Raw genomic sequence first — 55,702 nt, forward strand, 5'->3', positions numbered from 1 at the left:
CTTTTGCCCATCGAGGTCAAGACATCCAAGCGAGTGCTGCCGCGCGATGCGAAGGGTCTGGAGACCTTCCTCGACGAGTACCCCCGTGAGAGCGACGGAGGACTGCTGCTCTACGACGGCGACGAGGTCTTTCCGCTGACGCGGCGCGTCCTTGCGGTCCCCTGGTGGAGGGTGCTGTGAAGAAGCTCATCGATGTCGCGCTGCCGCTCGACGCGATCAACGAGGCGTCGGCGCGTGAGAAATCCATCCGCCCCCGGTATCGCTCCGCGCTGTGTCGGAGCACTGCGCGTTGGCCAGACCGAGGCTCAAGATGCTGACGAGACTGCGCATCCACAATTTCAAGCTGTTCGAGGACGTGGAGATCGAACTCGCCGCACGCGTGGTGTTCGTCGGTCCCAACAACTCGGGCAAAACCTCAGCGCTGCAGGCGCTCGCGCTCTGGAATGCGGGTGTAAGGCGTTGGGTCGAACGGCGCGGGTCCGGCAACATTCCCAAGGAGCGCGCCGGCGTCACGCTCAACCGCCGCGACCTTGTCGCCTTGCCGGTGCCCGCCGCCAACCTGCTGTGGCGTGATCTGCACGTGCGCGAGGGCTATCGTCACGGGGGCAAGTCGAGGACGCGCAACGTCCTGATCAAGATCGACGTGGACGGAATCGACGCGGGCCAGGTCTGGACCACCGGCCTGGAATTCGACTATGCGAACGAGGAGTCCTTTTACTGCCGCTCGCGGCTGGGCACAGACGGGCGACGGCTCGAACTTCCCGCTGCGGCAGCCGAGGTCCGTCTCGCCTATCTGCCGCCGATGTCGGGGTTGGCCGCCAGCGAGACGCGGCTCGATGAAGGTGCGATCCAGGTTCGGCTCGGCGAAGGCAGGACCGCCGAGGTGCTGCGCAATCTGTGTTGGCAGGCGCTGCAGCGCGGTGACGATGCGTGGCCACGCATCGTCGAGCGGATGGAAATGCTGTTCGGCGTCAAGCTCGACGACCCGCAGTACGTCCGCGAGCGGGGCGAAATCGTCATGACTTTCCGCACGCCGCGCGGCATTCGCCTGGACCTTTCCGCCAGCGGGCGGGGCCAGCAGCAGACGCTACTGTTGTTGGCGCACATGAGCGCGAATCCGGGCGCCGTGTTACTGCTGGACGAGCCCGACGCGCACCTGGAAGTGCTGCGGCAGCGCCAGATCTACGACGTGTTGACCCGCACGGCCGCAGAAACCGGCAGCCAGATCATTGCGGCGAGCCATTCGGAGGTGATCCTGAACGAAGCGGCCGACCGCGACACCGTCATCGCCTTCGTCGGCCGTCCGCATCGCATAGACGATCGCGGCAGCCAGGTGCTCAAGGCGCTCAAGGACATCGGCTTCGAGCATTACGTGCAAGCGGAAGAAACGGGCTGGGTTCTCTATCTCGAGGGTTCGACCGATCTCGCCATTCTGCGCGCATTCGCCGAGGCGCTGGCGCATCCGGCGGCTGAATTGTTGGCCCGGCCGTTCGTTTACTACGTCGCCAACCAGCCCGGCCAGGCACGGCATCATTTTTACGGCCTGCGCGAGGCCAAGCCCGACCTCAAGGGAATTGCGCTTTACGACCGCCTGAGCCAGCCGCTCGCCGACGACCCCAACCTCGTACAACTGAGCTGGCGCCGGCGCGAGATCGAAAACTACCTTTGCCAGCGCGACACACTGCTCGCCTGGGCGCAGGCGATGGGCGAACGCGAGGGGGATGAGCTGTTCGGCTCCACGTGGCGCCGGACCATGGAAGAAACCCTTGACGAGATCGCCCGTGCACTCGCGGCGCTCGGCAAGCCCGCGCCCGACAGCGCGGACCTCAAGGCGAGCGACGACTTCCTCGATCCGCTATTTCGCAAGTTCTTCGAGAAGCTCTCTCTTCCGAACCTGATGGCGAAGACCGACTACCACACGCTGGCCCGCTTCGTGCCGGTCGCGCAGCTCGATCCCGAGGTGCGCGAGAAGCTCGACTGCGTCGTCGAAGTAGCGAACCAGGCCCGGCCCGCGAGAGGACTAGACGAATCAAAAAGAAACTGATCGAGGTCGCTCTGCCTCTCGAAATTGTCAACACGGCCGCCGTAGATGAGAAAGGTAATCCGTTTCTAAAAGGGCACCCGAGGAATCTTCACCAGTGGTGGGCGCGGCGGCCGTTGGCGGCGGCGCGGGCGGAGATCTTCGCGCAGATGGTGGACGACCCCTCGGCGCAGTCGGACCTCTTTGTGGGAAAACACCACGAACGAAGCCGTGCTCGCGCGGGCGCGGTACGAAATCTGGAAGAGCTGGCGCCGGGACTGTGCCGAGCACCGGGATCATTCTGGGGCGGCCGAGCTTTTCGACCCCGACAGGCTGCCTGCCTATCACAACCCCTTCGCGGGCGGCGGTAGCCTGCCGCGGGAGGGGCAGCGGCTGGGACTGGAGCACTATGCGAGCGATCTGAATCCGGTGGCGGTGCTGATCAACAAGGCGATGATCGAAATCCCGCTGCGCTTCGCGGGTCGGCCGCCGGTGAACCCGCAAACGCGCAAGGAAAAGTCGCTGATCGCGCGCGTGGCGTGGCGCGCAGGGCTTGGCCGAGGACGTGCGCTACTACGGCCAGTGGACGCGCGACGAGGCGGAAAAACGCATTGGCCATTTGTACCCCAAGGTCGAGGTCACCACCGAGATGGCCACGGGCCGGCCGGACCTTAAGCCCTACGTGGGCCGCAAGCTGAAGGTGATCCCCTGGCCATGGGCGCGCACGGTCAAAAGCCCCAACCCAGCCTTCGCACACGTGGAAGTCCCGATCGCTTCGACCTTCATGATCTCGACGAAGGCCGGCAAGGAGGTTTACGTCGAGCCGGTGATCGAGGATGGCGGCTACCGCTTCACGGTGAAGATCGGCAAGCGGACGGGTCAGGAGGCGGCGAAGAATGGAACGAAGCTTGTGGAGCTTGGACAGTAGACACGCGGGACCACCGAGATTTCTGGCGCGGCCCTTGAAAAGTACCTCGGGGCGGAGAAAAATAGAGCGAAAGTCGTCGATCCGGGTCTGGCACACAACTAGGTGCTAGTAGAAACGGTGTCGAGGCCGTCGGCGGCTTTTCTAAGTAAGTCAAAAAACCAGCGTTGCCGGAGTGGTGGAATGGCAGACGCGCCGGACTCAAAATCCGGTGGGGGCAACCCCGTGAGGGTTCAAGTCCCTCCTCCGGCACCATGAAAATCACGTCCAGGTTTCCGGGAAAAGCGTCGAAAGAGCGCGTGGTCGGTCCCGGGTAATCATCCAGGCCTTCACACGATACCAGTACACCCGACGACCCGGGTTGCCTTCGGTTCGAGCGCACGTCCGCCGGGCGATGGCTCCTCCCTTCCCCCTCGGCCGCCAGAACCCTCGCAAGCGGCCGCCGAAGGGCGAATCAAATTTGCTACGCTCCGTCGCCGGATTACCACCACGGCTGCGGTTTGCCTTTCTGCTTTCTTGGTTCTTAACCTTTATCGTTGATACCTTACGCTGCTCTGAAGTCGTCGAGCGATGGCATGGCCCTTGCCATTGCACACGGGCGAACGACCTGGCGGCTCGTCCGGTTTGCCACGGAGCTAGCCCGGCCGGACGTGGACGTTATCGTGACCTTCAGCGCCGGCGTGACCGCCGCCAAACGGGCCACGGGAGTCATTCCGATCGTGATGGCTACGAGCCAGGATCCGCTGCGGACCGGATTCGTCGCCAGCCTTGCACGGCCCGGGGGAAACCTGGCGGGCATAACGTTCCTTACGGACGAGCTGTCCGGTAAGCGCCTCGAGCTGCTCAAAGAAACGATGCCCGGCGTTTCCCGCGTTGCGATCCTGTGGGAGCCGGCCCACGTCGACAACGAACTCAAGGGGATGCTGGCGGTGGCGCCCGCTCTCGGCCTCCATCTTCAGTCCGTGGAGATACCGCGGCCGGCCCGGGCTGACGAGGTCGAAAGAGCGGTTCGTGCCGCGCTGGAGGCCCGCGCGGAGGCGCTCGTCCTCGCCCCGGGCGGATTCACCATTCCCAACCGGAGGCGTCTGATCGATCTCGCCGTCAGGAACCGTTTGCCGGTATTTTCGGCATGGAAAATTTTCAGCGACGAGGGGGCGGTTCTGACCTACGGACCGACCCTGGAAACCGCCCGGCGCGTCGGGTATTACGTCGACAGGATCCTGAAGGGCGCCAGGCCCGCCGATTTGCCGATCGAGCAGCCCAGGACCTTCGAGCTGGTGATCAACCTCAAGGCCGCCAGACAGCTTGGGCTCGATGTTCCGCAGCCGCTGCTCGCCCGCGCGGACAGGGTGATCAGGTAGCGCGAGAAATTCTCAGCGACCGGCGCAGCCGCCGCTCCGCCGCTTGCGTCCGTATGGGTACCGGCCCGGGCGCTCAGGCGATCTCGAAGGGAATCTGGGTCGGCCCGTCGCCGCGGGAGTACTCGTTGGTTCTCGCGTCGTAGCGCCCTTGCGGTGTTCGGCCCGCGACGCGCACGGACCGCACGATGACCGCGACGGAGCGGCCCGGGCCGCCCTTTTCGGAGTGAACGGCGTACGGGGGCACGAGATCGACTTTCCCGGGACGTCCTTCGGTGACGCTTTCCAGCTCGATCACGGCGTAGCCTTCCTTTTCCCCGGGGTCGACCCGGCGATAACGCTCGAGCCATTCGCTTCCGTCCAGCACGCCGTAAGCGGTCCACGCGTGCGCGTGGTCGTGAATGCGGCCGTCGCGGCCCGGAACGCGCACCACCGCGTTGACGACGAAGCCGTAATCGGGATCTTCGTAGAGCAGGAGGTTCCTGTGCCCCTCGGTCGAGGGCCAGCTCCTGGAGTGCTCGCGCATCGCCGGATCGGCCACCAGCTTTTCGAGCAGCATCTTGGCCTGCTTCATTCGTTTTTCGGTGTCGTCCACCGACGCCCAGACGGCGCGCAGATCCTGGATGAACTTTTCGAAGATCGGCAAGCGATTCGACATGGCGATTCCTCCTCGCAGCACCGCTTATAGCGCGCAAGCGCGGCGCTTGCCAAGGGCGGGACGGCCAAGAGGGACCGGCGGGTCATGCCGAAGCGAGAGAAGGGGGGAAGGGTGGCGGGTGGCGGGAGCCGGACGCGGTCCTTAATTTAGCGCCTCAGCTCGTCGAAGCGCCGCCGCAGCCGCTCACGTTGATCGCTGGGAAGCTTCTGCCAGCGATCCCACTCCTCGCGCAGACGTTCCTTGTCCTTGGGGGGAAGAGTCTGCCATCTCTCGTAGTTGCGCCGCACCTTTTCCTTCTCCCGCGGGCTCAGGTCGTTCCAGCGCGAGCCCGAGTCCCGGCTCCAGGCGGCCCCGGGCAGGAAAAGCGTCAACGCTACCAGCAAGAGACCTAAAGTATTTCGACAGCTTCGAGCCATCGTACGTTCAGAGGTTACGCGATTGTCCCGATTCCAGCCTCGACCCGTCCTGCTGCTCGAGCTGGATCCACGCCTCCACCAGGTCCATCGACTTGAAGAACTCCAGCTTGTTCGCGTCCGACAGGATCTCCTGAGGAATCGGTTCCGGCTGCCGCGCCTTGTTCCACTTCAGGCTCGTGAGCGTCAGCCCAAGACCCAAAACCACCGCCATGGCCGTCCCGAAAGCCGGAATCGCCCACGACCGCATCGGCGCCAGGAACTCTTTCCACCACGAGCGGCGCTCCTGATAGGCCGAAAGCTTGGCCACCATTTCCCGGTAATAGTCGTCCCAGAAGCTCTCCGGCAGCGGGTCGCTCTTGGCCATCGCCGGAAGCAGGCGGCGCAGGTCGTCGAGAAAACCGCGGCACGAGACGCACCGTTCCACGTGAGCCTCGACGCGCGGCCGATCCCCGGCCTCGAGCTCGCCGTAATAATAGAGCACCAGGTCTTCCGCAAGCTGCTTGCAGCTCCTTCCTTTCGGCGATTTTCCAAACGGCATCATCCGACTCTCCTAAACGAACTCCAGCAGACTTTGCCTGAGCGCCGCCACCGCGCGGTGGAGATAGACCCGCACCGTTCCCTCGGTGGTCTTGAGAACCTTGGCGATGTCCGCAATCGAAAGCCCCTGGTGGTTGCGGAGGAGGAACGCCGTGCGCTGCTTCTTCGGCATTGCTTTGAGCGTTTCGTCGGCCCGTCGTCTGGCTTCCACCGCGATGGCTTCGCCGTCGGGCGAAGACGCGGTGTCGACCAGCTCTTTGAGCTCCGGGCCCTCATCGGTCTCCCTTTCCAGTCGCTGCCAGATCACCCTGCCCCGGCGCCGGGTATAGTCCAGACAGAGATTCACCACCAGGCGATAGAACCATGTATAGAAGCTGGAGCGGCCGTCGAACTGCCTGATCCGTGAAAAGGCGCGCAAGAATGCTTCCTGAGAGAGGTCCTTGGCGTCCTCCACGTCACGGGTGAAATCCATCGCGATGCGAAACGCTTTTTGCATGTACCGCGAGACCAGTATCTCGAAGACCTCCGCCCGGCCCTGCTGGCACAAAGCCACCAGCTCCTCGTCCCGAGCGTTCTGGAGAGAGGATCTATCCATGGATCGTCACGAACCCGTTCCACCTCGGGCCGGCAGCGCCTTACACGCGGTTAGACGCGCCACCCTTGGATAAGTTACTTCGTCGCCCTCCCGGTTTCGGGGAGAAAAGGCCTGAAAAGAGGCCCCCGGCACCCGGGCTGCCGGGGCACAGGTCGGAAAGAGTTGATGCGAGGCCGGCTAGCGGCCGGTCGCCAGGCCGATTACGTTTTCGATGATGTCGAGGATCCGGTTGGTCCGCCGGTCCAGCAATATCACGTCGCGTTCGATGATCACCCGTTCCCAGTACTCGGGCAGAGCCGGCAGGCGCCGGCGCAGGTCGACGGGAAGGGGCTCGAGCCGCTTCTGCAGACCCGGCGGGAGCGTGCCGTTTTTCTCCAGGTGCTTTTGGAGCCCGGGGGGCAACTTGCCTTTTTTCGCCAAACCCGGCGGGAGGCCCTTCCTCGATGAAAGCTGCCGGCGGTAGTATTCCTCGATGATCCGGCGCTCTTCGGGCAGAAAGTAAGATGGACGATCCTTGTCGCTGAACCCTCTGGCCGCGCCCGCCAGGGAAAGAGTCAGGAACAGGAAGGACAACAGCGCCGCCCCGATGGCCCCGCCGCCGGGACGAAGCAGATGAGAGTTCATTTCGATTTCCTTTCCGGCCTCACTTGTTATGGCCCTTGGCATTCGCGGAGTTCCCGTGCCCGCCCGCGCTCACGACGCCCCCGCCCACTGCGGAGCCGGAACCGGTGACAATCCCCTTTCCGTGGCCGTAGGCGTTTCCGCCCCCGGGGCGGCCCGAGGCGCTCACGATACCTTCACCAGAGCTTTTCTTCCCCGCGCCCACGTTCGTCCCGCCCTGCGGTTTACCGCCGGCCGAGACGATCCCGCTCTGCGACTTCCCGTGAGGCTTGCCTGCGGTCGCCGCCGCAGCTCCCGTAGTGTTAGACGTCGTCGTGGCGGCGCTGGCCAGGTTCTGGTTGGCGCTTTTCATGCCGCTGATGACCGGCCCGAGCTTGAAGCCCAGCTTCTGGGCGATCTGTCCCCAGCCCATGTTCTGGCTTCGCAGGGTGAGAATCCCGTCCAGCGTCTGGGTCGTTGCCGTGGGTCCGGAACCCACGGTGATCGTCCCCCCGGTAAGCGCCGCCTGCAGTTGCTCCGGGGTCGGTTGCGTGATGCCCATCTGGCTCAGCTGCTGTTTTGCCAGGGCCAGGGAGATGTAGACGTTGCCGAAGCCCATTTTCCCCGTCGGAGGATTGATGATGGTCTGGCTCAAGGTCGTGGTTCCCGGCGTCGGCCCCGGCACCGTGCTGGTCAGGATGATCGGCGTTCCGTTTCTCAGGCCGCTGACCACCGTCGGTGCGTCCGCGCCGAGAAAAGAAGAAAAATCGTTGCTGATCTTGCCGACGACGTTGCTTTCCCCGCGATGGGCGGCGAGCGTGTTCATTCGCGCGGCTTCGGTGTTGAGCGTTGCCGTCGTATCCGCCCCGGCCTGCGACTGCACCCCGATCGCCAGGATCGCGGCTCCCAAAAGCGCCTTCGTTTTCATTATTGCGCCCTCCCCTTTCGTGTCCGTCCCTGCTATGTCAACCCGAGGACCTTCTCGGTCTGCAGGATGATCTCCGTTGCGGTCGCCCGATCCTTGAAAAAGACGCCCTGCTTCGCGACGGTGCGGATACGGGTGGTTTTCGGGCTCACGATCTCCAGCTCGATCTCGATGTCTCGATCGTTGCCGACGGCTTTGATCGCCTTGCCTTGCTCCGTGGTCGCCGTGGCCTCGATCACGATGCCCATCTGATCAAGAGCCTTGCGCGTGGCCTGCTCGACCTGAGGGAGCGGAGCCGTAAAGGTGCGATAGGCGATGCCGTCGAGGGTGTAGGAAACCGACGTGCCGGTCGCCACTCCCGCTCCCACACCGAAAAGCGTCAGGCCGACGGCGGCGCACCCGCCGAGAAGCGCTGGAAGACAGAGAAATGCAGCGAGATACCTGCAGAGTTTGCAGCGTTCCATACCGGACACCGCAGGCAAGTTCCAAGCCAAGCGAAAGGGACGACCGATTTGGAACGCCCGGGAGTTTCTACCCCCCGAGGTCTCCGGGGAAGGACGGCTTGGAGAAAAAAATTGTTCCGCGCCTCGTAATTTCTACGTGCCGCCCGGCGATCCTGGGAAAAATCCCGTCGTCTCAGTCTCCGATGCCCGTGATCCTGACGCTGGCGTGTTTGGACTTGTACTTGCGGTTCAGGTGGATCAAGATCCCGGTGATGCCTTCGACGACGTAAGCGTTGGCCGCCGGGCCGGCGTCGAAGGCGCGCGCCCCGATGCGGCGGATGATCTCCATGACCTTCTGCTTGGCTTCCTCGCTGTCGCCGCAGACGAGGACGTCGCCGAGCTGCGCGTCGATCTCGCCGAGATCGGCTGCCGAGATGTTGTGCAGCGCACCGACCACGGGCGCTTCGCCGCCCAGGATCTCTTGAGCCTCGAGCAGCGCCGAGCCGGCCGGCGGGACGAAGGGCCGGCCCTTTTTCAGCGGCACGACCGTATCGATCACGATCTTGCCGCCGAGCTGACCCTTGAGGCCCCGGACCATCTCCGCCTGACCTTCGTATGGCACGGCGATGACGACGAAATCCCCTTGCTTGACCGCTTCCTGGTTCGTCGTCCCGGTCAGCTCTCCCCCGCGCATGCGCGGCCTCAGGCTGTCGACGGCCTTTTGCGCTTTCTGCGCGTCGCGCGACCCGATGATCACCTTCACCCCGGGCGCGCCCAACCGTAGAGCCAACGCGCTCCCCAGGCTGCCGGTTCCTCCGACGATAGCGACGGAAAACTGTGATTCCATGGTTCAGAAGCGGCGAAAAAGATCCTCCGCCTCCGGGCGAAGAAGCTCTTTGACCGACCTTTCCTCCTTTTCGATTTCACAACCGCGGACGACCACGACGGGAACGCCGTCTCGCTTGCCCATCACCAGCTCGGCCGCGGCGGCGATCTCGTCGGCGACGGCCGCGACGGCCGCCTTGAGCTGGTAGCCGTAGGGGTCTTTGAGGCCGCGCTCGTCGCGCACGGGTTTGAGCCCGGCGATGCCGACGGCTACGTCGACGGTTCCGATGCGCCACGGACGGCCGAAGCTGTCGCTGATAACGACCGCGGGCGAGATTCCGGTCCTGCCCGCAATCTCGTCGCGGATCCGTCGAGCGGACGCGTCCGGGTCTTCCGGCAAGAGCGCCACCCACCCCGGCCCGACGTTCGACTGATCCACTCCCGCGTTCGCGCAGACGTAGCCGTGACGGGTCTCCACGATCAGCGCGCGCGCTCCGGTCCTCACGATTCCCCGGCTCTCGCGGAGGATCAGCTCCACCAGCGCCGGGTCCTTGTCGAGCACGCGCGCCAGCTCGGATGCGCGCGCCGAAGGGCGCACCTCCTCCAGCCGGACGATCCGTCCCTCGGCTTTCGAGACGATCTTCTGGGCCACGACGACGACGTCGCCCTCTTCCAGCCGCACGCCGTTGCGCGCGCAGGCCTCGCAGATCAACAGGCCGACCGCGTCGCCGGCCCGGATCTCTCCGATGCCGGTGAGCCCGAACAGCTGCAGCGCTCTCAACGGATTCCCCCGAGCAGCGCCCGCCGAGGCTCCCCGAGCATCTCCAGAACGACGCGGCTCGTCTCGCCGTCCGCATCGCCGCGTTCCAGAAATCGTTCGAGGTCCCGCGGCTCGTCGATGTCGAGCGCCAGACGCTCGTTCTCGACGAAACGGGGCGGCAACCCCCGGACCGAAATCTGCTCGAGGTGGTAGTTGAAGCTGTCGTACCCGAAGCGGAGCTCGATGATTTCCGGCGGCGCCAGCAGGAGAGCGTTGGTTCCGAGCCGGTCGTGCGAGGGCACGAGCAGGGCAAACGGCGCTGGCCGTTCCGTGGGGAGCGAGGCGAGCAGCGCCTCCACGTCCTCGGTTCGCAGCAGCGGAAGATCAGCCGGCAGGATCAGCACGGCTTCATGCCCCGCACGCCGCGCCTCCGAGCGCGCAAAGTTCACCGCCTCGGTTTCACCCCGCTCCGCGCTTTCGCGAAGCACCCGGGCGCCGAGCGAGCGCGCGATCTCGGCGACCCGTTGGTCGCCCGTGACCACGTATGTGGCAGCGAGGCCCGCGGCGGCCAGGACCCGCCTCAGCACGTCGCGGAACATCGCCTCCGCCAGCCGCTCACGTTCGGCTTCCCGCAAGGCTGGGCTCAAGCGGTGCTTGGCGTTGCGAAAATCCTTCACCGGTATCAGAGCCGCGACTTTCATGACACGCCGTAAAAATTTTTGTTTAGCATTATTCTTTCGCCAAGGCCAAGACCTCGCGCGCCAGCCGCGACTTGGCCGCAACCGAGTCCATGAGAATGTCGGTGGCCGCGGTCTCGATCCCCAGGCTGCGCAGTCTCGGCTCTTCTCCCCGGTCGGCGCGATCGATCACGAAGCAGTCGAGAAAATCGGCGTAGGCGGCGGCTACGCCGTACGCGGAGGGCTCCATGCCAGCGGCAGCCATCAAGCGGTGGGCCGGCCCGGTGATTGCCCTCGTGCCCACGAGCGGGCTCACACCGACCACCCTGGCCCTGGTCTCGCGGAGCGCGTCCCGGATACCCGGGACTCCGAGAATCGGCCCGATGCTCGTCACCGGATTGCTCGGGCAGACAACGATCACGGTTGCCTCGCCGATAGCTCGAAGCAGCCCCGGCGCGGGCCGACAGCGATCGAGGCCTTCGTAAGCGATCGCGGCCACCTCCGGCTGCCAGCGCCTTCGCACGAAGTATTCCTGGAAAGCGAGCACGTCCCCGTCGCGGGTCTTCACTCGGGTCACAACGCGCTCGTCCGCCATCGGCAGAACCACCGCCGCCACCCCGAGCCGCCCGCAAAGCTCTGCGGTTACCTGCGAGAGCTTGTACCCCCGGGACAGGAGCTCGGTCCGGACGATGTGCGTCGCCAGATCCCGGTCGCCGAGTCGAAACCAGGTTTCGCGGCCGTAGCGCCCGAGCTGCTCCAGGGCGTGGAACGTGTCGCCCCGAATCCCCCAGCCCTTCGCGTCGTCGCGCAGGCCGGCGAGCGTGTACATGACGGTGTCGAGGTCCGGCGAGACATGGAGACCGTGCACGACCACATCGTCGGCGGTATTGCAAACGACCGTGAGCTTTCCAGGGTCGCTTTCGCGCGCCAAGCCCTCGACCAGCTTGGCTCCGCCACTGCCTCCGCTCAATGCTACGAGCACGACGACCTCAAAGCCCGGCGGAGGCGAGCGCCCGGAGCGGACCGCCGCCGATCACGTAACCGTCCGGCCCGCAGAGCCGACGGGCCAGTGCGAGCGGGCCGGGTGCGAGAAAGCGGTCGTTGATAAACTCCGGGTAAACCGGCAGGCGCGCCTTGAGCTCGAAACCGGCCTCGGCGCTCTTCTCCCGCAGCACCTGCAGGGCCGGCCACGGCGCTTCGGGATTGATGAAGTCCGGCGTCAGCGGAGACACTCCGCCCCAGTCGTTGATCCCGGCGCGCAGGTAGTCGCCGTAGCCGTCCGGCGCCAGGTTGGGCGGCGCCTGGATGTTCATGGTGCTTCCCAGGATCAGCCGGGCGAGGGCGATCGTCTTCATCATTTCCGCGTGCGTCGGCTCGCGGTGAGCGCGCATGGGGATGTCGGGCTTTTGCCGGAAGTTCTGGATGATCACCTCCTGGATGTGCCCGTAGCGCTCGTGCAAGGCGCGAATCGCGAAAAGCGAATCCACTCGCTCCGGCCAAGTCTCGCCGATGCCGATCAGGATCCCCGTGGTGAACGGGATCCGCAGCCTTCCCGCGGTTTCGATCATGCGCAGACGGGTCGCCGGCTTTTTATCGGGAGCGGCCGCGTGCGGCCCCCCGGGCGACGCGAGCCGTTCGCTCACGCTTTCCAGCATCAATCCGACGCTGGCGTTTACCTCCCTGAAGCGCGTGAGGTCGCGCCCGCCCATGAGGCCCGAGTTGCAGTGGGGCAGAAGCCTGGTCTCCGCGAGCACCGCGCTGCAGGCTTCGTAGAGATAGTCGAGCGTGCGCCGCATCCCGCGTTGCGCCAGAAAGCTCCGCATTTCAGGGTAGATCGCTTCCGGCTTGTCCCCGAGACTGAAGAGGGCCTCGGTGCAGCCGAGCGTTTCGCCCCGGCGCGCTGTCCTGAGGACCTCCTCGATGGTCATCGTCCTGGCCCCCGGCTCGCCTGGCGCCCTGCGAAAGGTGCAGTAGCCGCAGAAGTCGCGGCAGAGGTTGGTCAGCGGAAGGAAGACCTTCGGAGAAAAGCTGACGACCTTCCCTTTCCCCCGATCCCGCAGAGCGGCCGCGGCCGCCAGCAAGGGCTCGATCTCGGCGCTTTCCGCCAGGCGAAGCGCCGCTTCCCGGGTAAGGGGCCTTCCGTCGGCGCAATCCTGGAGCACGCGTTCCATGGAGATTCTTGCTTGATATCGGATCGCTTCGGACCGGTCAACAAAGCGCGTCGCTCGCTTGACAGCGCCACCGGCTCCGCCTAGACTCTGCGCCGGCTTTGGGACGGCGGCCGCGGGCGACGCGGCGGCCGGGAGAAAATCGATGGACGATTGGAACGACGTGCTGGTCGTCGACGCGGACGGTCATGTCTACGAGGGCGATGTCGACTTGCGCAGCCGTATGCCCGAGAAGTGGCGATCGCAGGCTCCGGTACGGCTCAAGGACAATCAGGGAAACTCTCGGATCCTGCTCGAGGGGCGCATCTGGTCAGCTTCTCAGGGGCCCGGACCGGGCGTTTCCGGCCCCATGACCGACAAGGCGCGCAAGAGTCGGCCGGGGATGACCGATCCGGCCGCCCGGCTCAAGGACATGGATCTCGAGGGGATCGACGTGGCGGTCCTTTTCGGCACGCAGATCGCGCTCACCGTCAACGGGTTGATGAGCGGGGAGCTCGCCGCTGTCCTCTGCCGGGCCGTCAACGAATGGCTCCTCGAGTATTGCTCCGCGGATCGCGAGCGGCTGAAAGCCGTGGGCCTGATCCCGTGCCAGGCGCCGCAAGCGGCGGTCCGCGAGCTCGAATACCTCGCCAGGGCCGGCGCGGTCGCAGCGATGCTGCCGACCAACGTCTACGGCCGCAACATGGGCGATCCGATGTTCGATCCGATCTACGACTGCGCGCAGTCGCTCGGCATGCCGCTTTGCGTCCATCCCCAGACGGGCCATGATGGCGTGCCGGGGGTTTCCGGAGTCATGGGTGCGGGGAGCGAGCGCTTCTTCAAGTACGTCTACGTCCACATGACGGCTTTTCCTTTCGAATTGATGATCGCCATGATGCACATGATTGGCGAGGGAGTGTTCGACCGCTTCGCGAAGCTGAGGGTGGGCTTCATGGAAGGCGGCGCGGGCTGGCTGCCGTACTGGGCGGAGCGCTTCGACGAGCATCTGGAAAGGCTCGCGCCGCAGATGCCCGACCTCAAGCGCCGACCCAGCGAGATCATCGCGAGCGAGCAGATCGTGGTTACCTGCGAATCGGAGGAAAGCGGCCTGGACCGCGTTCTCGCGGCCAACGGCGAGCAGACGGTTCTCTATGCCTCGGACTACTGCCATTGGGATTGCCGGTTCCCCGACTCCGTCAGGGACATCGTCGAGTGCGGAGATCTCAGCTTCGCGCGGAAAAAAAGGCTTTTGGGGCAGAACGCCGTCCGTTTCTTCAAGCTGACCGATCTTCCCGCTCCCGCCGCTCTTTCCGCCGCGCGCCGCGGCTGGATCGGGAAGGCGGCCGTCGGGGCGGCAGTCGCGTAGAATCGTGCCCGTATAAGCTCGAGTTTCAAGGAGGGGCGATGCCTGCCAAGAGTTCCGCGATCGTTCTGGCGCTGGCGCTCTCTTTCGCCGCGCCCGTGTTCGTTTCAGGGGCGGACGGGGTTAGGAAAATCCGCGTCGGCTTTCCCTCCCTGGCGTTTTCCTACCTGCCTTTTTACGTGGCGCGGGAAAAGGGCATACTGCGGAAGCACGGCCTCGAGGCCGAGTACATCCAGATGCGCACCGGCATCCAGCCGCAAGCGCTCATCAACGGCAACATCAATTTCTTTCCATCCGTCTCGACGGGCATTTCCGCCGCCGTCTCGGGCCTGCCGGTCGTGGTGGTGCTGAATTTTTGCAACGGGGCTCCATGGGTCCTCGTGACCAGCAAGGAGATCAACAAGCCTCAGGACCTGATCGGCAAGAACATCGCCATCTCCGGCATCCGAACGTCGCCCCACTACTTCCTCCAGGCAGCGCTCAAGAAGTGGGAGATTCCCGAGAAGGACGTCGGCATCATCACCACGGGAGGCACGGCGGACAGCTTTACGGCCCTCGTCAGCCGTCGCGTGGCCGGTACGGTGGTGACGCCCCCCTTCGACGACAAGGCGGTCTCGCTGGGTTTCAAGAAATTCATGTTCCTCGGAGACCTCGTGGACATTCCGTACGTCGGCGTGGTCACCTCGCAGGCCGAGATCAAGAACAACCGGGAAACGGTACGGGCTGCGCTCGCCGCGCTGATGGAGTCGGTTTCCTGGATCCGCGCCAACCGCGTCGAGAGCACGAGAATGGTCGCCGAAAAGTTCAAGGTCACCACCGCCGAGGCCGAGCAAACGTATGCGACGCTGCTCAAGCTGCTCAACAAGGACGGGCGGCTCGACCCGAAGGTCGCGCGCGGCTACGTCGATCTCCTGCGGCGCGAACGGCCGATTCCCGCCGACGTGGACCCGCAGAAGTTTCTCGATTTTTCGCTGCTTCCCGCCGGCGGCTAGCCAAGGCGGCGCTGGAGAAGCCGGAAGCGCGGCCCGTTACCGACGCTGGCCGCGCCGTGTCCACGCCATGAAGACATGGGTGATTCTGGTCGCGGTGCTGTTCGGCGCCGCAACGGCTTTCGCGCAGCCCGCCCGAGAGAAGCTGCGGGTCGCCACGCGCCCGGTCAAGCCTTTCGTTTTGCAGGACGGAGGAAAGCTCACCGGCTTCAGCATCGAGCTGTGGGAAGAGATCGCCCGCCAGCTCAACGTGCGATCCGATTTCGTCGTCAAGCCCACCGTGAGGGAGCTTCTCGAAGCCGTGCGCTCCGGGGAAGCCGACCTCGGTATCGCCGCGATCTCGATCACCGCCGAGCGCGAGATGCGATGGGACTTCTCCCACCCGATGTTCGACGCGGGGCTTCAAATCCTCGTCCCGGCCCAGCCGGCCGGGATCGGGTTCTTCCACAATCTCGTCTCGGGAGTCTTCAGCTCGGCGGTGTTGCCGCTGGTCGCAGCCGTCGCCGGCATCATTCTCGTTCCCGCCCACATCGTGTGGTTCTTCGAGCGGCGCGCTCCCGGCGGCCTGCTCATCCACCGCTCCTACTTTCCCGGGATCTTCGAAGCGTGCTGGTGGGCGGCGGCGACGCTGGCGACGCAGGCCGACCAGATGCCGAAGACGGCCGCCGCCCGGGTGGCGGCGGTCATCTGGATGTTCACCAGCGTGGTTTTCATCGCCTACTTCACCGCCAGCGTCACCTCGTCCCTGACGCTCCACGAACTCCGCGGCGAGATCGACGGTCCCGAGGACCTGCCGGGCAAGCGGGTGGCCACCGTCTCGGGAAGCACCTCGGTGGAGTATCTGCGGCAACAAAACGCCGAGCCGCTGGAGTTCACCGACATCGAGGAGGCGCTGGACGCGCTCGCGCGCGAAAGGGCGCAAGCGGTGGTGTACGATGCCCCGGTGCTGCTTCACTACGCCGCGCGCCAGGGGCGGGGGCGGGTGCAGGTGGTCGGCCCGATCTTTCGCAAGGAAAGCTACGGTATCGCGTTTCCGCCGAACAGCCCGCACCGAAAACCGGTCAACGAAGCGTTGCTGAAGCTCAAGGAAAACGGCGTCTACGAGCAGCTGTACAGGAAATGGTTCGGCGCGGCCAGCTGACATAGCGGCACGGCCGCCGTCCGCAAGTCCGTCGCCTGCCCCGAGGCCGAGGCGCCGCCAGAAGTTCGGATCCTCGCAAACCGAAATCCGGCGGCGCACCGCTTGACAGGGCGGTGATTCTGTTGTTGCCTTAGGAGCAGACAGCTCCACGCGGAGGTTTTCCGATGGCATTTCAAGGCCATGCTATCGTCGACGCCGACGGTCATGTGATCGAGGATACCCGGGCGATCGTCGGGTTCATGCCCCGCCCGTATCAGGAAAAGTACGAGACACACTCCTTCTTCAACCCTTTTCCCCCGCTCGATCATCTCCACTCTTCCAACCTTCACGATTTTCCGCCGGGCGCTTTCAACAAAGTCGGCCCGGACGGCTGGGTCGATTTCCTGGAGGACGTCGGGATCGAAAGCACGGTCCTGTACACGACCCTCGGGCTGGCTTTCGGAAAGATCGTCAGCCGCGACTGGGCGATCGACGTGGCGCGCGCCTACAATGACTGGATCTGCCACACATACCTCAAGAAAAGTCCCCGCTTCCAGGCGATGGCGCTCGTTCCGCTGCAGGAACCGGAAGCGGCCGTTGAAGAGCTGCGTCGGGCGGTCAGGGAGCTGGGCATGTGCGGCGCGATGCTGCCCTCCACCGGGATCCAGGCGCATCTGGGCGATCCGCGCTACTGGCCCATTTACGAGGAGGCGGACCGTCTCGGCTGCGCGATCGGGATCCACGGCGGGGCGCACGAAAACCTCGGGCTGGACGATCTCACCCCGTACGCCCCCGTCCACGCCCTCGGCCATCCGTTCGGACAGATGATCTCCTTCGCCGGCATCGTCTTCAACGGTGTCCTCGACCGCTTTCCCAACGCGCGCTTCGGGTTCATGGAAGGCGGGGTCGCATGGCTGCTGCTCTGTCTCGAGCGCTTCGACCGGTCGTGGGAAACTCACGTCCAGCACGACCCCCGCGGCCGGTTTCTCCGCCTGCGCCCGAAGGAGAAAGTGAGCGACTACATCGCGCGCCACATCGACGAGGGCCGGATCTTCGTCGGCTGTGAAGGAGACGAGCCCGATATCGCCCATGCCATCCGCCGCGTGGGAGCGAAGCCGTTCCTCTACTCCAGCGATTTTCCGCACGAGGTCAACAACGAGTTCTGCAAGCACGAGATCGGCGAGATGCTCGACAACCGCGAGCTCACCGACGCCGACAAATCGGCGGTGCTGCACGAGAACGCGCGGCGGTTCTACAGGCTGCGCCCGGCGGGCTTATGACGCCTGGGGCCCGCCTTGGCTTGATCATCCCTTCTAGCAACCGGCTGACCGAGCCGCAGTTCCACCGCTACGCTCCGCCCGAGCTGGCCGTCCATGTCACCCGGCTGCGCATGACCGGCCGATGGCGCAAACCCCTCGGGGAGTTGCGGGGCGCGCTCCGGGAGGCGGCTGAAGCTCTGTCGGATGTCGAGCCGGACCTGATTGTCTTTCACTGCACCGCGAACTCCATGGAGGACGGCCTCGCCCACGAGGCCGCTCTGGTGGAGACGATCGCGGGAGCGAGCGGCCGTCCGGTGATCACCACCGCGCAGGCGATCCGCGAGGCGCTCCTCCGCCTCGACGTGCGCCGGCTGGTCCTGATCAGCCCGTACGTCAGAGAAACCAACGAGCGCGAGGCCCGCTACCTCGCCGAGGCCGGTTTTACCGTGCTGCACGACGTCGGACTCGGCCTCGAAAGCAAGCGCTACGGGAGCGTGCCCCCGGAGCAGTGGGTCGAGATCGCCCGGCAGAACTTTCCGCCGGAAGCCGACGGCCTGTTCCTCAGCTGCACCAACACGCGGATGATCGAGGCGATCGAGCCGTTGGAACGGGATCTCGGCAAGCCCGTGGTCGCGAGCAACCAGGCCACGCTCTGGGCCTGCCTCGAGCGCCTGGGACTGCCTCCGCCGGCCGGGAAGCTCGGGCGCCTGTTTGAATCCGGCCGACAGCAATTCATCGCGAGCTCGTAAGTACGTGGACATTGCATCATGGCGGCTGCCTCGCAGGCTACCGCCCCATCCTCCCCGCGAGCAGTTATCCGACCGCCCGGGCTGAAGCAGGAGCTTTACGTTCCCGTGCCCGCGTTGTTCGGATCCCGGCCGACACGATGGATGTCCACCTACCGACGAACTCCTCAGTATGCCCCCGCCGGCCCGGCGGCGAGCTTTTCGCGCAAACCGGTGTTGCGCTTCTCGACCCGGACGTTGCGGATCGCCATCGCCAGCGCTTTTCGGCTTCCCACCACCACCACGAGCTTTTTCGCCCGCGTGACCGCCGTGTAGAGGATGCTGCGGTAAAGCATCATGTAGTGCGAGGTGTGAAGCGGAACGACCACCGCCGGGTATTCGCTTCCCTGGCTCTTGTGGATCGAGGTCGCGTACGCGAGGCTCAGCTCGTCGAGTTCGTCGGCGTCGTACTCGAGAACCCGCTCGTCGAAGTCGACGGCGATTTTGCCCTGCTCGCGATCGACGCGCGCGACCCGCCCGAGGTCGCCGTTGAAAACGCCGCGGTCATAGTTGTTGCGCAACTGCATGACCTTGTCTCCCGCCCGCAGCAGAGAGCCGCCGCGTTCCAGCGTCTCGCCCTGCGGATTGAGCAGCTGCTGCAGCTCGCGGTTGAGCTGCACCGTTCCAAGCAGCCCCCGGTGCATCGGCGTGAGCACCTGGATGCTCTGCGCCGCCAGCTCCCGCGGAATGCCCAGTCGCTCTGGAATCTCGTCGCGTACCAGCCACTTGACCGTTTCGAGGATCTCCGCCTCGCTCTCGCGCGGCAGGAAATCGAAGTCGCGGCGCTCCCGCGGCCCGGTAAATTCGAGGCCCCGCCCCTGCAGGATGCGGTGCGCGTTGAGCACGATCCCGCTCTCGCTCTCCTGGCGGAAGACCCGGCGGAGCACCGCGACCGGAACCACGCCGGAATCGATCAGGTCCTTGAGCACGCTCCCCGGCCCGACCGACGGCAGCTGGTCGACGTCGCCCAGAAGGATGAGATGGCTGTGCGGGTCCACCGCCCTGAGCAGGTGATCCATCAGCGTCAGATCGACCATCGAGGCCTCGTCGACGATGACGACGTCGACCTCGAGGGGCCGCTCCTCGTCACGCAAAAACCGCCCTTCACGGGGGTTGTACTCGAGCAGGCGGTGAACGGTCGTCGCCTCTTCTCCGGCGCTCTCGCGCATGCGCTTCGCCGCACGCCCGGTCGGCGCCGCCAGCGCGAAAGAGACCTTGGCGCGCCGCAGCGTTGCCAGCAGCGCGGTGAGCAGCGTGGTTTTTCCGGTTCCCGGCCCTCCCGTGATGATGAAGACTTTCTGCTCCAGGGCCCGGCGCGCGGCGACGGCCTGCTCGGGATCGAGCGGCCGCACGGACGACCATAGATCGGGGGTTGAGAAATCGACCGTGCCCCGTATCCCGCCGGCCGCGCTGGCGGGCTTTTCCGCGGTCAGGAAGGACGGCGTTGCGAGCAACCTGCGGATCGCCTCGGCGACCCGTGTTTCCGCCTCGTGGAGAGCCGCCAGGTAAACCCGCACCGGTTCCCCGGGGCGCTGCTGCACGACCAGCCGTCCTTCCTCGGCGAGCCGCTCGACAGCGATCGCGACCGTCTCCGCATCGACACCCAGCAAGTGCGCCCCGTCGCGGCAGAGCATCTCGAGCGTGACGAAGCAGTGCCCGCGCTCGGCGTGCTCGCCCAGGAGATGCAGGACCCCCGCCTGCACGCGCAGCGGCGAGTCGCCGCGCACGCCCAGGCCGGACGCGATGCGGTCCGCGAGCAGAAAGCCGACGCCGTGGACGTCGCGGGTGAGGCTGTAAGGGTCCGCCTTCACCCGGGCCACGCTCTCCGCGCCGTAGAGCCGGTAGATTTTCAACGCCAGGGCCGGGCTCACCCCGTGCCCCTGGAGGAAGACCATCACGTCCTGCATGCCGCGCTGCTCTTGCCAGGCCTCGAGGATGCGGCGCGCCCGGACCTCTCCGATGCCCTCCACCTCCAGGATCCGCAGCGGCTCCTCGGAAAGAACCCGCAACGTGTCGAGGCCGAAGGCGGCCACGAGGCGCCGCGCGTATACCGGCCCGATGCCCTTGATCAGTCCAGAGCCCAGATACTTTTCAATTCCTTCTAGGGTCGCCGGCTCGATTTTCTCCCAGTGCTCGACCTGAAACTGGAGCCCGTAGCGGGGATGGTTCTTCCAGTTGCCGCTGACCTTGATCTCCTCGCCCTCGGCGAGCGGGTGCATGCCTCCCACGACCGTGACGGTCGACGTGTCGGCGACCTCCAGACGGGCCACTGTGTAGAAAGTCTCGGGGTGATGGTAAGCGATCTTCCTGACCGTTCCCGTCAGCGTGGTTTTTTCCTTTTGACTTTCGCCGACTTGCATGGGCCCGATCCTACCTCAAACGGGTTCGGGAATAAACCTCAAACTTGATATTTGGCGGCCGGATGCGTAAACTGGAGTCGTTCATGTCTTCTGCCCTTCCACGGCCTCTGCCTGCCGGGGCCAGGACCCTTTGCTAACCGCCGGAGACCATCCAACGGAGCCGCCGCGCCGGCCGCGTGCAAGCTGGAGACGCTGCTATGACGTTTGAAAACATGTGGTTCGAGGTCTTCCTGATCCTTTTTTTGATCCTCGCCAACGGCTTCTTTTCCGCCTCCGAGATGGCGATGATTGCGACCCGCAAGAGCCGGATCGACGCGCTACTGGAAAAGGGAGTCAAATCGGCCGCCGCGGTGGCCCGGTTGAAAAACGACCCGGACCGGTTTCTCGCAACCGTGCAGATCGGCGTGACCGTGGTCGGTTCGCTCGCCTCCGCAATCGGCGGCGTCGCGGCCGCTGGCTTCCTGCAACCCAGGATCGAAGCGCTGGGGATTCCCGTGCTCTCGTCGTGGGCGGAAGCGATCTCGGTGGTCGTCGTGGTGCTGCCGATCTCCTATCTGTCCCTGGTGCTCGGCGAGCTGGTACCCAAGTCGCTGGGCTTGCGTTTCTCCGAGCCGATCGCCTTTCTGGTGGCCCGCCCCATCGACCTGCTCTCGCGCGCCACCGGGTTCCTGGTGCGCCTCCTGACCGCCTCGAGCAACGCCGTATTGCGGTTATTCGGCGGCGGGGAGGGAGGAACCGCGAGCTTCATTTCCGTGGAGGAGGTGAAATCACTCGTGCGCGAGGGAGCGGCACAGGGAATCTTCAACGAAACCGAAAAAGAGCTGATCCACAGCGTCTTCGAGTTCGCCGACACCCCGGTAAAAGCGGTCATGGTGCCGCGGACGGAGATCCATGCCCTTGAGATCAACACGTCGGCCGCCGAGGCGGCTCGGAGCTTCGTCGAGAGCGGCTTCTCGCGCATCCCGGTGTACGAGGGGGAACTCGACCACATCGTCGGCTTTCTCTACAACAAGGACCTGTTCAAGGCGCTGCAGGAAAAGAGCGAGTTTCGTCTCCGCGACCACCTCCACCCGGCGTTTTTCGTTCCGAGCACGCTGCCGATCAGCGAGCTGCTCAAGCAGCTTCAGCGCCGCCGGCTCGCGATGGCGATCGTCGTCAACGAATACGGCGAGGTCGAGGGCCTGGTCACGCTCGAGGACCTGCTCGAAGAGATCGTCGGCGAGATACGGGACGAATACGACCGGGAGGAGCAGGGACCGGTGGAGCGGCTGCCCGATGGCTCGCTCGTCGTCCAGGGCTCCGTGCTGCTCAAGACGCTCAAATCGGATTACGACCTGCCCTTCGAGGAGTCGCCCGACTACCACACGCTCGCCGGCTTCGTCCTGGCGAAGCTCAAGCGCATCCCCCGCGGCGGCGAATGGGTCGAGGACAGCGGTTACCGGCTGACGATCGTCGACATGGAAGGGCGCCGCATCGTCAAGGTCAAGCTGGAGCGGCTCAAGGAGAGCGCGGCCTGATCGTTCGGGCCACGGCGATCGGTCAATAGCGGCGGAGCTCGATCTCGTTGCCGTCCGGATCGAGGAAATAGATCGAGACCGCCATGCCCCGCGCTCCCCAGCGGGCCACTGGCCCCTCTCGAATCCGCACCCCGTGTGCCGCGAGCCGGGCGAGCACCGGTTCGAAATCTTCGTCGGCCATCACCATGCAGAAATGGCGCAGATTCCCGTCCGCCTTCTCGTCCTTGACGCCGCCCGCCCCGGCGTACGGCGCCGATGGAAACAGATCGATGACGGTTTCGGCGCTCACGCGCACCGACGGGAAGCCGGCCTTCCCCGCTCTGAATTCCTCGAGCCGCTCCGGCTGCAGACCGAGCACCCCGGTGTAAAATTGCAGCGAGCGCTCGACGTCGCGAACGTTGAGAACGATGTGGTCGAGCCCGACGATTCGAGGGGTCATCGCCGCCCGCCTCCTAGACCGGCGCGTTTCCGTCCGGAAGGTTTCCGAGCTCCCGCAACAGTATCTCGATTTCTTGCGGCGTCCCGACCGAGATCCGCAGGCTGTCGCGCAGTGCCGGAACGTCGAAGTGCCGCACCAGGATGTTTCGCGCCTTGAGCGCCTCGTACACGCCGCGCAGGTTGCGCCCGGGCTTGCGCGCCAGCACGAAGTTGGCATGCGAGGGCGGCACCTGATAGCCGAGCTTTTCCAGCCCCCGGGTCATTCTCGCGCGCGTCCTCTGGATGCGCCGCGCGTTGCGGCGCATCCACGGCAGATCCTCGAGCGCGGCGGCGGCCGCCACGATGCTCAGGCGATTGAGGTTATACGAGTCCTTCACCTTCGCCAGCCCGGCGATCAACGCCTCCGGCCCGAACGCCAGCCCGATACGCATGCCTGCCAGGGAAAAGGATTTCGAGAACGTTCGCAGCACGATCAGATTGGGCAGTTCCCGGATCAAAGGCAGGGCCGAAGCCCCCTCGGTCTCCGCGAAATCGATATAGGCTTCGTCGACGACGAGAAGACCGCAGAGCGATCGGGCGAGCCTGCGGATGTCGCCCGGCGGCACGAGCGTGCCCGAGGGGGAGTTCGGGTTGCAGAGAAAGGTGAGCGCCGCGCTCCGCGAGAACAGCTCCGGTGGCAGAGAAAAGTCGGGAGCGTAGTCCACCCGCAGCGGCTCCGCCCCGTGAATCAGGGCCAGGGTATCGTAGAGCGAGTAGGTCGGCACCGGAAACGCCACCTGCCCGCCGGGAGCCACGAACGCCCGGAGCAGCATCGCGAGAAGCTCGTCGGAGCCGTTTCCGGCGAGCACGTTTTCCGCCTTCACGCCGTAGGCAAAGGCCGCCGCCGCCCGCAGCGTGTCGGCGAGAGGTTCCGGGTACAGGCGCAGCGAGCGGCCGATCGACTTCTTGAGCGCCGAAACCACGCGCGGCGAAGGCGGATAGGGGTTTTCGTTGGTGTTGAGCTTGATGGCGGCCCCGTCACGCGGCTGCTCCCCGGGAACATAGGGCGTCAGCTCGGCGACGTTCGGCCTCAGAAACTGGGACATCGGCGACGCGCATTCTAGCCCCCCGAGCGGCCCTTTGCAATTCGGCGATCGGCCCTGCCCCGGCGTTCGAAGGCACGCTCGGCCGAGTGTGCGGCAAACATTTTTGTCCAGGAATTTTTCGAAGTTGTCCATAATTTACCGCTGTGCGACAAAACGCCGGAAAGCGCCGCCGTAAGTCTTTGATTTAACGGCCATCCACCCGGCACCGCTGGCATGTTTTTGGCAATCGCGATATGTTTCGGCTACCAAGCCTTTTCGCTTCTGGTGGCAAGGAATTCCCATGGCGCAGATAGAACGCGTGCCGACCGGCATCGCGGGACTGGATCGGTTGATCGAGGGCGGCTTGCCGCAGGGACGATCGATCCTCGTCACCGGCGACCCCGGAACCGGCAAGACCATCTTCGCTCTGCAGTTCCTCCAGGAAGGACTCGCCCGCGGCGAGAAGGGCATCTATGTCGCCGCCGACGAGAGTCCGGGCGACGTCGTCGAGCAGGCGGCCTCGATGGGCTGGGACTTCGAGCAACGAATCGAGAACAAGGAGCTGGCGATCCTCAGCGCCGGCACTTACCTCACTTCCCTGCCTGGAGCCGGCAAGGACCGGCAAATCGACATCCGCAAGGCGATCGGTGACCTCGCCGGGTTCGTCAGCCGCCTGGGCGCCAAGCGTCTCGTGCTCGACCCGTGCGGTCCGTTCGTGCTGCTGCGGGACACGGCGGCCAGAATCCAGGACCAAACGCGGTTGCTCATCAACCTGCTGCGCAGCTCGATGCCGACCACCAACGTTCTCACCTCCTATGCCGTGCCGAGGACCGGCGAGCGCTCGATGCACGGTATCGAGGAGTACCTGGTCGCCGGCGCCGTGGTGCTCGAGCTGGTGTGGCGGGACGGGCGCCTGGTTCGCACGATGATCGTGGAGAAGATGCGCTGCACCGACGTCCGGCCCGAGCAGCACGAGTTCGACATCGTCAAGGGGCGCGGCATCGTTCTCGCGGAGCAGAGCGATAACAACGTGAAAGGCGGAAACTGATGCAGGCGGGCACGGACAGCCAGCGGGTCTCCACGGGAATCGCGGAGCTCGACCGGCTGTTGCAGGGAGGGTTTCTCCGGGGCCGGAGCTACCTGGTTGCCGGCGACGCCGGCACGGGGAAGACCACGCTCTGCATTCAGTTTCTGCTGGCCGGATTGCGCCACAACGAGAAGGCGATCTACGTGACCGTGGACGAACGGCCCGCCGAGATCCTGCAGTCGGCTGCGTCTCTCGGCTGGAATCTGCAGAACTATATCCAGGACAAGAGCCTGGTGATTCTCGACGCTTCCCCGTATTTCAGCGGCCGCGCGGCCGCGATCGCCGAGAAGGGTGTGGATCTTCCGAAGATCATCGCCGACCTGGCGACGTACGGCAGGCGCATGGAAGCAAAACGGCTGGTAATCGATCCGATGACGCCGCTGATCCTGTCCGCCGACTCGCCGATTCGCATCCAGGAGCAGGCGCGCGCCCTGATTCACCTGCTCCAAACGCAACTCACGACAACCAATCTCTTTTCTTCACAGCTCCCCGGGCGCACGGAGCACGACCTCACCGTCGGCATCGAGGAATTTCTCGCATCGGGCGTTCTGCTGCTCAAGGTCGGCTTGACGAACGGCCGATACACCCGCTCCCTGTACATCAAGAAGATGCGCGGCACGTCGGTGGAGCCGCGCGAGTACCCGATCACGATCGCTCCGGAGCGGGGCATCGCGTTCGACGGCGTTGAGCCGGCGCCGCCGCTCCAGCCGGAGCCGAACATCGAGGCCCTGGAGTTCTTTCAGCTTCCCAAGGACGAGTCCTGACCGCTCCCGGCGGCCGCGAACCGGCGCGCGTTTCTTGACACCCGCGGGCAGGGTCGGACGGTCGACTTCAAGAACACGGCCATCATCGTAACCTCGAATCTCGGCAGCCGCCACATCCTCGATCCCGCCGGAGGCGACCGCCAGGAGATGGAGCGGCGCGCGGCTGCCGCCTTGCGCGAGGCGTTCAAACCGAGCTTCTGAACCGGATCGACGAAATCATCGCGTTCAACCGTCTCGGTCGTGAGGAAATCGAGACCATCGTCGACATCCAGCTCGGCGGGGCGCCAACCTCGCCCGGCGCGGGATACGCCTGGACGTGACCGACCGCGCCAAAGCGCTGATCGCCGACAAGGGTTACGACCCGGTCTTCGGCGCCCGGCCGCTGAAGCGGACGATCCAGCGATTGATCCAGGACCCGCTCGCGGTTAAGATCTTCGCAGGAGAATTCAAGGAAGGCGAAGCGATCAAGGTCGACGTCCAGGGCGAGGCTCTGGTGTTCCTCCACGGGCCGACCGCCGTAGCGGAGGAAAGCTGGGCCGGAAGACTCCTCCACCGAGGCTCCTTCAGGAGCGAGCGAGGCGTCGACCTCTCGACCCTTGCCCGTGCCGAGGCCCGGCGCGCCCGGGCCAACCGGTCCCGCCGCCCGCCATTCCCCCGGGCGGGCGCGGCCCGCTTTTTCCGCCGGAACTCGAAAGCGAAAGATGAACCTCGACGGCTCCCCGCCCGCGGACTCCAGACGGCTCGCGCTCGTTCTGACCAACGTCTGCCTCGGTCAGTTCATCGTGGGGCTGGACCAGCGCGCGTTGCTGGTGGCGCTCCCTACTCTGACGCGCACGTTCAATACGAGCCTCAACACGATCCAGTGGGTTTTGCTCGTCTACGATCTGCTGCTGGTCGGGACCGTCATCACGCTCGGTCGCCTGGGCGACCTTTTCGGTCGGCGGCGCTTCTACGCGGCGGGCCTGCTGCTCTTCGTTGTGAGCTCCGCCCTGTGCGGCGTTTCCGGGTCGGCATGGCAGATCATCCTGTTCCGCGGGCTCCAGGCGCTCGGCGGCGCGATGATCTCGGCCAACGGCCGGGCGATCGCCTCGCTCGCTTACCCCGCGAGCCAGCGCGGCAAAGCGATGGGCTTCGCCTCGATGGCGTTCCACGTCGGCTTCCTCACGGGCCCGACTCTCGGCGGATTTCTGATCGACACGATCGGCTGGCGGTGGATCTTTTTCCTCAACCTGCCGCTGGGCCTCTGGAGCGCCGCCATGGCATGGCGCCTGATCGAGGAGAGCCGGGAAAAGCCGCGGGAGATCTCCGTCGACTTCGCCGGCGCGATCCTGCTCATGGTCACGTACAGCCTGTTCCTGTACGCGATGAACCAGCTCCCGCACATGGGCTGGTCGAGCGCCCGGGTCTGGCTTCCGCTGGCCCTGGCGGCAGTCGCCGGCGCCGCGCTGATACGGGTCGAGCTGCGGTCGAGCATGCCGATTCTCAGCTTTTCGCTTTTCCGCAACCGGCTCTTTACGGCCTCGATGTTAAGCCTCTTCTTCATCACCTCGACCCAGTCGGCGATCAGCTTCCTGATGCCGTTCTATCTGCAGAACATCCTGCATTTCACCCCAACGCAGATGGGCTGGATTCTGATCTCAAACTCGGTGGTGATCGTCCTGGTGGCGCCGGTCGCGGGCTGGATGTCGGATCGGATGGGCTCGCGCCTGCTGTGCACGGCGGGAGCGGCCTTGATCGTAGTCGGACAGTTTTTCATCGGCGCGCTCGGCACCGGCTCGTCCGCTGCCCGGATCATCTTCCCTCTGCTCTTGACCGGCCTCGGCTGGGCCGTCTTCAACTCGCCGAACCAGAGCGCGATCCTCGGCTCGGTGCCGCGCGACAAGATCGGAGTGGCCTCGGGTATGAACACGACCACGGCGCGGACCGGCGGCGCCATGGGCGTGGCGCTCTCGGCTTCGCTGTTCACCTACGGCCTCGCCGCCGCGGGACTGAGCAGCGCGGAGCTCGAGTCGCCGCAGGCATGGGGCGAAGCGCCGGAAATCTTCGTCGGCTCGTTCAACCATACCGTTTCCGTCGTCAACCTCTTCACGCTCCTTTCCGTCTTCTTCTCCGCGGTGCGAGGGCCGCGGCGCGACGGTTGAATTTGCCGCCCCGGCTCCGTACTGTGGGTTTGACGCCATGACCGCCAGCGACGCTCCTTTTCTGGCCGCCTGCCGCCGCGAACCGACCCCTTTCACCCCGGTATGGCTGATGCGCCAGGCCGGCCGCTACATGGAGGAATACCGCAAGCTGCGCGCCGAGCACGGGTTCCTGGAGCTTTGCAAGATGCCGGAGCTGGCGGCGGAGATCGCCGTCTCCCCGGTGGAGCGCTTGAAGGTCGACGCCGCCATCGTCTTTGCCGACATCCTTCTGGTTCTGGAGCCCATGGGCGTCGGCCTCGAATACGCGCGCGGCGACGGGCCGGTGATCCGGCGACCGGTTCAGGCGGCCTCGGACGTGGACCGGCTCCGCGACTTCGACGCGCGCCGGGAGCTTTCCTTCGTCTTCGAGGCGGTGCGGAAAACCCGCTCCGCGCTGCGCCCCGAAGTTCCGTTGATCGGCTTTGCCGGGGCGCCCTTCACCCTCGCCTCCTACCTGATCGAAGGCGGCGGCTCGCACGCCTACCTTCGGACCAAGCGGTTCTTCCACTCCGAGCCGGAGGCGTGGCGGCGTCTGATGGGACGGTTGGCCGCGGCGGTGGCCGACTATCTCAACGGTCAGATCGAGGCGGGGGCCCAGGCGATTCAGCTCTTCGACAGCTGGGCCGGCTGTCTGGCGCCGCTGGACTACGAGGAGTTCGTCCTGCCTTATACCCGCGCGGTGATCGGAGCGCTCCCCCCGGGAACGCCGCTGATCCATTTCAGCACCGGAACCGCGGGAATGCTGCGGCTCGTTCGGGCGGCAGGTGGAGACGTGATCGGGGTCGACTGGCGCGTGCATCTCGACGAGGCCTGGAACGCGGTTGGCCTCGACGTCGCGATTCAGGGAAACCTGGATCCTGCCGCCTTGCTCGCTTCGCCCCGGCAGATTCGCGCGCGGGTCGCCGATATCCTGCGGCGGGCCAGCGGTCGGCCGGGCCACATCTTCAACCTCGGCCACGGCGTGCTTCCCGAGACTCCCGTCGACAACGTCGTGGCGATGGTCGAAGCGGTGCACGAGCTGAGTTGCCGTTGAGCTGGCGATGGCGGGCACGTACGACGGCGTTCTACTGGTCGCGTTCGGCGGCCCCGCAAGCCGCGAAGAGGTCCGGCCGTTTCTCGACCGCGTGCTGAAAGGCGCGGCGGTTCCGGCCGAGCGCATCGAAGAGGTCGTGCGCCACTATGAGGCGGTGGGCGGCCGCTCGCCGCTCAACGAGATTACCTTCCGGCAGGCGCGGGCTTTGGGGGAAGCGCTGGCAGCGAGGGGGCGGTCATTGCCGGTTCACGTCGGCCTGCGCAACGCCCGTCCGTTCCTCGCCGAAGCGCTGCGGGAGATGGCGCGGGCGGGCGTAAGCCGCGCGCTCGGAGTGGTTCTCTCGGCCCACCACAGCGAGGCGAGCTGGGACCGTTATCACGAAACGGTCGCGGACGCCCGCGCCGAGCTGGGTGACGCTGCACCGCGGGTCGATTTCTGCGGCGGCTGGCACGACCATCCGCTGTTCGTCGAGACCTGGAGCGAACAGATCCGCGATTGCCTGGCGAGCTGTCCCGAGGGCGAAAGCCGTGAAATCCCCCTGGTGTTCACCGCCCATAGCATCCCCATGGCGATGGCCCGACGCTCGCCTTACGTGGAGCAGATCCGTCGGAGCGCAAGCCTCATCGCCGAGCGGCTCGGCCGGCACGGCTGGACGCTCGCCTATCAGAGCCGCAGCGGGCACCCCGCCGAACCCTGGCTCGAGCCCGACATTCGCCAGGTCGTCCGCGAGCTGGCGGCGCGGGGGTTCTCCCGTGCGGTGGCGGCGCCGATCGGGTTCGTCGCCGACCACGTGGAAGTACTCTACGATCTCGACATCGAGGCGAAGAAGATCGCGGCCGCGTGCGGTCTCGAGCTGCTTCGCGCGCCCTGCCCCAACGACCGGCCGTTGTTCATCGAGATGCTCGCCGACGTCGTCTCGAGGTCATTGTCTGCTTCCGCGGTTCCATGAGGACGCTGCGCATCGCCGTGGTCGGCGGGGGTATCGCGGGACTGGCCGCCGCCCACCGCCTGATCGAGCTCAAGCAGGAGCGCTCTCTTCCCCTCGAGGTCGTGCTCCTCGAGGCTTCGCGCCGCCTCGGGGGTTCGATCGCCACCGAGCGCGTCGGGGGCTTTCTCGTCGAAGCCGGCCCCGATTCGTTCATCACCGAAAAGCCCTGGGCGTTCGACCTCTGCCGCCGGCTCGGGCTGGAATCGCATCTGGTTCCCGCCCGGGCCGAGCACCGAAAGATCTACGTGGTTCATCGGGGCCGGCTCGAGCCCTTGCCCGAAGGCTTCTTCCTGCTCGCGCCGACGCGCGCCCGCCCCTTTCTCACGACCCCGCTCTTCTCCTGGAGGGGCAAGATCCGTATCGCCGCCGAGCTGGTGGTGCCGCGGAGGCGCGCCGCAAGCGACGAAACTCTCGCCTCGTTCGTCCGGCGCCGTTTCGGCAAAGAGCTGCTCGAGCGCGTGGCGCAACCTTTGATCGGCGGCATCTACGCATCCGACCCGGAGCGTCTCAGTCTTGAGGCGACGATGCCCCGGCTGGCGGAGATGGAGCGGGCGAAGCGCAGCGTCATCCGCGCCATCTGGTCGGAGCAACGGCGGAAAAAGCGAGGCTCGCCGGGCAGCGGCGCGCGCTGGGGCCTGTTCGTCACGCTCGAAAACGGAATGCAGGAGCTCGTCGACGCTCTGGCGTCACGGCTGCCCGAGGGCTCGGTGCACCTGGGTCGGCCCGCCCGCCATCTCGTCCGCGGCGGCGCGGGCACCGCGTGGATGATTCGCGCCGGAGAGTCCGCCGTCTACGAGGCGGACGGGGTGATCGTGGCCGCGCCGGCTCATGCGGCCGCCGATCTCCTGGCCATGGCGGCGACGGAGGCCGCCGTGGAGCTCAGAACGATCCCTTATGTTTCGACGGCGACCGTCAACCTCGCCTACCGACGGGCCGACCTTCCCCGTCCGTTGGACGCCTTCGGCTTCGTCGTCCCCGCCGTCGAAAAGCGCGCGATCATCGCCTGCACTTTCTGCAGTGTAAAATACCCCGGCCGCGCTCCTGAGGACGGCGCGTTGCTCCGCGCTTTCGTCGGCGGAGCGCTGCAGCCGGAGGCATTCCGCGACGACGATGCGACGATGGAAGCCAAGGTCAGAAACGAGCTGCGGGAGCTCGTGGGCATCGAGGCGCCGCCGCTGTTCCGCCGGGTCTGGCGCCATGCTCGCTCCATGCCGCAGTACGAGTTGGGGCACGGCGCGAGAATCGAGCGGGTCCGAAACGCGCTTTCCGCTCTTCCCGGAATCGCTCTGGCGGGCAGCGCGTACGGCGGCGTCGGCATCTCGGATTGCGTGCGCACGGGCGAGGAGGCCGCCGAGCGGCTCCTGCGCGAGCTCGCCTGAGCGCAAGGCCGGCCTGCCCCGGGGAGTTTTTTCCGAGGCGGCGCGGGAGTTCACGGAATGAAGGACCACCAGGCGATCCCGCTCGGCGCGGCGCCGCTTCTGTTCTTACTCGTGTCCGTGCCGGCGGGCGGTGGGGAAGCCCGGGCGGCGAGCGTGCTCCATTTTGTCGGCTGGAAGTCCGAGGCGCCACGGGTCTGGGACGAGGCGATCGCGGAGTTCGAACGGCGAAACGGTGTCAGGGTGGTCCGCGAGGTCGGTCCCAGCTCCTCCACCCAGTTTCATGACCTTCTCGCACAGAAGCTCAAGAACCGCGACCGCTCGCTGGACGTTTTCCTGATGGACGTGATCTGGCCCGCGGAGTTCGCCTCCGCGGGCTGGGCGCTGCCGCTGGATCGGTTTTTCGATCGCGCCGCGCAGGACGAATTCCTGGAGGCGCCGCTCGAGGCCGGCCGCTACGGAGGACGGATCTACGGCGTTCCGCTCTTCATCGACGCGGGCGTTCTCTATTACCGCGCCGATCTGCTGGCGAAGTACCGCCTCGAGCCGCCGCGCACCTGGACGCACCTGGTGGAGCAAGCGAGAACCATCGTCGCGCGAGAGCGTGACGCTTCGCTCGCCGGTTACTCGGGCCAGTTCAAGCAGTACGAGGGCCTGGTCTGCAACATGATGGAGTTCATTTTCGCCAACGGCGGCGCCCTGTGGGACCAGGCCCGGCTGAGAAGCGCCGTCGACGGGCCGCGGGCGGTCGAAGCGGTGCGGTTCGTCCGCGACCGCATCATCCACGGAATCGCCCATCGCGGCGTCCTGGCGTACGAGGAACCGGAGTCGCTCACGTTGTTCGTCCAGGGCCGAGCCGTCTTTCACCGCAACTGGCCCTACGCGTGGGCCGTCGCCAACGATCTCTCCCAGTCCCGCATCGCCGGACGGGTCGGCATGATCCCGCTTCCGGGATTTACGCCCGGGTCGGGAGCCGGTGCCCTGGGCGGCTGGCACCTGGCGATCAGCCGCTTTTCGCGCAACCCGGATCTTGCCTGGCGCTTCGTGGCGTTCATGACGGGCGAAGAGATCCAGCGACGTATTGCGCTTTCGACGGGCAGGGCGATGACGCGAAAGGCGCTCTACCGGGACGGGGAGTTGCTGCGCCGCATGCCGCAGCTCGAATCCCTTCGGGAGGTTTTCGAGGGCGCGATTCCGCGACCCGCCACGCCCGTCTACGCGCCGCTGTCGAGCATCTTGCAGCGGTACTTCAGCGCGGTTCTGGCCCGACCGGAAATCGATCTGCGGCGCCGCGCCGATTTCGCCGGCCGCGAGATGAACCGGGTGCTCGACCTCCTGCGCCGGGAACCGGAACGATGACGCGTTTCGAGCGTTCCTCCCTGCTGCTGATGCTTCCGAGCGCGCTGGTGGTCGCGATCTTCGGCCTCTATCCGGTCCTCGAGTCGGTCCGCTTGAGCTTTTACCGCTCGATCCTGACGCTCCCCTGGCTCGGCACCAAACGCGTCGGCTGGGAAAACTACGCCGACCTCTGGAACGACCCGGTCGCGGCGCAATCGCTGCAGGTGACCCTGGTTTTCCTGGTGGCGACGATTCCGGCGGAGCTGGTCGTCGGCCTCGGGCTGGCGCTGGCGATGAACCGGTCGTTTCGCGGCCGCGGGTGGTTGCGCGCCGCGGTTCTGGTTCCCTGGGCGATCCCGACGGTGGTCTGCTCGCAGATGTGGCGCTTCATCTTCAACGACCGCTACGGGCTGTTGAACTTCCTGCTCTTCGGCGCCGACGTTCGGAGCTACTGGGTGCCTCTGGCCGAGCCGGGACCGGCCCTGGCGGCGGTCGCGGTGGCGGAAATCTGGAAGACGGCGCCGTTCGCGGCGCTGATCCTGCTGGCGGGCCTGCAGACGATCCCGGACGAGCTTTACGAGGCGGCCGCGATCGACGGCGCCACCGCGTGGCAGAAGTTCCGCCACATCACGCTGCCCATGCTCAAGCCCGCGTTCCTGCTCGCGCTCCTGTTTCGCACCATCGACGGCCTCCGGGTCTTCGACCTGGTCTTCGTGATGACCCAGGGCGGCCCCGCGGACGCCACCAACGTGCTTTCCTTCTACGGCTACAAGAAAACCTTCGCCGAGGGCTCGATCGGTTACGGCTCGGCGGTCGCCGTGATCGTCTTCGCGCTCGCGATGCTCCTCGCGCTCGGCTATCTCGGCGCGCTTCGCCGCGCCCGCGGAGGCGCCCGATGAAGCGCACGGCGCTTCTGTCGCTCGTCTTCTTCGCGGTCGCGATCTACTCGGTCGCACCGTTTTTCTGGTTCGTGCTGACGTCGCTCAAGACGCCCGCCGAGCTGACGGCGATTCCGCCGACGCTCCTGCCCTCCGCCCACCTCGGCTTCTACCGCGCCGCCCTTCTCGAGCGCGGTTTGCTCGGCGCGATGGCCAACAGCGCGGCCGTCGCCGGCGCGGCGACCGCGATCACCGTCGCGATCGGAGCGCTGGCCGCTTACGCCGTCGCCCGGACTCCCATGCGAGCGGCGCGCTTCTACCGGGTCCTGCTGCTGGCGGTCGCAATGTTTCCGCAGATCGCCGTGGCCGGCCCTCTGTGGAGCATTCTCGACGCGTTGGGCTGGCTCAACACCTATCGCGGTCTCGTGGCGACCTACACCGGCCTCGGCTTGCCGCTCGCCGTCTGGATTCTCGCCACGTTCTTCGGCGAGCTGCCGGTCGAGATCGAAGAAGCGGCGATGGTCGATGGCTGCACCCGGCTTCAGGCGCTGGGCAAAGTCGTGCTGCCGTTGGCGGCTCCCGGGCTCGCCACGGCCGCCCTGCTGGTCTTCATGTTGTTCTGGAACGAGTTCTTCTTCGCTCTGATCGTGATGACCGATCCCGCGCTGCAAACCCTGCCGGTGGCGATCGCGCTCTTCCCCGGCGAATACACGATGCCCTGGGGCGAGATCGCCGCCGCATCGACCGTTGCGACCCTGCCCCTCATAGCGCTCACGCTCGCGTTCCAGCGCGGGATCATCCGCGGCCTTTCCGCCGGGGCGGTCAAGGGATAAGCGATTTGGAGGGAAGAGCCCGGCGCTCGCCGGGGGACGCCGCAGAAGGGCCGGACTCTGCTGCCGCCGTCAACCATTCCTCGTGGACGTCGACGAAGACGGCGTCCCGGTCGCGGCACGACGAGACCTCGCCGAGATCGAAACGCACGGTGTAGAGCGGCGGGTGCAGCTCCCGATGGTCCCGCGGGTTCTCCAGCACCCCGTGAACGGCGCCGATCACGCCCCGCTTGCCCCGGATGTACCTGGGCGTGCGGGGATTGCCGGCGGGGTTTTCGAGCGCGACTGTTACCGCGTCCCCTACTTTGAACCGCGTGTCCAGAGATCGCACCGCCGTCCTCAATCCGCCCGGACCCTCGGCACCGCGGCCGCGAGGCCATGCCGCCGCGCCTTTTCCCGCTGGGCCGGCTCGAGCGCGTAACCCGCGCCGATCAGGCTGTCGACCGTAACCAGCTCGGCCAGCTCCGCCTCCGTCATCCCCTCCGTTCCGGCGGGGCGCTCCGGCAGAACGAAATAGCGCACGTCCGAGGTGCTGTCGTAGACCCGGATCTCCTTCTCGGGCGGGATCTGCAACCCGAACATCTCCGCCAGACAGGCGCGCGGATTTTCCACGATCCGGGCGCGGTAGCTCTCGTGCTTGTACCACCACGGGGTATCGCCGAGGATATCGTAGGGATAACAGGAACATAACGTGCACACGACCACGTTGTGCACCCGCTCGGTGTTCTCCACCACGCACAGCTTCGCCACCTTTCCCTGGTGCACTCCCATGTCCCGCAGCGCCGTCCGCCCGGTCGTCAACAAAGCGCGCTTGAACTCCGGATCGCTCCATGCCTTGGCGACGATGACGCCCCCGGCCCACGGCCGATCCTCGTGAAGCTGCTTCCACCGCCGCTCCAGCTCCTCGCGGGTCGCCCAGCCGCGTTGAATCAACGCCTGGACGAAGACCTCGAGCAGCTCCTGGTAGTCCCTCAGGTCCCGCTCCAGCTCGGCCATACGCTGTTCCAGGGTGCCGCCATGCTCTTTTTTGCGGATCTTGAAGAAGTCGTCGTAATCGCCGCGCTCCTTGCGGTTGTCCTCGACAACCACGTCCATGCTCTCGACCGCCTGGGCGGAGACCAGCGCGATTCCCTTGACGTACTCGTCGAGCCGCTCTTCCAGATGGCGCACCCGGGCCTCGATATTGTCCCCCTGCGGCCTGGCGATCCCGAAAAACCTCGCCCCGTTCTCCAGGCCGGACCTCGCCTTGAGCAGGTCGTAAAAGGTGACCGCGCCGCGCCGTATGAGATGGATGACGCGCGGCTCGAGCCGCTTGGTCCGGTAGTACTCGAGATCCTCCTCGACCGCACGAACGTGCGCCTCGAAATCGTGCATGTGCCCTTCGAACGGCCTGTGGCTGTGTTTTCCCGACATCGGCCCTCCGCGCGTGCACGCGACCCCCGGTCGGCGCGCTTCATGTGTCGTTTCAACCCGGGAAATACCGCGGTCCGACGGTGCCGCGAGAGGCTATTTAAGCACGTAAGGAATCTGCTTCGGCCCGTAGCCCTGCCAGTAACGGTTCGTCTCGGGATCGTAGCGGCCCTGGAGAAAGCTGCCCGCCTTTTCGGCGCGCACGATGAGCGCCACGGTCCTCTCGTCGCCGCTTTCCTCGGCATGGATCTGGTAAGGCGGGACGAGATCGATCTTCCCCGGGCCGACCGTCATGGTGGCGGTCCGGCGGATCAGCGCGTAATCGGGCTTCGAGCCGTCGTCGAGTCGCTCGTAGCGCTCGATCGTCTCGGTGCCGTCGAGCACGCCATAAAGCGTCCAGTTGTGCGCGTGGTCGTGGATCTGCGTGCGGCTGCGCGGCGCCTTGATCAGACCGTTGATCACGAACTTGTACTCAGGGTCCTCGTAGAAGAGCAGGTTCTCCGCCCGCTCCCCTCCCTGCGAGCAGCTCGGCCAGCTCCTGGATTGCTCGCGGACGGAGCCGTCGGCGAGCAGCTCCGCGAGGAGGGGGATCATCGATTCCCAGCGTCTGGCCGCGTCGGGCTCGCGCGCAAACAGCGCCCGCGCGGACGCGATGAATTTCTGGACGGCGCTCTGCGGTCCGGTCATGGCGGCCTCCGGAAAGGCGGCAGGTCCCTTTTAATCCCGCTTCCCGGGCGCCGTCAAGCGGAAGCTATGTCCCGTGCGCCCAGGAAGAGAGGTAGGCTTTTTGATCCGCCGTCAGCCGATCGATGCGGATCCCCATGGAGGCGAGCTTCAGCGTCGCCACCCAGTTTTCGACCGAGCTCGGCACCTCGTAAACCCGCGGGGTGAGCTTTTCGCGATTTTTCACCGCCCATTCGGCGGCCAGCGCCTGGGTGGCGAAGCTCATGTCCATGACCGAGGCGGGATGGCCTTCTGCCGCGGCGAGGTTCACGAGCCGGCCCTCGCCGATCAGATAGATCTTCCTGCCCCCGGGCAGAACGTAGGCGTCGACGCAGTTGCGCACCCCCTTGTCGACCCTGACCGAGAGCCTCTTGAGGGCCTTGAGGTCGATCTCGATATCGAAGTGGCCCGAGTTGCAGACCACCGCGCCGTCTTTCATGAGCTTGAGGTGTTCCTCGGCGATCACGTGCTTGTCGCCGGTGAGCGTGATGAAAAGATCGCCCACCCTCGCCGCCTCCTTCATGGTCATGACCTCGAAGCCGTCCATCGCCGCCTCGAGCGCGCGAATCGGGTCCACCTCGGTAACGATCACCTTGGCGCCCATGCCGCGGGCCCGCGCCGCCACGCCTTTACCGCACCATCCGTAGCCCGCCACGACGACCCGTTTGCCGGCGATCAGCATGTCGGTGGCCCGCACGATCCCGTCGATCGTGGACTGGCCGGTGCCGTAACGGTTGTCGAACAGATGCTTGGTGGCGGCGTCGTTCACCGCGATGACCGGGATCTTGAGCGCGCCGTCGGCCGCGAGAGCGCGAAGCCGGATCACCCCGGTCGTCGTCTCCTCCATGCTCGCCACCAGATTCGGGGCCAGCTCCGCGTACTCGGTATGGAGCAGCGACACCAGATCCGCACCGTCATCCATCGTGATCACCGGCCTGTGCTCGAGCGCGGCGCGGAGGTGGCGGTAGTAGGTCTTGTGATCCTCTCCCTTGATCGCGAAGACCGGAATCCGATCGTAGCGCACGAGGGCGGCGGCCACGTCGTCCTGCGTCGACAGCGGATTGGAGGCGCAGAGCACGACGTCGGCGCCCCCCGCTTTCAACGTCTGCGCCAGGTTGGCGGTTTCCGCGGTCACGTGCAGGCAGGCCGAAAAACGCATTCCCCGCAGCGGCCGCTCTTTCAGAAACCGCTGGCGCACCCGCTGCAGAACGGGCATATCCTGAGCGGCCCAGAGCACGCGCTTGCGCCCCCCGGGGGCCAGACGAATATCCTTGATGTCGTAGTTCTTTCCCGCCATCGAGTCGCGTTCCTCTCCTTCCCCGCATCAAATCCGCGCCGCTGCCTTCTTGAGCTCTTCCACGCGGTCGGTTTTTTCCCAGGTGAAGTGGCCGTCCTCCGGCGTACGGCCGAAATGGCCGTACGCGGCCGTAGCGCGGTAGATCGGCCGCTTGAGCTCGAGGGTCTGGATGATGCCCTTCGGCCGGAGATCGAAGTGCTCCTGAACGATCCGGGCGAGCTTGACTTCCGGGATGACGCCGGTCCCGAAGGTGTCCACGAGCACGGATACCGGCTCGGCGACGCCGATGACGTAGGCGAGCTGCACCTCGCATCGGGTCGCAAGCTCGGCGGCGACGATGTTCTTGGCGACGTAGCGTGCCATGTAAGCGGCGCTCCGGTCGACCTTGGAAGGGTCTTTTCCGGAAAATGCGCCGCCCCCGTGTCGCCCCATCCCGCCGTAGGTGTCGACAATGATCTTTCTCCCCGTAAGCCCGCAGTCGCCCTGCGGCCCGCCGATGACGAATCGCCCGGTCGGGTTGACGTGATAGACGGTGTTCTTGTCGAGGTATTCGGGAGGAATGACCGCCTTGATGACCGCCTCGATGATCGTCTCCTTCAGCTTGTGGTATTCGACGTCCGGGCTGTGCTGCGTCGAGATCACCACGCTCTGCACCCTCACGGGCCTGCCGTCGCGGTACTCGACGGTCACCTGAGACTTGCTGTCGGGACGGAGAAAATAGGCCTCGCCGCCTTTGCGGATCTTCGCCAGATACCGCACCAGATCGTGGGCCATCTGGATGGGAAGCGGCATGAACTCGGGCGTCTCGTCGCAGGCATACCCGAACATCATGCCCTGATCTCCGGCCCCCTGCTCCTTGTACAGCCCCTCGCCCTCGGTGACCCCCTGGGCGATGTCCGGCGACTGCTGCTCCACCGCGGTCAGCACGGCACAGGTGTTGCCGTCGAACCCCATGGAGGAATCGGTGTAGCCGATGTCGCGGACGACCTCGCGGGCGATCTCCGCGTAGCTGACCTTGGCCTTGCTGGTGATCTCGCCGGCGATGACGATCATTCCGGTCTTGGCGAGCGCTTCGCACGCCACCCGGCTGTCGGGGTCTCCGGCGAGATGCGCGTCGAGGATCGCATCCGAGACCTGGTCGCACAGCTTGTCGGGATGGCCTTCCGAAACCGATTCCGAGGTAAAAAGAAAATCTTTGCCCGCCATGCGACCACCTCCGGCGAAGTTCCAGGTCGAAAAAGAATCAGTTTTCTATAACGGATACCGAGGGGGGAATCAACCTTACTCCGGCTCGTTGAACCGCCTCTCGATCAGCTTCTCGATCGCTTTCACCGCCTGCTCGGCGTCCTCCCCGACCGCCTCGATCAGAATCTTGCTTCCCTGAGTGGCGGCCAGTGTCAGCACTCCCATGATGCTGCGGCCGTCGGCGGTCTGGCCGTCCTTGGTGAGGGTCACGCGCGACGCGAAGCGGTTGACGGTCTGCACCAGGAGCGCGGCCGCCCGCGCGTGCAGCCCCAGCTTGTTCTTGATCTCGACCTTCCGGGCGACCCTGGCCACGGCCTACTTCTCGATGTCGCGGTGCTTGACCAGAATCCGGAACCGCTCGCTCTCCAGGCGCCGCTGCAGCTCCTCCACGAGCACCACCGAGCGGTGCCGGCCGCCGGTGCAACCGAGCGCGATCGTCAGGCTGCTTTTCCCCTCGCGCTCGTAGAGCGGCAAGGCGAATTCCAGCAGAGCGACGAGCCGCTCGAGGAAAACCTGCGCCTCGTCCACCCTCATGACGTAGCTGCCGACCTCCGCTTCGAGACCGTGGCGCGACTTGAGCTCCTGAACGAAGTAGGGATTCGGCAGAAAGCGCACGTCGAAGACGATGTCGGCGTCGTGGGGAACGCCGTACTTGTAGCCGAACGATGTGAGGAACACCGCCATGCGCCGTTCCGCGAGGGTCGCGCAGAACTGCCGTTCCATTTCACGCTTGAGCTCGTGAACATTCAGCTCGCTGGTGTCGATCACGCGATCGGCGATCTCCCGCATGCCTTCGAGCGCCTTGCGCTCGCGGACGATCCCCTCCCGGATCGGATCGCCGCCGGCGAGCGGATGCGGTCGGCGCGTCTCGCTGAAGCGGCGCAGGAGCACCTCGTCCGACGCGTCGAGAAAAACCACCTCCACGCGGTGGCCGGCCGCGCGCATCTGCGCCCGCACTTCGGGCCACGACTCGAGGAACCGCCCGCCGCGCAGGTCGACACCCAGCGCGACGCGCCGGATCTCCTCGCGGCCCTGGCAGAGCTCGAGAAATTTCGGGATCAGCAGCGGCGGGAGATTATCGATGCAAAAGAAACCGTTGTCCTCGAGGGCTCGAATAGCGATGGTCTTGCCCGAACCCGAGAGCCCCGTGACGACGACGATATCGAACCCATCGGCCATACCGCTCAAAACTTCTGGTCTTCCTCCGCGATCATGGCGAAGATCTCCTTGCCGTTGTTCGCCCGCAGCAGTCGCTCCCGGAAGGCGGTGTCCTTGAGCAGGCGGGAAATCCTCGCCAGCGCCTTGAGATGGTCGGCGGCGGCGTGCTCGGGGGCGATCAGCACGAAAAACAGATGCGTCGGCCTCCCGTCGAGGGAGGCGAAGTCGATTCCCCGCAGGCTGCGCGCGAAGATCCCCACGACGCGCTCGACGCCCGGCAGCTTCCCGTGCGGGATCGCCACGCCTTCCCCGATCGCCGTGGTGCTGATCCTTTCCCGCTCCCTGAGCACGCGCAGTACCTGCTCCGCGTCGAGCCCCGGCTCGCAGGCGGCGAGCCGCTCGGCCATTTCCTTCAGAGCCGCCTCCTTCTCTTCGCTCTGGAGGGCCGGAATGATGCGCTCGGCGGACAGAAAGTCGGTGATCTTCAATCCTGCGCGTTTCTCCTTCGCTCGAGTTTAATCTTTTCCTTGTGCTTCTGGACCTGGCGCCCGACCTTGCCCATCAACAGATCGATCGCGGAGTAGAGGTCGTCGGTTTCTTCCCTGCCGTGAATCGTCAGGCCGCGGGAACGAAGCTCGATCTCCGCGAAATGGCGCTGCTTGGCGTCGACCGAGAGCACGACGTGCGCCTCGACCGGCCGGTCGGAGAACTTGCCGAGCCGGTGAACCTTCGCTTCCACGTAACGCTTCAGGGCATCGGTTGGCGCCGTGTGGCGAAAAGTTACCGACACTTTGACGTCCGCCATTCGCCGGAGCCTCGAGGGGTCCTATTTACGGTAATAGGGCTGGCGGCGCTTGGACGACGGGAGGATACCCATCGCCTCCCGGTACTTGGCCACCGTGCGGCGGGCGATGTCGATCGACTCGCGCGCCAGCAGCTCGGCGATATGCTGATCGCTGTACGGGCGCCGCGGGTCTTCGGAGGCCACGATGCTGCGGATCTTCTCCTTGACGCTCTCGCTCGCGACGTCTTCACCGTTGCCGCCCTTCAATCCGCTCTGGAAGAAGAACTTCAGCTCGAACAGCCCCTGCGGCGTGTGGACGTATTTGTTGGCCGTCGCCCGGCTCACCGTCGACTCGTGCATGTGGATGTCCTCGGCCACGTCGCGAAGCACCATCGGCTTGAGGTGGCTCACGCCGTGCTCGAGGAACTCCTGCTGGAACTTGAAGATGCTCTGGGTCACCCGATAGAGCGTCTGCTGGCGCTGCTGGATGCTCTTGATCAGCCATGTGGCCGCCCGCACCTTCTCCTGGAGGTATTGGCGCGCCTGCTCCTCCTCGACTCCTTCCTGTCCCGCCATCCGCCGGTACAGCGAGCTGACGCGCAGGCGGGGAACACCGTCGTCATTCAGATAGATGACGTACTCGCCACCGATCTTCTCCACGAACACGTCCGGAAGCACGGTTCGCACTTCCTCCTGCTCGAAGCCGCGCGACGGCTTCGGCTCCAGCGAGGCGATGACGTGCGCCGCGGCGGCGATCTCGTCGATGGTTGCCCCCAGCTCGCGGGCGAGCTTTTCGTAGCGCCGGGACTCGAGATGACCGAGATGATCGGCCACGATCCGCGCCGCCAGGCTGTCGCCCAGCTCGAGGTTCTGGAGCTGCACCAGGAGGCACTCGCGCAGATCGCGCGCCGCCACCCCGACCGGATCGAACAGCTGGATGCGCTTGAGCACCGCTTCGACTTCTTCCGGTGTTGCTCCGGTGACGCGGGAGATCTCGTCGAGCGACAGCGCGAGGTAGCCGTTTTCGTCCAGGTTGCCGATGATGTAGAGCCCGATCGCCTCTTCGCGCTCCGAGATCTTGGAAAGCCGCAGCTGCCAGATGAGGTGATCCTCCAGCGAGGTCTTCTTCGTCAGGCTGTTTTCCCAGGAAGGAGGGCCGTCGCCGTCGTCGCCGCCCGCCTCCGCGGTGAGCGACCCGTGGATGGCGTTGGAGTGCGTGTCCAGGTACTCTTCCCAGTCCAGCGTCCCGATCTTGTCGACCGCCGAGAGCTCGCGATTGGCGACCGGCTCCGGGGCCGGCGCGGAGATTTCCGGCGGCGCCTCGTTCGGCGACTGCTCCCCGGTCTCCGGCTCCTCGGACGTCGCTTCCTCCAGCGCCGGATTCTCCTGCAACTCCTTCAGCACCATTTCTTCCAGTTCGATCCGGGACAGCTGCAGGAGCTTGATCGCCTGCTGGAGCTGGGGCGTCATCACCAGCTGCTGGGCGAGCTTCTGAACTTGGCGGATCTCCAGAGCCATGGCTAGAACTTGAAGCCTTCTCCCAAGTAGAATTTCCGCGCCTTGTCGCTCGACGCGATCTTTTCCGGCGTTCCCTCCTCCAGGATCATGCCGTCGTTCAGGATGTAGGCGCGGTCGCAGATTCCGAGGGTCTCGCGCACGTTGTGGTCCGTGATCAGGACCCCGATGCCGCTCGCGACCAATCGACGGATGATACCCTGAATGTCGGTCACGGCAATCGGATCCACGCCGGTGAACGGCTCGTCGAGGAGCATGAAGTAGGGCGACAGCACCAGGGCCCTCGCGATCTCCAGCCGGCGCCGTTCCCCTCCGGAAAGGGTGAAGGCCTTGTGCTTGGCCAGGTGCGTCAACCCGAGCAGCCGCATCAGTGCGGTGCAGCGCTCCAGCTGCTCCTCGGAGCCGAGGTCGAGGGTCTGCAGAATGGCGAAAAGGTTTTCCTCCACGCTCAACCGGCGAAAGACCGACGGTTCCTGCGGCAGATAGCTGATACCGGCGCGCGCCCGCTGGTAAATGGGCAGCGCCGTCAGGTCCTCGTCGTTCAGCAGGACCTTGCCTTCGTCGGGATGCACCAGACCGACCATGATGTGAAACGTCGTCGTTTTTCCGGCTCCGTTGGGACCGAGCAGGCCGACGATTTCGCCGCCTTTGACTTCGAGGTTCACTCCGTTGACCACGCGACGACCGTTGTACGATTTCGCGACCGCCTCCGCCTTAAGGACGCTCATCGCTGCTTGCTGTCGGATCCGGCGTCGGATCTGTCCTGTTTTTGCAGCTCCTCCGGGAAGATGGTCGCCCGGACCCTGGTTTGATCCTTGCCCTCGGCCACCGCGCGGTCCTGCTCGATGTAATAGATGATGCGCGTGCCGCTCACCTGACTGTTGCCCTGCCGCATCACCGGATTGCCCGTGAGCGTGACGGTCTTGGCCTTTTCGTCGAAGACCGCTTTCTCCCCCGTTGCGACTCGATTTCCCTGCATCGCCCGAACGTTTCCTTCGGCCACGATCTGCCTCATCTGCTTCATTTCGGGATCGTAGTAGGCCGTCAAGGTCTCGCTCCGCATCGTCATGTCGGCCTGCACGGTCACCACCCTGCCCCTGTAAGTAATGGTATTCTTTTTCTGATCGACTTCCATCCAGTCGGAGGTGATGTAGATGGGATCCTTTTTGTTGAACTCGAAGGCGCCGGTGGTGCCGCTCTTGCTCTTGCCCTCGTCCTTCGCCGACGCGCCCGACGCGGAGTGGGCGGAGAACGCGGCCGACAGGCAAGCCGCGAGCACGAGGAGTTTCAGGCTCGAAGCGTTCATGGCAGGGCTCAACTGCCGCTCGTCCGGGACCGCCTGGCGAGCTTTTCGGGCTCGATCCGGGTTTTCACGCTGCGCAACAGGCGCACCTTGCGGTTTTCCAACTCGACCTCCATCAATGTCCCCTGGAGCTCCAGGCCGTCGCCGACCAGCATCACCTTCCCCGGCAGGACGATCTGGTCTTTAGCCGGCAGATAGACCGCCTCCTCCGACGTCAGCGTGTAGCCCTGATAGCTCACGCGGATGCTGCCCTGGAGCTGCATCCGCTCGAGCTCCGTTTCGTTGAGGAACAGGTGGCCTTCCTCTCCCATCGCTTCCGCGACCTCGCCTTTGGAATCGTAGAAGTAAAATCGCGGACGCTTCACGAACGCTCTTTTCTGTTCCTTCGAGTAGCTCGCTTCCTCGCCGAAGAGCTCCCAGCGCTTGCGGCCTTCCTCGATCTTCGCCCGGTGGAACTCCTTGATGCGCAGCGCCGATTCGGGCAGATAGTCCAGAGCCTTGATGGGGTTTTTTCGGATCTCGCGAACCCTGTTGGCGACCATGGTCTCAAACACCTTGTACGTCACGCCCCCGAGAGAGACGAAGATCGCCAGGACCAGAAGGGCTCGTCTAAACTTTCGCATCGCCCGAGCTTCCAAACCACGCCAAAAATACCATTCTTTCCGAGTCGTGTAAAGAAACAGGCATGAAATTTGCTTTGCCTAGAGATAGCTCGCTACTACTTGCCGCCACTTTCCCTGGGCTTTGAGCAGCAATTCCGCGATCTCCCGGACCGCGCCTCTTCCCCCTCCCGCCCGAGTCACGTAGTCGGCCGCCTTCAGCACCTCCCCGGACGCGTCGGCGACGGCGATCGCCAGCCCGCAGCGACGCAAGATCCCGAGATCCATGAGATCATCACCGGCGCACGCGATCTCCGCGTCCCGCAGCCCGCTCGCCGCCTTGATTTCCCGGTAAGCATCGAGCTTTGTCGCCACTCCCTGGCGCACCAGCGCTACCCCCAGCTCCCGCGCGCGTTGGGAGACGATCGCCGAGGAGCGCGAGGTGACGAAGCCCACCTCGATTCCGGACCTTTTCAAGAGCACGATTCCCAGCCCGTCGCGGACGTCGAATTCCTTGGTTTCCGTCCCGCGGCTGTCGAAAATGATCCGGCCGTCGGTAAGGACCCCGTCAACGTCGACCAGCAGCAGCTTGATCTTTCGAGCCTTGTTGCGGACGGCGGCGGAGATTCGTTTCACGGAGCGTTTGCGATTCCCGCTTTGACCAGATCGTGCAGATGAATCAACCCTGCCGGCTTGCGGTTACCCTCTTCCAGGACGAACAGGGAAGTGATCATGTATTTCTCCATGATCTCCACGGCCTCGGCGGCCAGCGCGTCCCGCACGATGGTTTTCGGACTCCGGGTCATCAGGTCGGCGGCCTTAAGCTCAAAGATCCTGTCGTGCTTCTGCAGCCCGCGTCGCAAGTCGCCGTCGGTGATCACCCCGACCAGCTTTCCGCCGCCGTCCACCACTCCCGTCACGCCCAACCGCTTGGAGGTGATCTCGAAAAGCGCCTCCTTCATCTCGGTATCTTCGCGCACCAGGGGCAGCTCTTCGCCCCGGTGCATGAGGTCGCCCACCCTGAGCAAGAGCTTGCGGCCGAGAATCCCGCCCGGGTGGCGCAGCGCGAAGTCTTCCTCGTTGAAACCGTTCAACTCCAGCAGCACCACGGCCAGCGCATCGCCCATCGCGAGGGCGGCCGTGGTGCTGGCGGTGGGCGCCAGCCCCAGCGGGCAGGCTTCTTCTCTCACCCCCACGTTCAACACCACGTCGGCGGCCTTCGCGAGGGTCGAATCCGGCTTGCCGGTCATGGCGATCATCTTGAGCCCGAATCGCCTGAAGTGCGGAAGCAGCATCAGGATTTCCGGGGTCTCGCCGCTGTTGGAGACCGCAAGCACGATGTCGTCCTTCGTGATCATGCCGAGATCGCCGTGCACCCCGTCGCCGGAGTGGACGAAGAAGGCCGGAGTCCCCGTGCTCGCCAGCGTCGCCGCGATCTTGCGGCAGACCAGCCCCGATTTTCCGACGCCGGTGACGACCACCTTGCCGCGGCGCGCGCGCAGCAGCTCGACCGCGCGCACGAAGCTCTCGTCGAGCCGCCCGGCAATGCCGAGGATTCCCTCCGATTCGGTCCGCAGGACGCGCCGGGCGCGCTCTACGATCCGTGCCGCCTCATCGGTCATGCCGGCCTCACCAGACGATCGATTTCCTTGACTGTGCGCAGCAGAGGCTCGAACTCCGCGAGCGGCAGCGAGTTCGGTCCGTCGCTCAGCGCGCGGTCGGGATCTTCGTGGACTTCCATGAACAGCGCGTCGACGCCGACGGCCGCCCCCGCCCGCGCCAGAGGAGAGATGTACTTTCGTTCCCCGCCCGAAGAGCTTCCGAGCCCGCCGGGAAGCTGCAAGCTGTGCGTGGCGTCCAGAACCACCGGATAGCCGAATTCGCGCAGAATCACCAGCGAGCGCATGTCCGAAACAAGGTTGTTGTACCCGAACGAGACGCCCCGCTCGGTCAAAAGGATCTGCTCGTTGCCGGTCGAGACAATCTTCTCGACCACGTTGCGCACGTCCCAAGGGGCGAGGAACTGCCCCTTCTTGACGTTCACCACCCTGCCCGAGCGGGCCACCGCGAGGACGAAGTCCGTCTGCCGGCACAGGAACGCGGGAATCTGCAGGATGTCCGCGACCTCGGCCGCCGGCCCGATCTGGTCTCTCTCGTGAACGTCGGTCAGCACCGGGACGCCGATCTCCCGCTTCACTTCGGCGAGGATCTCCAGGCCACGCTCGAGCCCGGGCCCGCGATAGGAGGCGAGCGAGGAACGGTTCGCTTTATCGTAGGAAGACTTGAAGACGTAGGGGACGCCGGCCCGATCGGCCGCAGCCTTGAGCCGGGCGGCGTGCGCCAGCGCCGATTCCCTGCTCTCGATCACGCAAGGGCCCGCGATCACGACCAGGGGCCGGCCCGCGCCGATCTCGATCCCCCCCGCAATGACGTTTTTGCAGCCCATCGGGGAACAAGCGCGGCGCCTCTAGCTCCGCGCCACCTTGACTCGCGGCAGCTCGCGCACGGTTTGACGAGCCTGCAGCGCCGCTTTCACGAAGCCTTTGAACAACGGGTGGCAGTCCATCGGCCGGGACTTGAACTCGGGGTGGAACTGGCAGCCGAGAAACCACGGATGGTCTCTGAGCTCGATGATCTCGACGAGCTTGCCGTCCGGCGAGAGGCCGCTCAGCACCATGCCCTTGGCGGTGAATGGGTCGGCGTAGTCGTTGTTGAACTCGTAACGGTGGCGGTGGCGCTCGGAGATTCGCTTGCGACCGTAGAGCTTGAGCGCCAGCGAATCCTCCTGGAGGACGCAGGGATAGGCGCCGAGCCGCATCGTGCCGCCCTTCGCATCGAGGTTTTTCTGGGACTCCATCAGATGAATCACGGGGTGCGGGCTGGCGGGATCGAACTCGCTCGAGTTCGCTCCGGCAAGACCGCAGACGTTGCGCGCGAACTCGACGACCGCCATCTGCATCCCCAGACAGATGCCGAAAAACGGGATGCCGCGCTCGCGCGCGTAGCGGATCGCTTCGATCTTCCCTTCGCTGCCCCGGTCGCCGAATCCGCCCGGCACGAGGATGCCGTCCGCCTTGTCCAGCAGCGGCCCGGCTCCCAGCTCCTCGACCTTCTCCGCCTCGATGCCTTCGATCTCTACCCTGGCCTCGTTGGCGATCCCCCCGTGCACCAGCGCCTCGAAAAGACTCTTGTAGGACTCTTTCAGGCTCATGTACTTGCCGACGACCGCGATCCGCACCGAGGCCTTCGGGTTGTTCAGCACCTGGACGATTTTCTGCCATTTTTGCAGGTTCGGCGACCCCGTCCACATGTGGAGCTTCTCGACGATCTGCGCGTCGAGCCCCTCTTCGTGGAAGACCAGCGGGACCTCGTAGATCCACTCCACGTCCTTCGCCGTGATCACCGCCTCTTCCTGCACGTTGCAGAAATGCGCGATCTTGGCCTTGATCTTCCGGTCGAGCAAACGGTCGGTCCGGCACAGTAAAATGTCCGGTTGAATTCCCAGACCGGTAAGCTCCTTGACGCTGTGTTGCGTCGGCTTGGTTTTCAGCTCGCCGCCCCCCGTTATATAAGGAACCAGCGTCACATGAACGTACAGGACGTTTTCCCTGCCCCAGTCCCAGCCAAACTGCCGGATCGCTTCCAGGAAAGGCAGGCCTTCGATGTCGCCGACGGTTCCCCCGACCTCGCCGATGGCGACGTCGTAGCCTTCCGCGGCCGCCGTGATGCGCCGTTTGATTTCGTCCGTAATGTGAGGAATCACCTGGACGGTGCCCCCGAGGTAGTCGCCCCGGCGTTCCTTGGCGATCACGGTCTCGTAGATCTGTCCCGTCGTGCAGTTGTTGATCCGGCCCATCGGGGTCGAGACATAGCGTTCGTAATGGCCCAGATCGAGGTCGGTCTCGGCCCCGTCGTCGGTGACGTAAACCTCGCCGTGCTGGAACGGGCTCATCGTTCCGGGGTCGACGTTGATGTAGGGATCCATCTTGAGAAGGGTGACCTTGAGACCGCGGCTTTCGAGCAGCGCGCCGATCGAGGCGGACGCCAGCCCTTTGCCCAGCGAGGAGACCACCCCGCCCGTGACGAAGATGAACTTGGTTTTAACCCCGGCCATGGGCTCCTTTCAGAGATCGCCGTGAGTCGCGCCGCTGCGCCGCCCGCGTACGCCCGGCCGGCTCTCGAGCCTCCCGCCCCTCCCCGTCGGCGAGCTGCCGCAGGTAGTTTTCCGCCTTGATCAAGTCCTCCGGCGTGTCGACTTCCACGCACGATTCGCTCACTTCCGCGACGAAAATCCTCCGTCCGCCCCACAGCGCCCGCAGCTGCTCCAGGCCCTCTGCACGTTCGATCGGCGCGGGCCGGAGCCGGGCGAACTCGAGAAGGAACTCCCTCCGGTAAACGTAGAGACCGAGATGCCGGTATCCCCACACCTTCGCCGTGGCGCCCGGCCCCTTGCCGTCTTGCGAGACGTCGTTGCGCATGAAGGGAATCGGAGCGCGGGAAAAATAGAGGGCGAACCCCTCCGCATCCCTGACGACCTTGACGACATTGGGGTTGCGCCACTCGCTCTCGTCGCGGATCGGCGTGCAAACCGTTCCCATGAGAATCGACGGATCGCGCTGCAAGGGGCGAAGCGCGGCTGCGATCGTCTGCGGCCGGACGAAGGGGAGGTCACCCTGCACGTTCACCACCCAGCGCGCGCTCAGCTTGCGGGCTGCTTCCGCCAACCGATCGGTCCCGCTGGCGTGATCCCGGGAAGTGAGGACGACCTCGCCGCCGAAGCCGCGGACGGCCCGCTCGATCCTTCCGTCGTCCGTCGCAACCAGAACCCGACCCACGCCGCGGGCTCTGGAAACGCTTTCGTAGACGTGCTGGATCATCGGCTTGCCGGCGATTTCGGCCAGCGGTTTTCCCGGAAGACGAGTCGAGGCGAAGCGAGCCGGGATGATCGCCACGACCGCCGCGGCCTCGATCTTCGATGATGGGGGCTTGCGGCGAAGCGTCGTCAACGAGTTCCCGTGCCCCCAAAAACAAAAAACCGCAATGGCTTTTTGGCAAAGCGCATCACGGACTTTCACTATACCCCCGCCTCCCGGGAGTGTCAATCCGGAATTCGCCCGCGCGCGGCGCTTTTTTCGGAATGCGCGGTCGAGCCGACAAAGCGCGGAGCACCTCCCGCACAGCGAAGACGCAGGAACGCGAAACTGCAAAGCCGTTGTGCCTCGAGACGTCCGGCGCCGTCGAGCGCCGGTTTTCACCGGGCCTCCGGATCGATCCGTGCTCGGAGGACCAGCGCATCGTCTTCCCGGGGCCGGGGTTCCCTTCGCGCTCCGCCCGAATCGAAACGGGGGAATCCGGTTTTTGCTTCGCCCGCCCTGCCGAGCTTGACTCGCCATCGGCACCTCGTGATAGGAGATAGAATTGCGTTGGGGGGTGGCTGCGCATGGCCAATCCGGTTCGAATCGAAGCGGGCTTTGCCACGATCGGGCAGGGCGCCGGGCCTCTCATGGTTACCTGGAAAGCCGGTCTGTTCGAGAAACACGGGCTTGAGGTCCCGCGGCCGCGGCTGATGGGCGGCGCCAGGGCCGTGGTGCGCGGCTTGATGACCGGCGAGATCCAGTTCGGCAACCTGGCGGCCCCGGCTGCCTTGCGCGCGAACCTCGCGGGCGACGCGGATCTGGTGTTCCTCACAGGGGGAATCAACCAGCAATTCCTGATGGGAAGGCCCGGCATCGATAGCCGCACGCAGCTGGCGGGGAAAACAATCGGGTTCGTCGGCGACGGCGGCCTGAACGACGTTCTGGTGCGGTTCGTGATCGAAAAATTGAGCGCGGCCGGAATCGCCCCGGTCGACACGCGGACGATTCCGGCCGGCTCCCGCGCGAGCCTCGAAGCGGTGGTCGCCGGGCATTGCGACGCCGCGGTGATCACGCCGCCCGAAGCGCTCGAAGCGAAAAGACGGGGCTGCAGGTTTCTCGTCGATTTCGCCGAATACGGGTTGAACTACGCGCTCGGGGGCATCGCCGCGCGTCGCGCCACGGTCGAGCAACACCCAGAAATCGTCGCCCGCTTCGTCCGCGCCTACGTCGAGGGCATGCACCGCTACCGGACCGATCGGCCTTTCACCGTCGCGGTCCAGGCCGAGTACAGCGCTCTTTCCGATCGGACGATCGCCGAAGAAACCTACGATCTCACCCGGCCGGGGATGCCCGCGGTGCCGTATCCCTCCGTTCCCGCCCTGCAGACGGTGCTGGACTTCATCGCCCGGGAGCTGCCCGGGGCGATCGGCGCCGACGTCCGAAAGTTCGTCGACGACCGCTTCATCCGCGAGCTGGAACGTCACGGTTTTGTCGCCTCGCTGGACCGCAGCGAAGCCTGAGGAGACTCTCATGAAGAACGGAGCCCGTTTTCGCAAGCTGTTTTTCGGCGTCTGGTTTGCAATCTCTGCCCTGCTCCTCTCGGGCAGAGGCGGCGTCGAGGCCTCCGGGCACCTCGATCTGGACGCGGCCCGAAAGGAAGCGAGGGTCATGGTGTATTCCTCGATCTCGCTCGAGGATCTCACCATTCTCACCCGCGCGTTCCAGAAGCGCTATCCCGGAATCCAGGTCCAGAGCTACCGCGCCGGCAAGATCAAGCTCGCGCAGCGCATGGTGACCGAGGCGCGTGCGGGCAAGCATCAGTTTGACGTCCTGCTGTCGAGCGCGTTCACCACGCTGGAGATGAAGCTGCAAAAGCTCCTCGCGAGGTACGAATCCCCCGAACGCGCGCGTTATCGGCCCGAGCTCAAGGACGCGGAAGGCTTCTGGACCGCGGCGCAGATCAACACGATGTCGGTCAGCTACAATACCAGGCTCGTCAAACAGGACGAAGCGCCGCGCCGGTGGCGCGACTTGCTCCATCCGCGCTGGCGGGGAAAGATCGCGATCAACGGCAACCGGCCCGAGTGGTACATGGCGCTGCTCCAGGCGATGGGGGAAGAAGAGGGTCGGAGATATATGAAGACTCTGGCGGAGCAGAAGACGATCCCGGTGGAAAGCTCGACCCTGGCGGACGAGCTCCTCGGCGCCGGCGAATTCCCCCTCTATGCGAACGCCGCGCCGAGCAACGCCGAACGGATCAAGCGCAAGGGAGCCCCCGTGGACTGGGCGCGCATGGCCCCGCTGCCGACCTACCCGATCCTCGTCTCGGTTTCGGCCCACACCCGGGTCCCGAACGCCGCTCGGCTGATGGCGGATTTTTTGCTCTCCGAAGAAGGACAGAAGGTGCTGCGCGACATTCCCCGGATCCCGGCCCGGACCGGCATCGACGCGAACCCGCCCCACCTCTTGAAGGGCCAGGAGATTTTTTTCATGAACATCTCCGCGATGGCGGGAAAAGCGGACGATCAGGAGGAAGAGTTCCGCAGGACTTTCGGCTTGAGATAGGGCTGCGATCCGACCTACGGGAAAACGCCGTTGCCGCTTCTGGTCACCACCGCTGCGCTCCTCGTCGCTTACTTCGCTTTGACCCCGCTCTTCATCCTGGCGTACGGGAGCCTGAGCGACGCCCCGCCCGGCGTTGCGGGCACGCTGAGCTTCGGCAACTACGTTCGCGCCTACTCGGATCCGGAGTTCCTGCCGCTGGTCCGGAACACGCTGGAGTTCGCGACCGCGAGCTCCTTTGTTTCGTTCGCGCTCGGCTCCTACCTTGCCTGGATCTGCGAGCGAACCAACGCGCCGGCGCGTTCCTTCATCACCGCGGCGGTCCTCGTCCTGTTCATCGTGCCCGGGGTGCTGGAAACCGTCGCCTGGATCCTGCTGCTTTCGCCCCGGATCGGGTTGGTCAATCTCGTCGTCCGACAGCTGGCGGGCAGTGACGCCTTCTCGCTGAACATCTACTCGTTCACGGGAATGGTCTGGGCTGAATCGATGAACCTTTATCCCCTGGTCTTCCTGCTCATGTCGGCGGCGCTGAGATCCCAGGACGGGGCGATGGAGGAGGCGTCGCTCGCCTGCGGGGCGAGCAACTTCGCGACGCTCACCCGGATCACGCTCCGGCTGGTGACGCCGGCGATGGTTTCCGCGTTCCTCATCACCTTCGTTCGCGCCGTCGAGGCGTTCGAGGTCCCCGCGCTGATCGGAGCGCGCGCGGGCGTTTTCGTTCTGACCACCAAGATCTACGGGGCCCTCCAGAGGCTTCGTCCCCAGTACGGCGTTGCCGGCGCGTACGCGATGATCCTTCTTGCGATCAGCTCGGCCGGAGTGTTTTGCTACTACCGGCTGACCAAGATGGCCGAGCGCTACGCGACGATCACCGGGAAAGGCTATCGCCCCCGCCGGGTGGATCTGGGAGCCTGGAAATATCCGAACGCGTGTCTTGCGCTCGCCGTCGTCGGGTTGACCGCGGTTCTGCCGGTCGTGAACCTGGTCTGGTCTTCCCTCACTCCCTATCTCTCCGTGCCGAGCCTGGAGATGTTGCCGCACCTGTCGCTCAAGAGCTACTCGGAACTGGCCGGACTGCCTTTTGCGCGCCGCGCGTTTCTCAACAGCGCCCTGCTCTCCTTCCTGAGCGCTTCGAGCGTCATGCTGTTGACTTCCGTCGTCGCCTGGGTGACGGTCAAGTCCAGGATGCGGGCCCGGTTCCTGCTCGACAACCTCGCGTTCCTCCCCATCGCGATACCCGGACTCGTGCTGGGCGTGAGCCTGCTGGTTCTCTATCTGACGCTCCCCGTTCCCGTGTACGGCACGCTGTGGATTCTCTTCATCGCATACGTCACCAAGTACCTGCCCTACGGTATCCGGGCCGCTTCCGCATCCATGATTCAGATCGGCCGCGAGCTGGAGGAGGCCTCGACGGCCAGCGGGGCGGTGTGGCGGCAGACGTTCGTCAGAATCGTCCTGCCGCTGCTGATGCCCGGTTTCGTGGCCGGCTGGATTTACATCGCCGTGGTTTCCCTGCGCGAGCTTTCAACCTCGATCCTGCTCTACACCCAGGAGAGCATGGTCCTTTCGGTGCTGGTCTTTGACCTCTGGGAGTCGGGCCTGTACAGCAATGTCGCCGCTCTCGGGGTCCTCATGGTGTTGTTCCTGGTCGCGATCGCCTGGATCGCGCGCCGCATCGGGGCGCGCGTCGGCTCCGTCGACTGAAGTAGCGATCAAGGAGGAGAGTCCCCATGCCTGCGTCTTACGGCTGGAGAGCGAAGATCGGAAAGCTCAACCCGACGGTCATCGCAAGCACGTTTGTCTACGAGTTCTACAAGGTCGCTCCGCCAGGGGTCATGCTATTGACTCGAAACCTCTCGGTCAGGGACGTAAGGAACCCGGCCGACCTCGACGCCTCCCTCGCTGCCGTGGAGGAAGCGGTTAAGGAGCTCAGGCGGGCCGGGGCCGACCTGATCCTCGGGGCGGGCATCCCGGTTTTGCTCTCCGGCGGACCGCAGGGGCCGGAAACGGTCCTCAAGCGGCTCGCCGACCTCTCGGGGCTGCCTGCCATCACGACGCTTTCGTCCGCGATCGATGCGTTTCACGCCCTTGGCGTCAAGCGCCTGGCGATCGCCACCGCCTACGGCAAGCCTGAACTGGGGGAGAAGCTCGCCGCCTACGTCAGACAGCGGGGATTCGAGGTTGCCGGGCTCTCGACCGTCGAAACCGGGCTCGCGTCGATCGAAAAGCCGAACCTCGATTTCAGCTACGTCTACCGCTACGGCAAGAAGGTCTTCCGGGAAGCGGACCGCCCCGACGTTTTGTACCTGCCGTCGAGCTCGTGGCCGACCGTGGAATACGTCGAGTACCTGGAGCGCGACCTCGGAGCGCCGGTGATCAGCAGCGCTCTGGCGACCCTGTGGAATTGTTTCAGGGTGCTCGGCATCCACGATCCGATTCGGGGCTACGGGAGGCTCTTCGACACGCTGTGAAATACCAGCTCGGCGGAGGAGCAAGGGATCGGTGGACGGCGTAACGGCCGACGAACGGAGATCCTTCGCTCGTCGGGCGCGCCGGCGGTGAGTCGATCGTTTTCATCGAGTCCACGATAGGAACCCGGCAGGAGGTCTGTCATGCGCATCATGTTTCTCAATCACTCGTACAAACGCCATTCCCCGGCGCTGGAATCCCATATTCTGAAGCTGCTGTACAGTTACGCTTCGCCGGGCACCGAGTTCGAGCTCGCCTATCCCGAGGACCTCGGCGGCGGCGAGGTTCTCTCTCTCCTCGAAGAACGCAAAGCTCTGTCCGGCCTCCATCACATTCTCGAAACCCCGGCCCTGGTGAAAAAAGCGATCGAGGCCGAGCGCCTCGGTTTCGACGCGGTGATTCAGAGCAATACCTTCGATCCCGGCGTCGAGGCCAGTCGGCTCGCGGTTCGCATCCCGGTGGTCGGCCTTCTCCGGGCGTCGCTCCACTTCGCGGCCTCCCTGTGCGATCGTTTCGGCGTGATCGTCCCGCTGCAGACCCACATCCCCCACACCCTGCGCCTGGTGCAGAGCTACGGCATGTCCGCCTTTCTCTCCGGCATCAGGACCGTGAACCTCTACGATACCGGCGACCTCTCCGCGTACCACGATACCGTGATCGAGCGCACCCTGGCGGCGGCGCGAGAGCTGATCGCCGAAGGCGCGCAGGCGATCCTGCCGCTCGGAGGAAAAATCTACCCCTACGTGGTCGAGCCCCGCGAGCTCGAGCCGGAGCTCGGGGTACCGGTCATCAACACCAAAGCGGTCGGCGTGCGCTTTGCCGAGCTATTGGTGGTCACGAAGTGCACGCACAGCGCCAAAGCCTACCCGTGGTCCGCCGGCATCACGCCCGACGCGATCTCCCGGCGCTCGCGCGATTGACCGCGGCGTACCGATCTTCGGAAAGGCGAACGAGGAGGCCAAAAATGATCATCGACGGCGACGGGCACCTGTTCGAAACCGAAGAGATTTTCGCCGAGCACATGGAGCCGGAGTTCAGGAACTACCGCCCCAGGCTGATCCGCGACGATCGCGGCTACAATTTCTGGGTGGTCGACGGCCAGACCTCGTACAAGCGCCCTTCGGTGAAGGGAGCCGGCGCGCCCGGAACGGCCGCGCCGCCGGGCCCGGCGATTCAGCAGGCGCGGCGCGCCTCGGTCGGAAGCCAGACGCTGTCGAATCTCAAAGAAAGGCTGGAGGACCTCGACCGGGAGGGAATCGACGTGCAGGTCCTGTACCCCAGTTTTCTGCTGCACGTCAATGCATGGCCCGACGGGATCCTGGCGAACGCCGTCTGCCGCGCCTACAACACGTGGCTCGCAAAGGTTTGCCGGCAGGCCCCGGATCGGCTCCGCGGCGTGGGCGTGGTCTCGCTGCAGGACCCCGAAGGGGCAGCCAGGGAAGCGGCGCGAATCAAGGAGCTTGGGATGTCGGCCGTCATGATCAACGGCACCGCGGGCGCCAGGCGCCTGGACCATGCGGACCACG

General features: G+C 65.4%; 56 protein-coding genes, 1 tRNA gene and 2 pseudogenes (2 of these 59 running past the window's edge). 26 read left to right on the plus strand and 33 right to left on the minus strand.

Annotated features, from left to right (window positions below; genetic code table 11):
• The 5 genes and pseudogenes from VNN77_02620 to VNN77_02640 form a co-directional block, all read left to right on the plus strand.
• Positions 1-180, plus strand: the 3' portion of a protein-coding gene (locus VNN77_02620; protein ID HXG50283.1) for an ATP-binding protein. 987 nt of this gene lie to the left of the window's left edge; 180 of the gene's 1,167 nt are visible here — the last part of the coding sequence; the start codon falls outside the window, past its left edge; the stop codon is at positions 178-180.
• Between the two features lie 130 nt (positions 181-310).
• Positions 311-2,044: an AAA family ATPase gene (locus VNN77_02625; protein HXG50284.1), complete on the plus strand. Its 1,734-nt coding sequence runs from the start codon at positions 311-313 to the stop codon at positions 2,042-2,044.
• Positions 2,029-2,927 (plus strand): annotated as a pseudogene (locus tag VNN77_02630) (DUF1156 domain-containing protein). Before VNN77_02625 ends, VNN77_02630 begins: the two are co-directional and overlap by 16 nt.
• Before the next feature lie 187 nt (positions 2,928-3,114).
• Positions 3,115-3,200, plus strand: a tRNA-Leu gene (locus VNN77_02635).
• A 320-nt stretch (positions 3,201-3,520) separates the two neighbouring features.
• A complete protein-coding gene (locus VNN77_02640) occupies positions 3,521-4,306 on the plus strand; it encodes an ABC transporter substrate-binding protein (protein HXG50285.1) in 786 nt (261 codons plus the stop codon).
• Positions 4,307-4,379: 73 nt separating this feature from the next.
• Here the strand turns inward: VNN77_02640 and VNN77_02645 are convergent, their stop codons facing one another.
• The 12 genes from VNN77_02645 to cofG all read right to left on the minus strand — a co-directional run bounded on the left by VNN77_02645 (position 4,380) and on the right by cofG (position 12,910).
• Positions 4,380-4,961, minus strand: a complete 582-nt coding sequence (locus VNN77_02645; protein HXG50286.1) for a hypothetical protein — start codon at positions 4,959-4,961, stop codon at positions 4,380-4,382.
• A 146-nt stretch (positions 4,962-5,107) separates the two neighbouring features.
• Complete coding sequence (locus VNN77_02650) at positions 5,108-5,344, minus strand: DUF3106 domain-containing protein (GenBank protein HXG50287.1); 237 nt, start codon at positions 5,342-5,344, stop codon at positions 5,108-5,110.
• Between the two features lie 40 nt (positions 5,345-5,384).
• Positions 5,385-5,918 (minus strand): zf-HC2 domain-containing protein, encoded by a 534-nt coding sequence (locus tag VNN77_02655; GenBank protein HXG50288.1) that lies wholly within the window; start codon positions 5,916-5,918, stop codon positions 5,385-5,387.
• A 9-nt stretch (positions 5,919-5,927) separates the two neighbouring features.
• A complete protein-coding gene (locus VNN77_02660; GenBank protein ID HXG50289.1) occupies positions 5,928-6,509 on the minus strand; it encodes a sigma-70 family RNA polymerase sigma factor in 582 nt (193 codons plus the stop codon).
• A gap of 177 nt (positions 6,510-6,686) precedes the next feature.
• Positions 6,687-7,133: a hypothetical protein gene (locus VNN77_02665; protein HXG50290.1), complete on the minus strand. Its 447-nt coding sequence runs from the start codon at positions 7,131-7,133 to the stop codon at positions 6,687-6,689.
• 19 nt (positions 7,134-7,152) lie between these two features.
• Positions 7,153-8,037: a hypothetical protein gene (locus VNN77_02670; protein ID HXG50291.1), complete on the minus strand. Its 885-nt coding sequence runs from the start codon at positions 8,035-8,037 to the stop codon at positions 7,153-7,155.
• Positions 8,038-8,069: 32 nt separating this feature from the next.
• Positions 8,070-8,498 (minus strand): DUF3568 family protein, encoded by a 429-nt coding sequence (locus VNN77_02675; GenBank protein HXG50292.1) that lies wholly within the window; start codon positions 8,496-8,498, stop codon positions 8,070-8,072.
• Positions 8,499-8,670: 172 nt separating this feature from the next.
• Complete coding sequence (gene npdG, locus VNN77_02680) at positions 8,671-9,324, minus strand: NADPH-dependent F420 reductase (GenBank protein ID HXG50293.1); 654 nt, start codon at positions 9,322-9,324, stop codon at positions 8,671-8,673.
• A 3-nt stretch (positions 9,325-9,327) separates the two neighbouring features.
• Entirely contained in the window at positions 9,328-10,083 is a 756-nt protein-coding gene (cofE, locus tag VNN77_02685; GenBank protein ID HXG50294.1) for a coenzyme F420-0:L-glutamate ligase, read from the minus strand.
• Positions 10,080-10,763, minus strand: a complete 684-nt coding sequence (gene cofC, locus VNN77_02690) for a 2-phospho-L-lactate guanylyltransferase (GenBank protein ID HXG50295.1) — start codon at positions 10,761-10,763, stop codon at positions 10,080-10,082. Before cofC ends, cofE begins: the two co-directional genes overlap by 4 nt.
• A 28-nt stretch (positions 10,764-10,791) precedes the next feature.
• Complete coding sequence (gene cofD, locus VNN77_02695) at positions 10,792-11,721, minus strand: 2-phospho-L-lactate transferase (GenBank protein HXG50296.1); 930 nt, start codon at positions 11,719-11,721, stop codon at positions 10,792-10,794.
• Between the two features lie 7 nt (positions 11,722-11,728).
• The gene (cofG, locus tag VNN77_02700; protein ID HXG50297.1) at positions 11,729-12,910 is read right to left on the minus strand and encodes a 7,8-didemethyl-8-hydroxy-5-deazariboflavin synthase CofG; all 1,182 of its coding nucleotides are present in this window, start codon (positions 12,908-12,910) and stop codon (positions 11,729-11,731) included.
• Between the two features lie 142 nt (positions 12,911-13,052).
• Here cofG and VNN77_02705 point away from each other — a divergent pair, with 142 nt between their 5' ends.
• From VNN77_02705 to VNN77_02725, 5 genes are all read left to right on the plus strand, one after another.
• Positions 13,053-14,252 carry an amidohydrolase family protein gene (locus VNN77_02705; protein ID HXG50298.1) on the plus strand — a complete coding sequence of 400 codons (1,200 nt, stop codon included), beginning with the start codon at positions 13,053-13,055 and terminating at the stop codon, positions 14,250-14,252.
• A gap of 38 nt (positions 14,253-14,290) precedes the next feature.
• Entirely contained in the window at positions 14,291-15,241 is a 951-nt protein-coding gene (locus tag VNN77_02710) for an ABC transporter substrate-binding protein (GenBank protein ID HXG50299.1), read from the plus strand.
• A 67-nt stretch (positions 15,242-15,308) separates the two neighbouring features.
• The gene (locus tag VNN77_02715) at positions 15,309-16,379 is read left to right on the plus strand and encodes a transporter substrate-binding domain-containing protein (protein HXG50300.1); all 1,071 of its coding nucleotides are present in this window, start codon (positions 15,309-15,311) and stop codon (positions 16,377-16,379) included.
• 164 nt (positions 16,380-16,543) lie between these two features.
• The gene (locus tag VNN77_02720; protein HXG50301.1) at positions 16,544-17,638 is read left to right on the plus strand and encodes an amidohydrolase family protein; all 1,095 of its coding nucleotides are present in this window, start codon (positions 16,544-16,546) and stop codon (positions 17,636-17,638) included.
• Positions 17,635-18,366, plus strand: a complete 732-nt coding sequence (locus tag VNN77_02725; protein ID HXG50302.1) for a maleate cis-trans isomerase — start codon at positions 17,635-17,637, stop codon at positions 18,364-18,366. The genes VNN77_02720 and VNN77_02725 overlap by 4 nt, the downstream gene beginning before the upstream one ends.
• Before the next feature lie 164 nt (positions 18,367-18,530).
• Here VNN77_02725 and VNN77_02730 read toward each other — a convergent pair whose 3' ends face one another.
• Entirely contained in the window at positions 18,531-20,762 is a 2,232-nt protein-coding gene (locus VNN77_02730) for an ATP-dependent RecD-like DNA helicase (protein ID HXG50303.1), read from the minus strand.
• Positions 20,763-20,959: 197 nt separating this feature from the next.
• Between VNN77_02730 and VNN77_02735 the strand changes: the two genes are divergently transcribed.
• The gene (locus VNN77_02735; GenBank protein HXG50304.1) at positions 20,960-22,279 is read left to right on the plus strand and encodes a hemolysin family protein; all 1,320 of its coding nucleotides are present in this window, start codon (positions 20,960-20,962) and stop codon (positions 22,277-22,279) included.
• Positions 22,280-22,301: 22 nt separating this feature from the next.
• Here VNN77_02735 and VNN77_02740 read toward each other — a convergent pair whose 3' ends face one another.
• Together VNN77_02740 and hisC are read right to left on the minus strand one after the other, a co-directional pair.
• A complete protein-coding gene (locus VNN77_02740) occupies positions 22,302-22,718 on the minus strand; it encodes a VOC family protein (protein HXG50305.1) in 417 nt (138 codons plus the stop codon).
• 13 nt (positions 22,719-22,731) lie between these two features.
• Positions 22,732-23,802, minus strand: a complete 1,071-nt coding sequence (hisC, locus tag VNN77_02745; protein HXG50306.1) for a histidinol-phosphate transaminase — start codon at positions 23,800-23,802, stop codon at positions 22,732-22,734.
• Positions 23,803-24,082: 280 nt separating this feature from the next.
• Between hisC and VNN77_02750 the strand changes: the two genes are divergently transcribed.
• The 9 genes from VNN77_02750 (at position 24,083) to VNN77_02790 (ending at position 34,258) form a co-directional block, all read left to right on the plus strand.
• A complete protein-coding gene (locus VNN77_02750; GenBank protein HXG50307.1) occupies positions 24,083-24,829 on the plus strand; it encodes an ATPase domain-containing protein in 747 nt (248 codons plus the stop codon).
• Entirely contained in the window at positions 24,829-25,632 is an 804-nt protein-coding gene (locus VNN77_02755) for an ATPase domain-containing protein (protein HXG50308.1), read from the plus strand. Before VNN77_02750 ends, VNN77_02755 begins: the two co-directional genes overlap by 1 nt.
• A 701-nt stretch (positions 25,633-26,333) precedes the next feature.
• On the plus strand, positions 26,334-27,773 hold the full coding sequence (locus VNN77_02760; GenBank protein HXG50309.1) for an MFS transporter: 1,440 nt from the start codon (positions 26,334-26,336) through the stop codon (positions 27,771-27,773).
• Positions 27,774-27,810: 37 nt separating this feature from the next.
• Positions 27,811-28,845 carry a uroporphyrinogen decarboxylase gene (hemE, locus tag VNN77_02765; protein ID HXG50310.1) on the plus strand — a complete coding sequence of 345 codons (1,035 nt, stop codon included), beginning with the start codon at positions 27,811-27,813 and terminating at the stop codon, positions 28,843-28,845.
• 7 nt (positions 28,846-28,852) lie between these two features.
• A complete protein-coding gene (gene hemH, locus VNN77_02770) occupies positions 28,853-29,794 on the plus strand; it encodes a ferrochelatase (protein HXG50311.1) in 942 nt (313 codons plus the stop codon).
• Positions 29,791-31,212: a protoporphyrinogen oxidase gene (hemG, locus tag VNN77_02775; GenBank protein HXG50312.1), complete on the plus strand. Its 1,422-nt coding sequence runs from the start codon at positions 29,791-29,793 to the stop codon at positions 31,210-31,212. The genes hemH and hemG overlap by 4 nt, the downstream gene beginning before the upstream one ends.
• Before the next feature lie 57 nt (positions 31,213-31,269).
• Positions 31,270-32,568, plus strand: a complete 1,299-nt coding sequence (locus VNN77_02780; protein HXG50313.1) for an ABC transporter substrate-binding protein — start codon at positions 31,270-31,272, stop codon at positions 32,566-32,568.
• Positions 32,565-33,446, plus strand: coding sequence for a sugar ABC transporter permease (locus VNN77_02785; protein HXG50314.1), 882 nt, complete (start codon positions 32,565-32,567; stop codon positions 33,444-33,446). The genes VNN77_02780 and VNN77_02785 overlap by 4 nt, the downstream gene beginning before the upstream one ends.
• Positions 33,443-34,258: a carbohydrate ABC transporter permease gene (locus VNN77_02790; protein HXG50315.1), complete on the plus strand. Its 816-nt coding sequence runs from the start codon at positions 33,443-33,445 to the stop codon at positions 34,256-34,258. Before VNN77_02785 ends, VNN77_02790 begins: the two co-directional genes overlap by 4 nt.
• Here VNN77_02790 and VNN77_02795 read toward each other — a convergent pair.
• From VNN77_02795 to kdsB, 18 genes and pseudogenes are all read right to left on the minus strand, one after another.
• A complete protein-coding gene (locus VNN77_02795; protein HXG50316.1) occupies positions 34,248-34,586 on the minus strand; it encodes an SH3-like domain-containing protein in 339 nt (112 codons plus the stop codon). The two genes, VNN77_02790 and VNN77_02795, sit on opposite strands and share 11 nt — an antisense overlap.
• 8 nt (positions 34,587-34,594) lie before the next feature.
• Positions 34,595-35,668 carry a nitrile hydratase subunit alpha gene (locus tag VNN77_02800; protein HXG50317.1) on the minus strand — a complete coding sequence of 358 codons (1,074 nt, stop codon included), beginning with the start codon at positions 35,666-35,668 and terminating at the stop codon, positions 34,595-34,597.
• A gap of 93 nt (positions 35,669-35,761) precedes the next feature.
• On the minus strand, positions 35,762-36,352 hold the full coding sequence (locus tag VNN77_02805; protein HXG50318.1) for a hypothetical protein: 591 nt from the start codon (positions 36,350-36,352) through the stop codon (positions 35,762-35,764).
• Between the two features lie 64 nt (positions 36,353-36,416).
• Entirely contained in the window at positions 36,417-37,685 is a 1,269-nt protein-coding gene (gene ahcY, locus VNN77_02810; protein ID HXG50319.1) for an adenosylhomocysteinase, read from the minus strand.
• Positions 37,686-37,712: 27 nt separating this feature from the next.
• Positions 37,713-38,891 (minus strand): methionine adenosyltransferase, encoded by a 1,179-nt coding sequence (gene metK / locus VNN77_02815; GenBank protein HXG50320.1) that lies wholly within the window; start codon positions 38,889-38,891, stop codon positions 37,713-37,715.
• 75 nt (positions 38,892-38,966) lie between these two features.
• A complete protein-coding gene (locus VNN77_02820; protein HXG50321.1) occupies positions 38,967-39,242 on the minus strand; it encodes an HPr family phosphocarrier protein in 276 nt (91 codons plus the stop codon).
• Positions 39,243-39,245: 3 nt separating this feature from the next.
• Positions 39,246-40,109 carry an RNase adapter RapZ gene (gene rapZ, locus VNN77_02825; protein HXG50322.1) on the minus strand — a complete coding sequence of 288 codons (864 nt, stop codon included), beginning with the start codon at positions 40,107-40,109 and terminating at the stop codon, positions 39,246-39,248.
• Between the two features lie 5 nt (positions 40,110-40,114).
• On the minus strand, positions 40,115-40,576 hold the full coding sequence (locus VNN77_02830; GenBank protein ID HXG50323.1) for a PTS sugar transporter subunit IIA: 462 nt from the start codon (positions 40,574-40,576) through the stop codon (positions 40,115-40,117).
• The gene (gene raiA / locus VNN77_02835) at positions 40,573-40,893 is read right to left on the minus strand and encodes a ribosome-associated translation inhibitor RaiA (protein ID HXG50324.1); all 321 of its coding nucleotides are present in this window, start codon (positions 40,891-40,893) and stop codon (positions 40,573-40,575) included. Before raiA ends, VNN77_02830 begins: the two co-directional genes overlap by 4 nt.
• A gap of 21 nt (positions 40,894-40,914) precedes the next feature.
• Positions 40,915-42,390: an RNA polymerase factor sigma-54 gene (rpoN, locus tag VNN77_02840; protein ID HXG50325.1), complete on the minus strand. Its 1,476-nt coding sequence runs from the start codon at positions 42,388-42,390 to the stop codon at positions 40,915-40,917.
• Positions 42,391-42,392: 2 nt separating this feature from the next.
• Complete coding sequence (gene lptB, locus VNN77_02845; protein HXG50326.1) at positions 42,393-43,115, minus strand: LPS export ABC transporter ATP-binding protein; 723 nt, start codon at positions 43,113-43,115, stop codon at positions 42,393-42,395.
• Complete coding sequence (gene lptA / locus VNN77_02850) at positions 43,112-43,693, minus strand: lipopolysaccharide transport periplasmic protein LptA (protein HXG50327.1); 582 nt, start codon at positions 43,691-43,693, stop codon at positions 43,112-43,114. Before lptA ends, lptB begins: the two co-directional genes overlap by 4 nt.
• Before the next feature lie 8 nt (positions 43,694-43,701).
• On the minus strand, positions 43,702-44,313 hold the full coding sequence (gene lptC / locus VNN77_02855; protein HXG50328.1) for an LPS export ABC transporter periplasmic protein LptC: 612 nt from the start codon (positions 44,311-44,313) through the stop codon (positions 43,702-43,704).
• Positions 44,314-44,391: 78 nt separating this feature from the next.
• Positions 44,392-44,925, minus strand: coding sequence for an HAD hydrolase family protein (locus VNN77_02860; protein ID HXG50329.1), 534 nt, complete (start codon positions 44,923-44,925; stop codon positions 44,392-44,394).
• The gene (locus VNN77_02865) at positions 44,922-45,911 is read right to left on the minus strand and encodes a KpsF/GutQ family sugar-phosphate isomerase (protein HXG50330.1); all 990 of its coding nucleotides are present in this window, start codon (positions 45,909-45,911) and stop codon (positions 44,922-44,924) included. Before VNN77_02865 ends, VNN77_02860 begins: the two co-directional genes overlap by 4 nt.
• Positions 45,908-46,735 carry a 3-deoxy-8-phosphooctulonate synthase gene (gene kdsA / locus VNN77_02870; GenBank protein HXG50331.1) on the minus strand — a complete coding sequence of 276 codons (828 nt, stop codon included), beginning with the start codon at positions 46,733-46,735 and terminating at the stop codon, positions 45,908-45,910. The genes VNN77_02865 and kdsA overlap by 4 nt, the downstream gene beginning before the upstream one ends.
• 21 nt (positions 46,736-46,756) lie before the next feature.
• The gene (locus VNN77_02875) at positions 46,757-48,403 is read right to left on the minus strand and encodes a CTP synthase (GenBank protein HXG50332.1); all 1,647 of its coding nucleotides are present in this window, start codon (positions 48,401-48,403) and stop codon (positions 46,757-46,759) included.
• 91 nt (positions 48,404-48,494) lie between these two features.
• Positions 48,495-49,259 (minus strand): annotated as a pseudogene (kdsB, locus tag VNN77_02880) (3-deoxy-manno-octulosonate cytidylyltransferase).
• Between the two features lie 470 nt (positions 49,260-49,729).
• Here kdsB and VNN77_02885 point away from each other — a divergent pair.
• The 6 genes from VNN77_02885 to VNN77_02910 all read left to right on the plus strand — a co-directional run.
• Positions 49,730-50,665: an ABC transporter substrate-binding protein gene (locus VNN77_02885; protein ID HXG50333.1), complete on the plus strand. Its 936-nt coding sequence runs from the start codon at positions 49,730-49,732 to the stop codon at positions 50,663-50,665.
• A 10-nt stretch (positions 50,666-50,675) separates the two neighbouring features.
• On the plus strand, positions 50,676-51,710 hold the full coding sequence (locus VNN77_02890; GenBank protein HXG50334.1) for an extracellular solute-binding protein: 1,035 nt from the start codon (positions 50,676-50,678) through the stop codon (positions 51,708-51,710).
• Positions 51,711-51,740: 30 nt separating this feature from the next.
• Positions 51,741-53,411: an iron ABC transporter permease gene (locus VNN77_02895; GenBank protein HXG50335.1), complete on the plus strand. Its 1,671-nt coding sequence runs from the start codon at positions 51,741-51,743 to the stop codon at positions 53,409-53,411.
• Positions 53,412-53,437: 26 nt separating this feature from the next.
• Positions 53,438-54,178, plus strand: a complete 741-nt coding sequence (locus tag VNN77_02900) for a hypothetical protein (protein HXG50336.1) — start codon at positions 53,438-53,440, stop codon at positions 54,176-54,178.
• A gap of 141 nt (positions 54,179-54,319) precedes the next feature.
• Entirely contained in the window at positions 54,320-55,096 is a 777-nt protein-coding gene (locus VNN77_02905) for an aspartate/glutamate racemase family protein (protein HXG50337.1), read from the plus strand.
• Between the two features lie 44 nt (positions 55,097-55,140).
• Positions 55,141-55,702 carry the 5' portion of an amidohydrolase family protein gene (locus VNN77_02910; GenBank protein HXG50338.1) on the plus strand. 533 nt of this gene lie beyond the right edge of the window, so the window shows 562 of its 1,095 coding nt (coding positions 1-562); the start codon lies at positions 55,141-55,143; its stop codon lies beyond the right edge, outside the window.

Source organism: Candidatus Zixiibacteriota bacterium (assembly GCA_035574315.1).
Lineage (GTDB): Bacteria > Desulfobacterota > Binatia > UBA9968 > UBA9968 > DATLYW01.

Excerpts from the sequence above, each read along its gene's own strand:
- VNN77_02625 (HXG50284.1), top strand. The coding sequence starts at position 311 with ATGCTGACGAGACTGCGCATCCACAATTTCAAGCTGTTCGAGGACGTG.
- VNN77_02640 (HXG50285.1), top strand. The coding sequence starts at position 3,521 with ATGGCCCTTGCCATTGCACACGGGCGAACGACCTGGCGGCTCGTCCGG.
- VNN77_02645 (HXG50286.1), bottom strand. The coding sequence starts at position 4,961 with ATGTCGAATCGCTTGCCGATCTTCGAAAAGTTCATCCAGGATCTGCGC.
- VNN77_02655 (HXG50288.1), bottom strand. The coding sequence starts at position 5,918 with ATGATGCCGTTTGGAAAATCGCCGAAAGGAAGGAGCTGCAAGCAGCTT.
- VNN77_02660 (HXG50289.1), bottom strand. The coding sequence starts at position 6,509 with ATGGATAGATCCTCTCTCCAGAACGCTCGGGACGAGGAGCTGGTGGCT.
- VNN77_02665 (HXG50290.1), bottom strand. The coding sequence starts at position 7,133 with ATGAACTCTCATCTGCTTCGTCCCGGCGGCGGGGCCATCGGGGCGGCG.
- VNN77_02670 (HXG50291.1), bottom strand. The coding sequence starts at position 8,037 with ATGAAAACGAAGGCGCTTTTGGGAGCCGCGATCCTGGCGATCGGGGTG.
- VNN77_02675 (HXG50292.1), bottom strand. The coding sequence starts at position 8,498 with ATGGAACGCTGCAAACTCTGCAGGTATCTCGCTGCATTTCTCTGTCTT.
- npdG (HXG50293.1), bottom strand. The coding sequence starts at position 9,324 with ATGGAATCACAGTTTTCCGTCGCTATCGTCGGAGGAACCGGCAGCCTG.
- cofC (HXG50295.1), bottom strand. The coding sequence starts at position 10,763 with ATGAAAGTCGCGGCTCTGATACCGGTGAAGGATTTTCGCAACGCCAAG.
- cofG (HXG50297.1), bottom strand. The coding sequence starts at position 12,910 with ATGGAACGCGTGCTCCAGGATTGCGCCGACGGAAGGCCCCTTACCCGG.
- VNN77_02705 (HXG50298.1), top strand. The coding sequence starts at position 13,053 with ATGGACGATTGGAACGACGTGCTGGTCGTCGACGCGGACGGTCATGTC.
- VNN77_02710 (HXG50299.1), top strand. The coding sequence starts at position 14,291 with ATGCCTGCCAAGAGTTCCGCGATCGTTCTGGCGCTGGCGCTCTCTTTC.
- VNN77_02715 (HXG50300.1), top strand. The coding sequence starts at position 15,309 with ATGAAGACATGGGTGATTCTGGTCGCGGTGCTGTTCGGCGCCGCAACG.
- VNN77_02720 (HXG50301.1), top strand. The coding sequence starts at position 16,544 with ATGGCATTTCAAGGCCATGCTATCGTCGACGCCGACGGTCATGTGATC.
- VNN77_02725 (HXG50302.1), top strand. The coding sequence starts at position 17,635 with ATGACGCCTGGGGCCCGCCTTGGCTTGATCATCCCTTCTAGCAACCGG.
- VNN77_02730 (HXG50303.1), bottom strand. The coding sequence starts at position 20,762 with ATGCAAGTCGGCGAAAGTCAAAAGGAAAAAACCACGCTGACGGGAACG.
- VNN77_02735 (HXG50304.1), top strand. The coding sequence starts at position 20,960 with ATGACGTTTGAAAACATGTGGTTCGAGGTCTTCCTGATCCTTTTTTTG.
- VNN77_02740 (HXG50305.1), bottom strand. The coding sequence starts at position 22,718 with ATGACCCCTCGAATCGTCGGGCTCGACCACATCGTTCTCAACGTTCGC.
- hisC (HXG50306.1), bottom strand. The coding sequence starts at position 23,802 with ATGTCCCAGTTTCTGAGGCCGAACGTCGCCGAGCTGACGCCCTATGTT.
- VNN77_02750 (HXG50307.1), top strand. The coding sequence starts at position 24,083 with ATGGCGCAGATAGAACGCGTGCCGACCGGCATCGCGGGACTGGATCGG.
- VNN77_02755 (HXG50308.1), top strand. The coding sequence starts at position 24,829 with ATGCAGGCGGGCACGGACAGCCAGCGGGTCTCCACGGGAATCGCGGAG.
- VNN77_02760 (HXG50309.1), top strand. The coding sequence starts at position 26,334 with ATGAACCTCGACGGCTCCCCGCCCGCGGACTCCAGACGGCTCGCGCTC.
- hemE (HXG50310.1), top strand. The coding sequence starts at position 27,811 with ATGACCGCCAGCGACGCTCCTTTTCTGGCCGCCTGCCGCCGCGAACCG.
- hemH (HXG50311.1), top strand. The coding sequence starts at position 28,853 with ATGGCGGGCACGTACGACGGCGTTCTACTGGTCGCGTTCGGCGGCCCC.
- hemG (HXG50312.1), top strand. The coding sequence starts at position 29,791 with ATGAGGACGCTGCGCATCGCCGTGGTCGGCGGGGGTATCGCGGGACTG.
- VNN77_02780 (HXG50313.1), top strand. The coding sequence starts at position 31,270 with ATGAAGGACCACCAGGCGATCCCGCTCGGCGCGGCGCCGCTTCTGTTC.
- VNN77_02785 (HXG50314.1), top strand. The coding sequence starts at position 32,565 with ATGACGCGTTTCGAGCGTTCCTCCCTGCTGCTGATGCTTCCGAGCGCG.
- VNN77_02790 (HXG50315.1), top strand. The coding sequence starts at position 33,443 with ATGAAGCGCACGGCGCTTCTGTCGCTCGTCTTCTTCGCGGTCGCGATC.
- VNN77_02800 (HXG50317.1), bottom strand. The coding sequence starts at position 35,668 with ATGTCGGGAAAACACAGCCACAGGCCGTTCGAAGGGCACATGCACGAT.
- VNN77_02805 (HXG50318.1), bottom strand. The coding sequence starts at position 36,352 with ATGACCGGACCGCAGAGCGCCGTCCAGAAATTCATCGCGTCCGCGCGG.
- ahcY (HXG50319.1), bottom strand. The coding sequence starts at position 37,685 with ATGGCGGGAAAGAACTACGACATCAAGGATATTCGTCTGGCCCCCGGG.
- metK (HXG50320.1), bottom strand. The coding sequence starts at position 38,891 with ATGGCGGGCAAAGATTTTCTTTTTACCTCGGAATCGGTTTCGGAAGGC.
- rapZ (HXG50322.1), bottom strand. The coding sequence starts at position 40,109 with ATGGCCGATGGGTTCGATATCGTCGTCGTCACGGGGCTCTCGGGTTCG.
- raiA (HXG50324.1), bottom strand. The coding sequence starts at position 40,893 with ATGGCGGACGTCAAAGTGTCGGTAACTTTTCGCCACACGGCGCCAACC.
- rpoN (HXG50325.1), bottom strand. The coding sequence starts at position 42,390 with ATGGCTCTGGAGATCCGCCAAGTTCAGAAGCTCGCCCAGCAGCTGGTG.
- lptB (HXG50326.1), bottom strand. The coding sequence starts at position 43,115 with ATGAGCGTCCTTAAGGCGGAGGCGGTCGCGAAATCGTACAACGGTCGT.
- lptA (HXG50327.1), bottom strand. The coding sequence starts at position 43,693 with ATGAACGCTTCGAGCCTGAAACTCCTCGTGCTCGCGGCTTGCCTGTCG.
- lptC (HXG50328.1), bottom strand. The coding sequence starts at position 44,313 with ATGCGAAAGTTTAGACGAGCCCTTCTGGTCCTGGCGATCTTCGTCTCT.
- VNN77_02865 (HXG50330.1), bottom strand. The coding sequence starts at position 45,911 with ATGACCGATGAGGCGGCACGGATCGTAGAGCGCGCCCGGCGCGTCCTG.
- kdsA (HXG50331.1), bottom strand. The coding sequence starts at position 46,735 with ATGGGCTGCAAAAACGTCATTGCGGGGGGGATCGAGATCGGCGCGGGC.
- VNN77_02875 (HXG50332.1), bottom strand. The coding sequence starts at position 48,403 with ATGGCCGGGGTTAAAACCAAGTTCATCTTCGTCACGGGCGGGGTGGTC.
- VNN77_02885 (HXG50333.1), top strand. The coding sequence starts at position 49,730 with ATGGCCAATCCGGTTCGAATCGAAGCGGGCTTTGCCACGATCGGGCAG.
- VNN77_02890 (HXG50334.1), top strand. The coding sequence starts at position 50,676 with ATGAAGAACGGAGCCCGTTTTCGCAAGCTGTTTTTCGGCGTCTGGTTT.
- VNN77_02900 (HXG50336.1), top strand. The coding sequence starts at position 53,438 with ATGCCTGCGTCTTACGGCTGGAGAGCGAAGATCGGAAAGCTCAACCCG.
- VNN77_02905 (HXG50337.1), top strand. The coding sequence starts at position 54,320 with ATGCGCATCATGTTTCTCAATCACTCGTACAAACGCCATTCCCCGGCG.